Source organism: Patulibacter minatonensis DSM 18081 (genome assembly GCF_000519325.1).
GTDB classification, from domain to species: Bacteria; Actinomycetota; Thermoleophilia; order Solirubrobacterales; family Solirubrobacteraceae; genus Patulibacter; species Patulibacter minatonensis.
Genome location: NZ_KI912613.1, coordinates 2341280 through 2398201 on the forward strand (window position 1 = coordinate 2341280; position 56922 = coordinate 2398201).

Annotated in this window: 50 protein-coding genes and 1 riboswitch (1 of these 51 running past the window's edge); of the genes, 29 read left to right on the forward strand and 21 right to left on the reverse strand. The window is 75.3% G+C overall.

From position 1 onward, the window contains the following. The 4 genes from PATMI_RS37380 to PATMI_RS29150 all read right to left on the reverse strand — a co-directional run. The coding region (locus tag PATMI_RS37380) for an amidase family protein (RefSeq protein ID WP_245604146.1) at positions 1-871 on the reverse strand (871 nt) is incomplete at its 3' end. Then, on the reverse strand, positions 868-2985 hold the full coding sequence (locus tag PATMI_RS0110780) for a 5-oxoprolinase/urea amidolyase family protein (protein WP_157260717.1): 2118 nt from the start codon (positions 2983-2985) through the stop codon (positions 868-870). The genes PATMI_RS37380 and PATMI_RS0110780, both read right to left, overlap by 4 nt. Continuing rightward, positions 2982-3770, reverse strand: a complete 789-nt coding sequence (locus PATMI_RS29145) for a DUF1989 domain-containing protein (RefSeq protein ID WP_051471347.1) — start codon at positions 3768-3770, stop codon at positions 2982-2984. The genes PATMI_RS0110780 and PATMI_RS29145 overlap by 4 nt, the downstream gene beginning before the upstream one ends. 23 nt (positions 3771-3793) lie before the next feature. Beyond that, positions 3794-4618, reverse strand: coding sequence for an urea amidolyase associated protein UAAP1 (locus tag PATMI_RS29150; protein ID WP_051471349.1), 825 nt, complete (start codon positions 4616-4618; stop codon positions 3794-3796). Positions 4619-4666: 48 nt separating this feature from the next. Next, a riboswitch (guanidine-I (ykkC/yxkD leader) is annotated at positions 4667-4775 on the reverse strand. A 192-nt stretch (positions 4776-4967) separates the two neighbouring features. On the opposite strand from PATMI_RS29150, the gene PATMI_RS34385 reads away from it, so the two are divergent. The 3 genes from PATMI_RS34385 (at position 4968) to PATMI_RS29165 (ending at position 8684) form a co-directional block, all read left to right on the forward strand. Continuing rightward, a complete protein-coding gene (locus PATMI_RS34385; RefSeq protein WP_084269859.1) occupies positions 4968-5735 on the forward strand; it encodes a GntR family transcriptional regulator in 768 nt (255 codons plus the stop codon). A gap of 287 nt (positions 5736-6022) precedes the next feature. Continuing rightward, on the forward strand, positions 6023-7519 hold the full coding sequence (locus PATMI_RS29160) for an APC family permease (protein ID WP_051471353.1): 1497 nt from the start codon (positions 6023-6025) through the stop codon (positions 7517-7519). Between the two features lie 256 nt (positions 7520-7775). Further along, complete coding sequence (locus tag PATMI_RS29165; RefSeq protein ID WP_051471354.1) at positions 7776-8684, forward strand: SDR family NAD(P)-dependent oxidoreductase; 909 nt, start codon at positions 7776-7778, stop codon at positions 8682-8684. A gap of 20 nt (positions 8685-8704) precedes the next feature. Here the strand turns inward: PATMI_RS29165 and PATMI_RS37915 are convergent, their stop codons facing one another. After that, positions 8705-9376: a hypothetical protein gene (locus PATMI_RS37915; RefSeq protein WP_026910906.1), complete on the reverse strand. Its 672-nt coding sequence runs from the start codon at positions 9374-9376 to the stop codon at positions 8705-8707. 187 nt (positions 9377-9563) lie between these two features. Here PATMI_RS37915 and PATMI_RS0110815 point away from each other — a divergent pair, with 187 nt between their 5' ends. From PATMI_RS0110815 to PATMI_RS0110830, 4 genes are all read left to right on the forward strand, one after another. Beyond that, positions 9564-10655, forward strand: coding sequence for a M20/M25/M40 family metallo-hydrolase (locus PATMI_RS0110815; protein WP_026910907.1), 1092 nt, complete (start codon positions 9564-9566; stop codon positions 10653-10655). Then, positions 10652-11515, forward strand: a complete 864-nt coding sequence (locus tag PATMI_RS34390; RefSeq protein WP_051471356.1) for an HAD family hydrolase — start codon at positions 10652-10654, stop codon at positions 11513-11515. The genes PATMI_RS0110815 and PATMI_RS34390 overlap by 4 nt, the downstream gene beginning before the upstream one ends. Positions 11516-11577: 62 nt before the next feature. Then, positions 11578-12924 carry a M20/M25/M40 family metallo-hydrolase gene (locus PATMI_RS0110825; RefSeq protein WP_026910908.1) on the forward strand — a complete coding sequence of 449 codons (1347 nt, stop codon included), beginning with the start codon at positions 11578-11580 and terminating at the stop codon, positions 12922-12924. Between the two features lie 92 nt (positions 12925-13016). Next, positions 13017-14303 (forward strand): hypothetical protein, encoded by a 1287-nt coding sequence (locus PATMI_RS0110830; protein WP_169738353.1) that lies wholly within the window; start codon positions 13017-13019, stop codon positions 14301-14303. 36 nt (positions 14304-14339) lie between these two features. On the opposite strand, the gene PATMI_RS37920 is transcribed toward PATMI_RS0110830, so the two are convergent. Next, on the reverse strand, positions 14340-15095 hold the full coding sequence (locus tag PATMI_RS37920; protein WP_036725689.1) for a hypothetical protein: 756 nt from the start codon (positions 15093-15095) through the stop codon (positions 14340-14342). A gap of 199 nt (positions 15096-15294) precedes the next feature. Between PATMI_RS37920 and PATMI_RS0110840 the strand changes: the two genes are divergently transcribed. After that, a complete protein-coding gene (locus tag PATMI_RS0110840) occupies positions 15295-17421 on the forward strand; it encodes a WD40/YVTN/BNR-like repeat-containing protein (RefSeq protein ID WP_026910910.1) in 2127 nt (708 codons plus the stop codon). A gap of 59 nt (positions 17422-17480) precedes the next feature. Here the strand turns inward: PATMI_RS0110840 and PATMI_RS0110845 are convergent, their stop codons facing one another. Both PATMI_RS0110845 and PATMI_RS0110855 read right to left on the reverse strand, forming a co-directional pair. Further along, positions 17481-18107 (reverse strand): hypothetical protein, encoded by a 627-nt coding sequence (locus PATMI_RS0110845; protein ID WP_026910911.1) that lies wholly within the window; start codon positions 18105-18107, stop codon positions 17481-17483. Positions 18108-18545: 438 nt separating this feature from the next. After that, complete coding sequence (locus PATMI_RS0110855; protein WP_026910912.1) at positions 18546-19433, reverse strand: DsbA family oxidoreductase; 888 nt, start codon at positions 19431-19433, stop codon at positions 18546-18548. A gap of 56 nt (positions 19434-19489) precedes the next feature. Between PATMI_RS0110855 and PATMI_RS0110860 the strand changes: the two genes are divergently transcribed. Beyond that, a complete protein-coding gene (locus tag PATMI_RS0110860) occupies positions 19490-20398 on the forward strand; it encodes an alpha/beta hydrolase fold domain-containing protein (RefSeq protein WP_026910913.1) in 909 nt (302 codons plus the stop codon). Positions 20399-20607: 209 nt separating this feature from the next. Here the strand turns inward: PATMI_RS0110860 and PATMI_RS35865 are convergent, their stop codons facing one another. From PATMI_RS35865 to PATMI_RS34395, 5 genes are all read right to left on the reverse strand, one after another. Then, a complete protein-coding gene (locus tag PATMI_RS35865; protein ID WP_084269861.1) occupies positions 20608-20778 on the reverse strand; it encodes a CsbD family protein in 171 nt (56 codons plus the stop codon). A gap of 111 nt (positions 20779-20889) precedes the next feature. Then, positions 20890-21924 (reverse strand): hypothetical protein, encoded by a 1035-nt coding sequence (locus PATMI_RS0110870; protein WP_026910914.1) that lies wholly within the window; start codon positions 21922-21924, stop codon positions 20890-20892. Between the two features lie 147 nt (positions 21925-22071). After that, positions 22072-22743 (reverse strand): DUF1707 SHOCT-like domain-containing protein, encoded by a 672-nt coding sequence (locus tag PATMI_RS29180; protein ID WP_051471358.1) that lies wholly within the window; start codon positions 22741-22743, stop codon positions 22072-22074. Positions 22744-22914: 171 nt separating this feature from the next. Further along, positions 22915-24567, reverse strand: coding sequence for an energy-dependent translational throttle protein EttA (ettA, locus tag PATMI_RS0110880; RefSeq protein ID WP_026910915.1), 1653 nt, complete (start codon positions 24565-24567; stop codon positions 22915-22917). A gap of 80 nt (positions 24568-24647) precedes the next feature. After that, complete coding sequence (locus PATMI_RS34395) at positions 24648-25238, reverse strand: cupin domain-containing protein (protein WP_169738354.1); 591 nt, start codon at positions 25236-25238, stop codon at positions 24648-24650. A gap of 125 nt (positions 25239-25363) precedes the next feature. On the opposite strand from PATMI_RS34395, the gene PATMI_RS29190 reads away from it, so the two are divergent. Beyond that, positions 25364-26545, forward strand: coding sequence for an NAD(P)/FAD-dependent oxidoreductase (locus PATMI_RS29190; RefSeq protein WP_051471361.1), 1182 nt, complete (start codon positions 25364-25366; stop codon positions 26543-26545). 224 nt (positions 26546-26769) lie between these two features. On the opposite strand, the gene PATMI_RS0110895 is transcribed toward PATMI_RS29190, so the two are convergent. Beyond that, the gene (locus tag PATMI_RS0110895; protein WP_051471363.1) at positions 26770-27387 is read right to left on the reverse strand and encodes an ATP-dependent Clp protease proteolytic subunit; all 618 of its coding nucleotides are present in this window, start codon (positions 27385-27387) and stop codon (positions 26770-26772) included. Positions 27388-27507: 120 nt separating this feature from the next. Between PATMI_RS0110895 and PATMI_RS37385 the strand changes: the two genes are divergently transcribed. Together PATMI_RS37385 and PATMI_RS29195 are read left to right on the forward strand one after the other, a co-directional pair. After that, positions 27508-28005 carry an SRPBCC family protein gene (locus PATMI_RS37385; protein ID WP_026910917.1) on the forward strand — a complete coding sequence of 166 codons (498 nt, stop codon included), beginning with the start codon at positions 27508-27510 and terminating at the stop codon, positions 28003-28005. Next, the gene (locus PATMI_RS29195) at positions 28002-28412 is read left to right on the forward strand and encodes an ArsR/SmtB family transcription factor (protein ID WP_084269863.1); all 411 of its coding nucleotides are present in this window, start codon (positions 28002-28004) and stop codon (positions 28410-28412) included. The genes PATMI_RS37385 and PATMI_RS29195 overlap by 4 nt, the downstream gene beginning before the upstream one ends. A 16-nt stretch (positions 28413-28428) precedes the next feature. Here PATMI_RS29195 and PATMI_RS0110910 read toward each other — a convergent pair whose 3' ends face one another. Beyond that, a complete protein-coding gene (locus PATMI_RS0110910; protein WP_026910918.1) occupies positions 28429-29541 on the reverse strand; it encodes a medium chain dehydrogenase/reductase family protein in 1113 nt (370 codons plus the stop codon). Between the two features lie 62 nt (positions 29542-29603). Between PATMI_RS0110910 and PATMI_RS29200 the strand changes: the two genes are divergently transcribed. Continuing rightward, the gene (locus PATMI_RS29200; RefSeq protein WP_051471364.1) at positions 29604-30428 is read left to right on the forward strand and encodes a TetR/AcrR family transcriptional regulator; all 825 of its coding nucleotides are present in this window, start codon (positions 29604-29606) and stop codon (positions 30426-30428) included. A gap of 206 nt (positions 30429-30634) precedes the next feature. On the opposite strand, the gene PATMI_RS0110920 is transcribed toward PATMI_RS29200, so the two are convergent. Further along, positions 30635-31882 (reverse strand): acyl-CoA dehydrogenase family protein, encoded by a 1248-nt coding sequence (locus PATMI_RS0110920; protein ID WP_036725694.1) that lies wholly within the window; start codon positions 31880-31882, stop codon positions 30635-30637. Between the two features lie 215 nt (positions 31883-32097). Between PATMI_RS0110920 and PATMI_RS0110925 the strand changes: the two genes are divergently transcribed. Continuing rightward, complete coding sequence (locus tag PATMI_RS0110925; RefSeq protein WP_026910920.1) at positions 32098-33426, forward strand: J domain-containing protein; 1329 nt, start codon at positions 32098-32100, stop codon at positions 33424-33426. A 66-nt stretch (positions 33427-33492) separates the two neighbouring features. Here PATMI_RS0110925 and PATMI_RS0110930 read toward each other — a convergent pair whose 3' ends face one another. The 4 genes from PATMI_RS0110930 to PATMI_RS29210 form a co-directional block, all read right to left on the reverse strand. Beyond that, positions 33493-34437, reverse strand: coding sequence for a DUF7064 domain-containing protein (locus PATMI_RS0110930; RefSeq protein ID WP_026910921.1), 945 nt, complete (start codon positions 34435-34437; stop codon positions 33493-33495). Next, a complete protein-coding gene (locus PATMI_RS29205) occupies positions 34434-35759 on the reverse strand; it encodes a hypothetical protein (RefSeq protein ID WP_051471365.1) in 1326 nt (441 codons plus the stop codon). The genes PATMI_RS0110930 and PATMI_RS29205 overlap by 4 nt, the downstream gene beginning before the upstream one ends. Before the next feature lie 5 nt (positions 35760-35764). Next, the gene (locus PATMI_RS0110940) at positions 35765-36169 is read right to left on the reverse strand and encodes a PEP-utilizing enzyme (RefSeq protein ID WP_036725697.1); all 405 of its coding nucleotides are present in this window, start codon (positions 36167-36169) and stop codon (positions 35765-35767) included. Positions 36170-36354: 185 nt separating this feature from the next. Continuing rightward, positions 36355-37614, reverse strand: coding sequence for a PucR family transcriptional regulator (locus PATMI_RS29210; protein ID WP_051471366.1), 1260 nt, complete (start codon positions 37612-37614; stop codon positions 36355-36357). 163 nt (positions 37615-37777) lie between these two features. Here PATMI_RS29210 and PATMI_RS34400 point away from each other — a divergent pair, with 163 nt between their 5' ends. The 12 genes from PATMI_RS34400 (at position 37778) to PATMI_RS0111010 (ending at position 54008) form a co-directional block, all read left to right on the forward strand. Then, positions 37778-38350: a hypothetical protein gene (locus tag PATMI_RS34400; RefSeq protein ID WP_051471369.1), complete on the forward strand. Its 573-nt coding sequence runs from the start codon at positions 37778-37780 to the stop codon at positions 38348-38350. After that, positions 38350-39903 carry a pyruvate, phosphate dikinase gene (locus tag PATMI_RS29220; RefSeq protein WP_051471371.1) on the forward strand — a complete coding sequence of 518 codons (1554 nt, stop codon included), beginning with the start codon at positions 38350-38352 and terminating at the stop codon, positions 39901-39903. The genes PATMI_RS34400 and PATMI_RS29220 overlap by 1 nt, the downstream gene beginning before the upstream one ends. A gap of 240 nt (positions 39904-40143) precedes the next feature. Continuing rightward, positions 40144-41427: a glycerophosphodiester phosphodiesterase gene (locus PATMI_RS0110960; protein ID WP_245604147.1), complete on the forward strand. Its 1284-nt coding sequence runs from the start codon at positions 40144-40146 to the stop codon at positions 41425-41427. A 99-nt stretch (positions 41428-41526) separates the two neighbouring features. Further along, complete coding sequence (locus PATMI_RS0110965; protein WP_026910924.1) at positions 41527-42609, forward strand: hypothetical protein; 1083 nt, start codon at positions 41527-41529, stop codon at positions 42607-42609. Between the two features lie 915 nt (positions 42610-43524). Beyond that, positions 43525-44958 carry a TolB-like translocation protein gene (locus PATMI_RS0110975; RefSeq protein WP_026910925.1) on the forward strand — a complete coding sequence of 478 codons (1434 nt, stop codon included), beginning with the start codon at positions 43525-43527 and terminating at the stop codon, positions 44956-44958. Beyond that, positions 44958-45455, forward strand: coding sequence for a cupin domain-containing protein (locus PATMI_RS29225; RefSeq protein ID WP_051471373.1), 498 nt, complete (start codon positions 44958-44960; stop codon positions 45453-45455). The genes PATMI_RS0110975 and PATMI_RS29225 overlap by 1 nt, the downstream gene beginning before the upstream one ends. Positions 45456-45683: 228 nt before the next feature. Further along, positions 45684-49121, forward strand: a complete 3438-nt coding sequence (locus PATMI_RS29230; protein WP_051471374.1) for an ATP-binding protein — start codon at positions 45684-45686, stop codon at positions 49119-49121. 105 nt (positions 49122-49226) lie between these two features. Then, a complete protein-coding gene (locus PATMI_RS0110990; protein WP_026910926.1) occupies positions 49227-50612 on the forward strand; it encodes an FAD-binding oxidoreductase in 1386 nt (461 codons plus the stop codon). Between the two features lie 167 nt (positions 50613-50779). Then, positions 50780-51244 (forward strand): hypothetical protein, encoded by a 465-nt coding sequence (locus tag PATMI_RS0110995; protein ID WP_026910927.1) that lies wholly within the window; start codon positions 50780-50782, stop codon positions 51242-51244. Between the two features lie 312 nt (positions 51245-51556). Further along, positions 51557-52417, forward strand: coding sequence for an endonuclease NucS (gene nucS / locus PATMI_RS0111000; protein WP_026910928.1), 861 nt, complete (start codon positions 51557-51559; stop codon positions 52415-52417). Positions 52418-52432: 15 nt separating this feature from the next. After that, on the forward strand, positions 52433-53104 hold the full coding sequence (locus PATMI_RS0111005) for a hypothetical protein (protein ID WP_026910929.1): 672 nt from the start codon (positions 52433-52435) through the stop codon (positions 53102-53104). Positions 53105-53402: 298 nt separating this feature from the next. Then, entirely contained in the window at positions 53403-54008 is a 606-nt protein-coding gene (locus tag PATMI_RS0111010; protein ID WP_026910930.1) for a hypothetical protein, read from the forward strand. Positions 54009-54103: 95 nt separating this feature from the next. On the opposite strand, the gene PATMI_RS29235 is transcribed toward PATMI_RS0111010, so the two are convergent. Continuing rightward, positions 54104-54775 carry an MBL fold metallo-hydrolase gene (locus PATMI_RS29235; protein ID WP_051471375.1) on the reverse strand — a complete coding sequence of 224 codons (672 nt, stop codon included), beginning with the start codon at positions 54773-54775 and terminating at the stop codon, positions 54104-54106. An 86-nt stretch (positions 54776-54861) separates the two neighbouring features. Between PATMI_RS29235 and PATMI_RS0111020 the strand changes: the two genes are divergently transcribed. The 3 genes in view from PATMI_RS0111020 to PATMI_RS29240 are tightly spaced (at most 10 nt apart) and all read left to right on the forward strand, a layout consistent with a single transcriptional unit that may run on beyond the window. Further along, positions 54862-55629, forward strand: coding sequence for a crotonase/enoyl-CoA hydratase family protein (locus PATMI_RS0111020; RefSeq protein ID WP_026910931.1), 768 nt, complete (start codon positions 54862-54864; stop codon positions 55627-55629). 10 nt (positions 55630-55639) lie between these two features. Next, a complete protein-coding gene (locus tag PATMI_RS0111025; protein ID WP_026910932.1) occupies positions 55640-56860 on the forward strand; it encodes an acyl-CoA dehydrogenase family protein in 1221 nt (406 codons plus the stop codon). Beyond that, on the forward strand, positions 56857-56922 hold the 5' end (the start) of the coding sequence (locus tag PATMI_RS29240) for an SDR family oxidoreductase (protein WP_245604148.1). 873 nt of this gene lie beyond the right edge of the window; 66 of the gene's 939 nt are visible here — the first part of the coding sequence; it begins with the start codon at positions 56857-56859; its stop codon lies beyond the right edge, outside the window. Before PATMI_RS0111025 ends, PATMI_RS29240 begins: the two co-directional genes overlap by 4 nt.

The following is a 56922-nucleotide window of genomic DNA, read 5'->3' on the forward strand; positions in this document are numbered from 1 at the left end:
CGGCGCGGCCGGCCGGCCCGATCCGCGCCGCGGCCGGGTCGGGGCCGGTGGGCCGGCCGCGCGACCACGGGTCCCGCGGGTCGATCGGCCCGTCGGGGAACGCGGCCGCCGGGGTCGCGGCCGTGAGCGCGGCGAGGACGGTCGCGGCGGTGTCGACGTCGCGGGTGAACACGGAGACGCAGTCGAGCGACCGGCACGCCGGGACGACGCCCGCCGCGCTGAGCCGGCCGCGGGTCGGCTTGAGCCCGACGATGCCGTTGAAGGCGGCCGGGACGCGCCCCGAACCGGCGGTGTCGGTCCCGAGGGCGACGTCGACGTCGCCGCGCGCGACGGCGACCGCCGACCCGGAGCTCGAGCCGCCGCTGACCCGGTCGGGATCGGCGACCGAGCGGGGCGCGCCGTAGGGCGACCGCGTCCCGACGAGCCCCGTCGCGAACTGGTCGAGGTTCGTCTTGCCGACCGGGACCGCGCCGGCCTCGACGAGCTGGTCGACGACCGTCGCGGACCGCCCGGGCTCGTACGCGAACGACGGGCACGCCCCCGTGGTCGGTGCGCCCTCGACGTCGATGTTGTCCTTCACCGCGAACGTCAGGCCGGTCAGCGGCGCGAGCGGCCCGGCCGCCGCGGCGCGGGCCACGAAACCGTCGAGTGCGCCGTCGCCGAGGACGTGCAGGAACACCGGGTCGTCGTGGGCGGCGGCGCGTTCGCGGGCGGCGCGGGCCAGGGTCGCGACATCGGTCGTTCCCGCGCGGACGGCGGCCTGGGTCGATCCGGGCGCCGCGTGGACGTCACCGGCCGCGTGCGTCGCGCCGTGGTGCTGCCCTGTCGTGCCGTGCACGTCGGCGGGGACGGGGACCCCGGCCGCGCTCATGCGGCCCACGACGCGCGCTCGGCCTCGAAGGCGGCGGACCGCCGTGCCCGGTGCGCGTCGATCGCGTCGACGTCGGTGGACTCGAGGGCCCGGCGGTCGGCGAGGGTGAAGGTCCGCTCGCGGATCGAGACGACGTGGTGGCCGTCCTTCGCGCGGGCCCGCAGGCGCAGCAGCTCGTCGGCGGAGACGAGCTCGAACCGCAGCACGTCGAAGTGCCGCAGCAGCCACGGCTTCTCCGGCGACCGACCCTCCTCGTCGCGGCGCATCCAGACGGGGACGGTGCGGCCGAACAGCTGGTAGCCGCCCGGGCCCTCCATCCCGTAGACGCAGAGGAAGGCGCCGCCGATGCCGACCGCGTTCTCCGGCGTCCAGGTGCGTGCCGGCGTGTACTTCGTGGTGACGAGCTGGTGGCGCGGGTCGAGCGGCAGGGCCACGGGGGCGCCGAGGTAGACGTCTCCGAGGCCGACGACGACGTACCGGGTGTCGAGGATCAGGTCCTGCACCGCCTGCTTGTCGGGCAGGCCGTTGATCCGCCGGATGTACTCGATGTTGTCCGGCGCCCACGGGGCGTCCGGGAAGACGTGCTCCTGGTAGTGGCGCATCGCCTTGACGGCCTCGGGGTCCTCCCACGAGAGCGGCATCGTGACCTCGCGGGCGGGCACCTCGAGCGCGTCGGTGGCGGGCAGCTCGTGCTCCAGACGCTGCAGCTCGTCCATCAGGCGCGGCAGCGCGATGCGGTCGGGGTCGAAGCGGACCTGCAGGCAGCGGACGCCCGGCGTCAGGTCGCGGACGCCAGGGAGCGCGGCCTCGCGGATCGCCTGTTGCAGGCCGTGGACCCGCAGGCGCAGCGCGAAGTCGATCGACGGGTCGCCGTACTCGACGACGACGTTCTCGTCGCCGGCGCGCCGGAAGCGCATCGTGGGCTGGCCGTCGCGGCCGGGCAGCTCGGCGAGGACGGCCGGGGCGGCCTCGGCGGGCGGGGCGGGGCGCGCCGACTGCGCGGCGACGTCGCCGGCGGTCGGGGGGCCGCCGAGCGGTCCGGCGTCCGTGTCCTCGTGGGCCGCCCGTCGCGACGCCACGTCGAGCTCCAGGGTCACGTCGTCCCCGGGCCGCAGCTGCCCGAGCTTCCAGCGGTCGTCCCGCACGACGCAGAGCGGGGCGCAGAAGCCGCCGAGGCTCGGGCCGTCGGGGCCCACGATGATCGGAGTATCGCCCGAGAGCATGATCGCGCCGAGCGCGTAGGGGGTCTCGATCACGTTCGACGGGTGCAGCCCCGCGTCGCCGCCGTCGCGCCGCGCGAACTCCGCGACCGGGCCCGACAGGCGGATGCCGGTGCGGTCCGCGTGGCCGTGGACCTCCCACGGGCCCGCGAGCAGCCGCTCGAGGCCGGCGGCCGTGAGCAGGTCGGGGGCGCCGTGCGGGCCGTGCTGGACGCGCAGGGTCCAGTCGTGGGTGATCGCGGGCGGGTCGGCGAGGTCGGCGCGGGGGCGCGCCGTCAGCGGGGCATCGTCGGCCGATGCCGCGGTGGACACGTCCGCCGGTGCGCTTCCCGCGCGCGTCGCCGGACTCCCGCCGCCGGCCGCCCCGACCGGCAGCCGGTCGCCCGCGGCCAGGACCCGCCCCTCGTGCCCGCCGATCGCGCCGGCGAGGAAGGTCGCGCGGCTGCCGAGCTCCGGGGCGACGTCGATCCCGCCCCGCACGGCGAGGTAGGCGCGGACGCCGGCGCCGGTCACCCCGCCGACCGTGAGCGCGGCGCCGGCGGGCACGCGCACGACCGCGTCGAACGGCACGGCCGAGTCGTCGACGTGCAGCGCCACCGCAGCACCGCAGACCGCGACGACCGCGCCGCCCGGGAAGCGCAGCGTGGGGCCGTCGAGCGTGATCTCGAGCCCCGCGGCGTCCGCGTCGTTGCCGACCAGGGCGTTGGCGCGGGCGAGCGACCGCGCGTCCATCGCGCCCGAGGGCGGCACGCCGACCTCCCAGAGCCCGAGACGCCCCCGCTCGTCCTGGACGGAGGTCTGCAGGCCCGGGCGCTCGACGTCGACGACGCGGAGCATCCCGGCGAGCGTCGTGCCGCAGGCGACGCCGGCCCACGCGTCGGCCGTGGTGCTCATCGCCCCGCCCCGTCGGTCGCGGGCTCCGTCCCGGGCCGCGCGGCCGGGGCGTCGGGATCGCCCGCGGCGGCGGTCGCCGCGTCCCACGTCAGCAGGCGCACCGGGGTCGGGTCGTAGCCGTTGCACGGATTGTTCAGCTGCGGGCAGTTGCTCAGGAGGACCAGCACCGGGCGCTCGGCCCGGACCTCGACGTAGCGGTCGGGCGCGGAGATCCCGTCGTCGAACCGCAGGCCGCCGTCGGGGGTCAGCGGGACGTTCATGAAGAAGTTCACGTTCGCCGCGAGGTCGCGCTTCTGGAGGACCTCGCCGTGCTCCAGACCGACCCGAACGAACGTGTTGCGACACGCGTGCATGTGCCGCGTGTGCTTCCCGTAGCGGACGACGTTGGACTCCTGGGAGCACGCGCCGCCGAGCGTGTCGTGGCGGCCGCAGGTGTCGCCCGTGATCGTCACGAGGGCGACGCCGTCCTGGTCGACCAGCGTCGAGCCGGCGCGCAGGTAGACGTTGCCCTCCGACCGGATCGTCGCCGCCGCCGAGTAGCGGGAGCCGACGTCGTCGGCGGCGTAGAAGAGGGTGTCGGCGGCCTGGTTGCCGCAGAGGTCGACGATCCGCAGGCGCTCCCCGGCCTCCAGGCGGACGAGGCGGCCGTCGCCGGCGGGCACGACGTCGTCGGCGCGCGCGTCGACGGCAATCAGGGCGCTCTCGCGGATGCGGCCGCCGGGGACGTCCGGCAGGTCGACCAGGCCGTCGGTGGGGGTGGTGCGGGGCTGTTCGGTGGTGCTCATGGGTGCTCCGGGACGGACGAGGGTCAGGCCGCGACGGGGCCGAGGAGGGTGGCGAGCTCGCTGGCGGCGAGGCCGCGCGCGTTCTCGGGACGGAGCAGGCGGACGACGTCGTCCGGGCCCGCCGGGGCGATCGGCTCGATCGCCAGGCCGACGGGGTGCGGCGCCCAGGCCGCGACGTCCTCGTGCGGGTGCGGCCCCGCGTACAGCGCGACGAGCACGTCGAGCTCGGCGCGCAGGACGACCGACGCGCCGGGGTGCGAGTGGCCGGCCCGCAGCGCGGTGGTCCCGTCCTCCGCGACGTCGACGACGCTGAAGAGGTTCACGACGTCGCCGAGGTCGCGACGCCCGAGGCCGTGCTTCGCGAGCTCCGTCTCCAGCGCCTCGCGGCCCGAGCGCCACCGGGCGTTGCGGAGGTCCTGGTACGGCGCGGCGCCGTGTCGCGCCGTCAGCAGCCGGTCGTCGCCGAGGCCGCCGAACGGGTCGTGCCCGCCCACGTCGTCCGCGACGATCGAGAGCAGGATCCGGCCCATGTCGGAGTACAGCGCGTGACCGGTGCTAAGGCGCGAGGTGAACTGCTGCTTGAGCGTGTCGCCCATGCAGTACCGCTCGGAGGTGTCGGCGGCACGCAGGGCGGTCAGCGCGACGGTGCCGCTCCCCGTCGGATCGGTCAGCCGCAGGGCCAGGCCGCGGCGCACGACGCCGGACCACGTCCAGCCACCGGGGACCTCCGTCGAGTGCAGGGCAGGGGTGCGGGCCCCACCCCGAGCGTCGCGGATCGAAGCCGCGTCGGACTGCGACGGGGCTCGGGGCACCCGCTCGGGCTCGTGGTCCTCGGACGTCTCGGGCATGTGGAACCTCCTCGTTGAACGACGAAAGCCCAGGGGACGACGAGTCGTCTCTCCCGGGCTTTTCTCCCTCCGTGCAACCCGGCTATGTGCGGTGCCGGGTCTGCCCTCTCGGACCAGTCCCGCACCGTGGCGCGGCGGAACCCTAGGGCACGGACCACGTTAGGTCCGACCATTGCGTGGCGCCTTGGACGGGTGGCGAAGATCCCGGCCGGGGCGGTTGTCCGCGGTGGAGGGAGCAGCCAGGCCGCCAGCGGGCGCGGGGTGCCGATGTGACGTTGGCGTCGGTATGCGACGCGAACGCAGAAGTGGGCGGTGCGACGGTGTGCCCGACTAGAATCGGTCCATCGCCGTGCCGCCGTCAGAGAGCTCGCCCGTGGCGCTGCGGCCCGTGGACGTCACCGCCGCGGAGGGCCGGTCGCTCGCCGACCTCGCGCACGAGGCGCTGCTCGCCGGGATCCACGCCGACGCGTTCCCGGACGACCGCCTGCCGCCCGAGGCCGAGCTCGCCGGCCGGCTCGGCGTCAGCCGCCCGACCCTGCGCGCGGCGCTGCACGCGCTCGAGGCCGACGGCCTGATCACCCGGCGCCGGCGCTTCGGCACGTCGATCAACCGCCACGTGCTGCGCTCGGCGATGCGCCTGAACCGCCTGGTGTCGTTCACGTCGCTGATCGCCCAGCAGGGCCACGAGGCGACGGAGACCCACGCGCTGCGCTCCGCGCCGGCCGGGGTGTTCGGCGTGGCGCTCGGCGTCGACGAGGCCGCGCCGTGCGTCGTCGTCGACCGGCTGCTGCACGCCGACGGCGACCCCGTGATCGCGGTCCAGGACGTCGTCCCCGCCGAGCGCCTCACGGTCGCGGTCGAGGGCGTGGACCCGGGCGACTCGACCTTCGCGTTCATCGCGGCGTGCTGCGCCGCACCGGTCGACTACGCCACGACCGACATCACGCCGAGGGTCGCGGCCGACGGCGAGCCCGCCGGGCTGCTCGTCCGGCCGGGCGAGGCGTACGTCGAGCTGCTCGAGACGCACTTCGCCCGCGACCACGAGGTCGTCGGGCTCTCCCGGGTCTGGGTCGACCCCTCCCGCGTGCGGCTCTCGTTCGTGCGTCGGCAGGCCTGAAGGCCGGATCCACCGATCCTCGGGTCGTCTCGACGCCGATGACCTTCGCGTGACCCGACCGGACACGATCGAATGGTCGCCGACCGTCCTCACGTGTCCGATCGACCCACACTCGATCCTCGACGCCGAGACACCGCCGATCATCGGCGGATCCGGCCTGATCGCGGCGCTCCTCCACGGCCGCGCGGGCCCGCACGCGAGGGCACGCCACCGGGCCAACCGGCGGGCGCCCGGCCTTGGACGACGGTCGATAAGCGGGGGCGGAGGGCGGTCCTATGGTCCGACCTATGACCAGCACTCCCGTTCCGGGTGGCTCCTCCGCCCCTCCATCGCCGGCCGGTGCGCACGCCCCGGACGGCGTCCTCAAGCGCGACTTCACGCTGCGCGCGACGTTCTCGCTCGCCTTCGCGTTCATCTCCCCGATCATCGCGCTCTACGCGATCTTCGCCCTCGGCCTGGGCACCGCCGGCGCGTCCTTCTGGTGGGCGTTCCCGATCGTCCTGGTCGGCCAGTTCCTCGTCGCGCTGACCCTCGGCGAGCTGTCGAGCCGCTGGCCGGAGGAGGGCGGGCTCTACCAGTGGTCGCGCCGGATGCTCGGCCGGACCTACGGGTGGGTGACGGGCTGGGCCTACGTCTGGACCCTGATCGCGCTGATGGTCGCCACCGCCTACGCGGCCAGCCCGTTCCTCGCGGGCGTCTTCGGCAACGACGACCCGAGCACCGTGCTGCGGCTCGTGATCGCCCTGGGCTTCGTCGCCGTCGCGACCCTCGCCAACGTCGTCGGCCGCAGGCCGCTGCAGATCTTCGTCCTCGTCTCGATCGGCTGCGAGCTGATCGGCTCGGTCGTGATCGGCACGATCCTGCTCGTCTTCCACCGCGAGAACAGCCTCTCCGACCTCTTCACCGGCGTCGCCGGCGGCAGCGGCTCGTTCGCCTTCGGGCCGTTCCTTGCCGCGGTCGCGATCGTCGGCTGGGCGTTCATCGGCTTCGAGAGCGCCGCCGACGTCGCCGAGGAGGTCGAGGAGCCCGAGAAGAACGTCCCCAAGGCGCTGATCGTCTCGCTCGTCTTCGTCGCCTGCATCGTGATGTACGCCGGCCTGGCGCTGATCCTCGCGATCCCGAACCTCCCCGCGGTGCTCTCCGGCGAGGTCTCCGACCCGATCGCCGCGACCCTGTCGGCCGAGCTCGGGTCCTGGATCGTCAAGCCGATGTTCCTCGTCGTCTCGACCGGGTTCTGCGCCGGCATGGTCGCCGTCGGCGCCGCGGTCTCCCGCGTGGTCTTCGCGATGTCCCGCGAGCGCCAGCTGCCCGCCGCGACGTTCATGAGCCGGCTCTCGCCGCGCGAGGGCCTGCCGGTCAACGCGATCCTCGTGACCTCCGCGGTCTCGGCCGTCGTCCTCATCGGCGCGGTCGCGGTCGACCTCTACGACACCCTGATCGCGCTGGCCTCGGGCGGCTTCTACATCGCGTTCGCCCTGCCGGTGTTCGCACTCCTGGTCACCCGGGCCCGCGGGCGCTGGGAGCCGGGCGTCTTCCGCCTGAAGGGCGTGCTCTCGGTCGGCGTCAACGTCGCCGCCGCGGCCTGGCTCCTGTTCGAGGTCGTGAACATCGCCTGGCCACGGGCGATCGGCGCCTCCTGGTACGTCGAGTGGGGCTGCATCCTGATGTTCGCCCTGATCGCTCTCGGCGGCCTGATCACGCACCGGATGGTCTTCGGCGGCCGGCGCGGGGCGGCCCACGCCCGCGAGGCCGAGGGCCTCGGGGTCGGGGTGGCGGCGGACTGACGGGGCCGGTCCGCCGAGCAGGGGCGAGCGTGGGCGAGCAGGGACGGGCGCGGGCCGCGCGTGGGCGAGCGCGGGCCGCGCCGACGGACCTGTCTCGAGGTCGCTCCCGGTCGGAGATCGACCACCATCGCCCCCGCCACCGGACCGCGAACGTCCCGAGGTCGCTCCCGGTCGGAGACCGACCACCATCGCCCCCCGCGCGTCCCGGCCCGCGCGTCCCGCGGACCGACGCCCCCGTCCGGGTAGCCTCGGCGGCATGTCCCTGATCGACCGCCTGCCCGGTCGCGGCCCCGCCGCTCCGCCCTCCCGCCTCGACGGGCGGACCACGGTCGTCTGCGGCGGTGCCGGCGAGGTGGGGGAGGGGATCGTCAGCGCGCTGCTGCACGCCGGGGCGCGCGTCGCCGTCCCGTCGCGGCGGTCCGAGCGGCTCGGTCAGCTCGAGCAGCGGCTCGCGAAGGCCGGCGCCCCGGTCGAGCGGCTCGTCCCGGTGATCGGTGACCTCTCGGACGGCGACGGCGCCGCGCGACGCCTCGCCGCGGACGTCCAGCGCCTGGCCGGACCGCCGGACCTCGTCGTCGCCGCGCTCGGCGGCTGGGACGTCGGCCCGCCGCTCGCGGAGCTGCCGATCGAGGAATGGGAGCGCGTCGTCCACGACGGCCTGCGCAGCCACCAGCTGGCGATGCACGCGTTCGTCCCGATGCTGCGCGACCGGCCCGGCGCGGGCTACGTGATGATCAACGGCGCCGCCGCCCGCTATCCCGTCCCGGGGTCCGGCGCGGTCTCGACGATCGCGGCGGGCGAGCTGATGGCCGCGCAGGTGCTGGCGGCCGAGGAGTCCGGGTTCGGCGTCCAGGTCGAGGCGTACGTGCTCGGGCCCGTCGGGACCCGCTCGCGCGAGGAGGCCGCGCCGTGGATGGCCCGCGCCGAGCAGGTCGGCGAGGTCATCGCGCAGCGCGCCGGCCGGCGCCTGGCCTCGGAAGGCGGCCCCGCGGGTCCCGCGACCGTCATCGAGATCCTCACGTCCGGCGACCTCGCCCGGGCACGCGACCTCGCACCCGGCGGCGTCCGCGGCGCCACCGCCGGTCGCGCCGGCTGGGTGCTGTGGGGGCTGCAGACCGGCGGGATCAACCGCCAGGTGCGCCGGGGGACGCCTCCGCGCGGGTAGCGCGGGGCGCCTCCGCGCGCTCACCCGACAGGCGTGGCGATGATGCTCGTGTCCGTCACGGCGACGGCGTCGGCCGCCGTGTCGCACCGGACCTGGATCGTCGTCACGGCGCCCGGTGTGACGGCCTGCAGGGCCACGGGCGTCGTGCTGTTCGGGGCGGCGGGCTTCAGCGTGATCTCGTCGCGTGCCGTGCCGTCCGCGACGATGTTGCAGTCGAAGCTCGCGCTCCCGGTGCTCGTCAGGCTCATCTTCGCGTGCACGACGTAGCGCGCCGACGGGACCGCCTTCTCGAGCACGACGCCGGAGGAGTTCATGCCCAGGTTCTTGCTGGCCAGCGTGGCGGACTGCGGCACGACGATGCCCGCGGGGCCCGCCGGACCAGCGGCGCCGACCGCTCCGGCCGGACCGACGGGCCCGGTCGGCCCGGCCGCACCCGCCGGGCCGACGGCGCCCGTGGCCCCGGTCGCGCCCGCCCTGCCCTGCAGCGCCTTGACGGTCGAGGCGCTCAGGTCCGAGCTCGTCAGCGAGCGGTTCTTCACCTGCTTGCCGGTCACGGTGCCGCTCCTGATCCGCTTGCCGTCGATCAGCGCCGCGGCGGTCGCGGTGCCGCCGAGCGCGACGAACAGCGCGAGCAGGGCGACGAGGAGGGACGGTGACGGACGACGCGGGCGGCGGGTCTCGGTGGTGCTCATGGGGATCGGCTCCTTCGGGGGTTCGGTGGGCGGTCCCCGGCCGGCCGGTGCGGCGAGGACGCGGGGGCAGCCTCCGTCCCGGCCCGCCCGGTGTCATGCGGGAGGACCCCCGAAGCTTTTGGCGCGTCGGCGGTCGTCGGCCCCCGACGGCACCGGGACCCGTGCCCGCGCGCGATACGGTCCGGTCATGAGCCTTCCCCCTGTCCTGCGCGACCTCCTGACCGCCCCGGGCCCGTCCGGCCGGGAAGGGATCGCCGCGGGCGTCTGGCGCGGCCACGCCGAGAAGTTCGCGACGCTCGAGCGCGACACGTTCGGCTCGACGGTCGCCCGGGTCGCCGGGACGTCCACGGAGGACGGGACGTCGGCGGGGACGTCCGAGGGTGGCGTACCGTCGCTGGCCGTCGTCGGGCACATCGACGAGATCGGCCTGATCGTCACGCACATCGACGACAAGGGCTACCTGCGGATCGCCGCGGTCGGCGGGCAGGACCCGCAGCAGCTCGTCGGGCAGCGCGTGAAGCTGATCACGAAGAACGGCCTCGTCCCCGGCGTCATCGGCAAGAAGCCGATCCACCTGATCGAGGCCGACGAGCGCTCGCGGGCGGCCAAGCTCAAGGAGCTGACGATCGACATCGGCGCGACCGACAAGGACGACGCCCTGCAGGCCGTGCGGATCGGCGACGTCGCGGTCGTCGACGCGGAGCCGCTGGAGCTCCGCGGCGGCCGGGTCGCGTCGCGCTCGATGGACAACCGCATCGGCTCGTTCGTCGCCTACGAGGTCGCCCGCCTCGTCGCCGAGCAGGGCGGCGCGCCGGGCGAGGTCCAGGCGTGGGCGGTCGCCCGCGAGGAGACCGGCCTGCACGGTGCCGCGACGACGGCGCACCGCGTGCGGCCCGACATCGCGGTCGTGGTGGACGTGACGTTCGCCAGCGACCAGCCGGGCGTCGACACGAACGAGATCGGCGAGCACCCGCTCGGCTCCGGCCCCGTCGTCGAGCTCGGGACGCCGCTGCACCCGTGGGTCGGCGACCGCCTGATCGAGACGGCCGAGGCCGAGGGCATCCCGTACACGATCAGCGCGACGGGCCGGGGGACCGGCACCGACGCCGACGCGATCAACATCGCCGCGGACGGCATCCCCACCGGTGTCATCGGCGTCCCGCTGCGCTACATGCACTCGGTCGTCGAGACCGCGCAGGTCGAGGACATCCTGAACGCCGCGAAGCTCATCGCCGCGTTCGCCCAGGGCCTGACGTCCGACGTCGACCTGCTCCGGTGAGCGCCGCGGAGGGGGCCGGAGCGTCCGGCAGGACCGCGGACGAGCGGGCGCTGGACGAGGCCGGAGCGGAGGTCGTGCCGCGGCCCGCGCCGCCCGTTGCCGGCCACGTCGCACCGGGCGGGCCGATCCCGGTGCTCCTGCTCTGGGACATCGACGGGACGCTGCTCCTGCGCGCGTCGGCGTCGCACGCCCTCGCCGTGTGGGAGGCCCTCTGCGCCATCCACGGGCTCGAGGACCGCCAGCTGCTCCGCGACCAGCGGATGGCCGGGATGACCGACGGGCAGATCGCCCGCGAGATCCTCACGAACGCCGGGATCGAGGGCGCCGTCGTCGACCAGCACGCCGAGGCCGTCCACGACCGGATCTGCGCGACCTACGTCCCCGGCGACCTCGAGACGCACGTCAGCCCGGGCCTGGAGCCGGTGCTGCGGGAGCTCTTCGACCGCGGCGACGTCGTCCATTCGCTCGTGACCGGCAACTTCGAGCGCGTCGCGCGGCGGAAGCTCCAGGCGGCCGGGATCGGCGACTGGTTCGACCCGCGCCTCGGCGGCGGCTTCGGGTCCGACCACGAGGACCGGCTGCTCCTGCCCGCGACCGCACGCCGCCGCGCCGGGGAGGCGCTCCTGCCGGGCGACCGCCCGTGGCCGACCGACCGCACCGTCGTCATCGGCGACACGCCCCGCGACATCGCCTGCGCCCGCCACGACGGCGTCCCCGTGATCGCGATCGCCACCGGCGGTCACCGCCCCGAGGACCTGCAGGACGCCGACGTCGTGGTCGACGACGCGGCGGGGCTCCCCGGAGCGCTGACGGAGCTCTTCGGCCCGGCACCCCGCACGTCCGCGACGGTCCCGGCGTGACCCCGCACCGCGCCTGACCGCGGACCCGTCGACCACCCCGTCCCCCGACCCCGAGGACCCGCATGAGCACCGTTCCCCCCGTCGACACCACCCGCCTGCGCGACGCGCTCGAGCGTCTCGTCCGCATCCCGTCGGTGGCCTTCCCGGGCTTCCCGGAGGCCCCGGTCCGCGAGGCCGCAGACACGACGGTCGCCGTGCTGGAGGAGGCCGGCGTCACCGGCATCGAGCGCGTCGACGTCCCGGGTGCCCCGCCCGCGATCTTCGCCCACCTCCGCGCCGCCGACCCGGACGCGCCGACGGTCCTGCTCTACGCCCACTACGACGTCCAGCCCGCCGGGCCCGACGAGTCGTGGACCTCGCCGGCCTGGGAGCCGACCGAGCGCGACGGCCGCCTCTACGGCCGCGGCACCGCCGACGACAAGTGCGGCGTCGCCCTGCACGCCGCGGCGCTCGCCGCGCTCCTCGGCGACGGCGGTCCGGGGCTTCCGGTCCACGTGAAGGTCCTGATCGAGGGCGAGGAGGAGACCGGCAACGGCACGCTCTCCAAGCTCGTCGCCGCCGACCCCGAGCGGTTCGCCGCCGACGCGTTCGTCATCGCCGACGGCTCGAACGTCGCGACGGGGCGGCCGACGCTGACGACCTCGCTGCGCGGCATGACCGTCGTCGACGTCACGGTCGACACGCTCGAGGCGCCGGTCCACTCCGGGGTGGCCGGCGGTCCGGGCCCGGACGCGCTGCTCGCGCTCTCCCGCCTGATCGCCTCGCTGCACCACGACGACGGCTCGGTCGCCGTCGAGGGCCTCGACGTCCTCCCGTGGGACGGCGCCGCGATCGAGCCCGACGCCTGGCGCGACGAGACCGGCGTGCTCGAGGGCGTCGACCTGCTCGGCGCCGGACCGATCGCCGACCAGCTCTTCGTGCGCCCGTCGGTCACCGCGATCGGCATCGACGCACCGACGGTCGACACCGCCGCCAACGCGCTGATCCCGCGGGCCAAGGCGCGTCTCAGCGTCCGTCTCGCCCCGACCCAGGACCCGGCCGCGGCGGCCCAGGCCGTGATCGCCCACGTCTTCGCGCACACGCCGTGGGGCGCGCAGGTGACCGTCGCCGAGGGGCCGGGCGCGCCCGGCGCGATCCTCGCGGGCGACGGCCCGATCGCCGAGGCCGCCGGCCGCGCGCTGGAGTCCGGCTACGGCGTCCCGGTCACCCGGATCGGCTCGGGTGGCGCGATCCCGTTGTGCGCCGACCTGTCGTCGATCTACCCCGACGCGGCGTTCGTCCTCTGGGGCCCGGGCGACGAGCGCTCGCGCATCCATGCGGGCGACGAGTCGGTGGACCTCGCAGACCTGGAGCGCGCGGCGGTGGCGGAGGTCGCGTTCCTGGTGGATCTGGGGGCGGCCACGGGCTGACCGCTGGTTGGACGTCCGTCCGATCGACGCTCGCGGGCACGCACCCGCTGACGTACGATGGGCGCGTCCAAGGGAGCGGTATGCGTGGCGTGGTGTGGGGGTCCCCGGCGGTGGTCGGGGTGCGGAGGGACGACCGACCAGCAGGCGGGGCACGCCGGCCGACCGTCGCGTCGCGGGCGGCGCTGCTCGCGCTCGCCCTGGTGCTGCTCGTGGTGCTGGCCGGCTGCGGCGGGAAGGACGATCCGCGCAAGGACGTCGCCGCGGCGCTCGAGCAGCTCCAGACCGCGGTCGGGACCGTCCCGGCGAAGATGGATCGCCGGGTGGTGTGCGCGGGACTGGACGAGCGGACGAGGACGGCGCTGGACCGCCTCGGACAGGCCGTCACGGGAGTCCCGGACGAGGCGGACTGCACCGACGTCCTCGGCGCGGCGCGCTGGCGGGTCCGTCCGCTGGCCGCCGCCGGGACCCCTGGCACGGTCGACCTCGAACGGATCACCGTCGACGGCGACACCGCCACCGTGCGCCCCACCGGGTCGGGGGCACCGGTCCGGTTCCGACGCGCCGACGGCGAGTGGTTCGCCGATCTGTACGCCGATCGCCGTTGGCGCTACCGGCTCGAGCGCTTCCGGGCGTGCACGGCGGCCGGGCGGCGGTTCGGGCGGCTCCGTCTGCCGTCCGCGAAGCCGGCGGCGGTCGAGCGGTACCTGCGTGCGGAGGTCGCGATCCTCCGGCGCTACGAGCGGGACGTCGCCGCGCGGAAGGCACCCTCCGGCCTGCGGGCCGCCGACGCGAAGCTCCGCCGCGCGCTCGCGAAGGCCCGGCGCAGGACGCAGGCGGCGGCGGCCGGCGTCGACGGCGACCCGGTGGCCGCCGGATCGGCGCTGGAGTCGACCCTGCGTACCGGGTGGGACCCGGCCGCGCAGCTCCCGGGGGCGGTGAGCCGCGCCGCCTACCCGATCACGGAGGGCTGCGCCAACGCGTCGGCGCTGCCCAGCGGGCTCAAGCGGATGAAGCGGTCGTGCGACGCGGTCGTCCGGAGGGTCGTCGAGTTCGAGGACATCGACACCCCGGCCGAGTACCGGCGCGTGAGCGTCCGTGTCGCCGGGTCGATGCGCCGGCTCGGGCGGGCGATCGAGCGCGAATCCCCGTCGCTGATCGTCGACGACGTCCACACCCGGACGGTCCGCAACGTCCGGCGGTGGGCGTCCGACCTGCTGGACCTCGCCGACCCGGTCAGGGACGGCGACCTCCCGCGGTTCCTGTCGCTGGCGCGGCAGCTGAGTCTGAGCGGCGCGGTGATCGACCGCGGGCTGGCGCAGCTCGGCGTCGTCTGCACGATCCCCGAGCGCCTGCCCTCGGCGTCGACGATCACGTCCTGAGCGCCGCCCGGTCCGGCGACGGCGGGGGAGGGGAGGTCAGTCGCCCCCGCCGCCCCCGCCGTCGCCTCCGCCACCACCGTCGCCGCCCCCGCCTCCGCCGTCGGAGAAGCCGGAGTCGAACGACGAGTCGAAGGCGGAGTCGAACGAGCTGTCGAAGGCCCCGTCGAAGGACGAGTCGAAGGCACCGCCCACCGCACCGTCGAACGAGCCGTCGAGCGCGCCGCCGGACCCGTCGTCGTCCGGACGGAGGTCGTGGTGCCCGCCGTCGCCGCCGACGAAGAAGAAGAACGGCGCGTCGGACGCGTCGGCGGCGCCGGCACGCTCGCGCTCCCTGGCGTCCTCCTCGAGCAGCGCGTCGCCGCCCGGGGTGCGCACGACCACGCGCCGGCGGAACAGGCCGAGGACCTTGCGCTCCTCCTCCCGCACGAGCCCCATGCCCGTGAGGTCGACGAGCGCGGCGTCCCGCACGCTGCGCGCCGCGCCGCCCCGGGCGAGGTGCTTCGCGACGGCGCCGAGCTCCCGGGCCGACCGTCCGTCGTGCACCTCGGACGGCACCGCCAGGACCTCCCGGAGCGCGACCTGCAGCGCCCGCGACGGCGGCGTCGGCGTCGGGCCCTCGACGAGCAGGAGCTTCGGGCCCTTCCTCCGGCCCCGCCCGGTGCGCTCCTGCTGCTCCACGCGCAGCGCGCCACGGGCGATGAGCTCCTTCACGGCCAGCTTCAGGAGCGAGCGGCCGTCCGTCCGCTTCAGCTTCCGGAGGACGAGGATCAGGGTGGGGGAGGTACCGGACACCCCGCGATGGTGGCACGCGCGGTGTGCGGTGTCATCAGCCGAAGCGCCCTGAGCACCCGAGCGCCCGGAGGCCCTCCGGGGACCGGCGGCGCACGCGCCGGGAGCCGCCCGCGCGGCGGCGGACCGCACCTTCCGGTGCCCACCCGGGTTCTCCTGGGCGACGGCCGCGTCCCGGACGGCCGGAGCCCAGGAGCGCCCCATGCAGCACCCATCGGTCCTCGCCGTCCTCACGGCGACCGCTACGTTCGGAGCCGCCGCGTCGGCCGCCGCGGCCCCCGTCACCACGAACTGGTCGGGGTGGGAGAACGCCGCACCGGTCGGCGTCCCGTCCGTCGGGCAGCTCGCGGTGTCACCGACGAGGACGGTCGTCGTCGGGCGCTCCGACAACGGGCGCTCGGCCTTCGTGGTGCGCGACGCATCGCAGGTCCTGCGCCTCGGGATCGTGCAGACGGACGACGGGCAGAACCAGCTGCGCCTGCGGATCCTCGGCGACGACCACTACCTGCTCGCCCCCGAGTGCGGCCTCGACCAGGGCGCGACCCGGGCCATCGAGACGACGGACGGGGGCGCGAGCTGGGGCACCGCGCCGACCGGGTCGTGCGTCGCCCAGCCGACGCCGGCGAACCTGCGCGCCACGCCGCTGACGAACGAGCAGGTCGACGGCGTCGCGACGCAGACCGGCGGCATCGAGCGCTCCGACGACGGCGGCGCGACGTGGACGTCGGTGCCGTTCCCCGGCCCCGACGTCGACGCGGACGGCGCCCCGGTCCCGGTGACCCGGGTCCCCGGCGGGGTGCCGCAGATCGTGGACGCCGGCGACGGCCGCGCGGTCGCGCCGGTGGCCGGCGCGCTCCTCGTCACCACCGACGGCGGCCGGACGTTCGCCCGCCGGACCCTGCCCGCGATCCCCGGGTACGAGCTCGCGAAGCTCCGCCCGCGGATCGTCCTGTGCCGCACCGACGGCACGTGCCTGGTCGAGGTCGCCCGGCCCGACGGCTCGGCGCCCGTCGACCTGCGCTTCGACGGCACGACCTTCGGGCCGCAGCAGCCCGCGGCACCGGCGTCCGTCGTCCCGAGCGGCGGCGAGGGGCTCGTCGGACTCGACGGCGGTCGCGGCCTCGTGCGGTCGGCGGACTTCGGCGCGACGTTCGAGACGGTCGCCGCGCCCCTCCGGCCCGGTCGGCGCAACGTCGGCACGCACGGGCTGCTCGCCCTGGCGGGACCGCTCGGGCTCAGCGTGGCCGCGACGGCGGAGGACCCGACCTGGAAGGAGCTCCCGCTCCCCGAGCAGCAGGTGCTGCAGGTGGCGGGGACGCCCGACCAGCCCTACGCGCTCGTCGACGGCGGTCGGATCCTGCGCTTCTCCGGCGGCGCGTGGGCGCCCGTGGCCGACGTGTCCGCGGTCGCGCCCTCGACCCTCGCGGTGTCGTCGTCCGGGCCGGTCGTCGCCGGGCGTCGCGGCGTCGCGCGGGTGACCGGTGGCCGTGTCGTCGTGGCGGACAGCCCCGCGCTTGCCGGCCGCGCCCTGACGGGGCTGTCGGCCCGCGGCAGGCTCGTGTTCGCGTGGGGGAGGACGGCGGTGGCGCGCTCCCGCGACGGCGGGGCGACGTGGTCGTCCGTGCGGGTGCCGGCCACGCCGGTCGTGGACGTGCAGGTGCTCGGGACGACGTCGGCGATCGCCCTCGGTCCGGACGGCCTCTACCGGACCACGGACGCCGGCGGGCGGTTCACGCGCGGTGCGGCGCTGCCGTCGATCGAGACGCTGTTCTACTACGGCCAGAACGACCCCCGGATCGAGTTCACCACGCCGAGGCGCGGGATCGTGGTGACCCGCGACGCGGTCTTCCGGACCGGGGACGGCGGGGCGACGGCGACCCTCGTCCCGACCCCGGAGCGGGCCCGACCGACCCTGGCGGTGCCCTACCGCGACGGGCTGCTCTACGAGGATCCGGTGCTCGGCCTGCCGCTGCGGAACGGCACCCTCCTCACGGGCCCGAAGCCGTCGATGACGCTCCTGCGCGCCGGGAAGGTGCTGCGGACCACGAGCGGCCGCGAGAAGGCACGGACGACGCGCCGGTCGGTGACCGTCGTCGGCCGGTTGCGCGGCGCCCCGGTCGCCTCCCGCGTCGTGCTCTTCGAGACGCTGCGCGGCGGGACGTACGGCAACCAGCGCGCCTCGGTGTCGACGAACGCCGACGGCACGTTCCGCAGGAAGATCGCCCTGACCGACGACCGGGCGCTGGGCGTGAAGGCGTTCTACGCCGGGTCGGTCGACGCCACGCGGAGCACGCGGAGCACCACGAGCCCGACGCTGCGGATCCGGTAGCGGCGCCCGGTGCGCCCGGGGTCCGTGCCGTCCCCGGGGCCTCGGGCGCCGGCGACCGCCTACCGCGCGATCCGCAGCGTCGCGGTCGTCGCGGGGCCGGTCGCACCGCGGAGCGCCAGGACGACCGTGGCGTCCGGCGTCCGGCGGAGCGCGGCGCGCGCAGCACGCGGGACGGGGACGCGGACCGTGCGCGTCCCGGAGCGCTTCGGCACGCGCACGCGGACGGCGGCGAGCTTCCGGCCGGCCTTCGTGCCGCGGGCGGGCACCCGGAACGTCGCGGTGCCGCTGCAGGCTCCGGGGCACGTCACCCGGACCGCGACGCTGCGCCCGCCGGCCTGCAGGCGCGCCCGGCCCTTCGGGACGGACGGTCGCCCCGGCGCGGTGCCGGTCCCCGCGCGCGGGGGCGTCGTCGTCCCGGGGCGGGCGGGGCCGGCGGGCTGGTTCGCCGGGGTCGGGGTCGTCCCGGTGGTCCCGCCCCCGCCGAACGGGTCGACCTTCGTGAGGGTGATCGTGCCGCGGAACGTCACGCGGCAGGCGGTGCGGTGCGGCTGCTCGTCGAGCGCGGTGGGGCAGTACGCGGGCTGCCCGGCGGCCGGACCCTCGAAGAGCTGGATCACCTTTCCGGCCGCGGTGGCCTCGGGCGGCAGCGCGAAGTCCACGCCCAGCGGCCCGAGCTTCCCCTCCACGTCGCCGTCCTCGGTCGCGGCGCTCTCGATCGCGAACGACCGCGGGCCGGCGCCGCCGTGACGGCCGGTGTCCTGCGAGGATGCGGCCGTCGGCGGCGCGCTCGATGCTCGCGAGGAACCCGGAGGTGACGTGGGTGCTCGTCGACAGGGACGCGTCGTGCTCGAGCGCCGGCGTGTGCGCCGACCCGGTGTAGGTCGTGTCGACGGTCGCGTCGACCTGGACGTCGTAGTACTCGGGCGTGGCCGCCGACGCGGGGCCGGCGAGGCCACCCGCCGCGAGTGCGGCGGTGGAGAGGGCGGCGGCGACGGTCGCGGCCGGTGAACGGACGATGTGGCTCATGCCTCCACCGTGCCGGGGCGCCCCGTCCCGGGCGACGGGGACCACCCCAGGGGTGACCCCCATCCTTGCCCGGGGCCTCCGCGGCCCCGGGCCCCGCCCTATGCGGCGGTCCAGTACGCGTCGTTGCCGACGGGGTGCTCGGCGGCACCGGCGGCGACGAGCTGCTCGCGGGCCGCGGCGCGGTCGTCGAGGTCGAGGACCCCGGCGATCTCCTGCGTCGACAGCGGCTCTCCGGCGGCCCAGGCGACGACCTCGCCGGCGTCCTCGGCCCACGGGCGCTGCTCCAGGCCGGGGGCGACGTTCGAGACGAGCGTCTCGATCGTCAGCGGGGTGTGGAAGCCGGGCGCCTCGAGCGAGACCTCGCCCGCGGAGAGCCGGTAGCTCGGGCACGTGTATCGGCGGCCGGGGCCGGCGTCCTCGCCGTCGCGCGGCGTCCAGTCCTCGCCGGAGTTCGCGAGCTTCTGGTCGAGCGCCAGCGCCGCGGGCGTCGGGTGGCGGGTGTCGTGCAGGTCGGTGAGGAACGCCTGCTCGACCGCGTCCTCGGCCACCCAGCCGCGGACCTCGGCGACGTCGAACCCGGCGCGCGTGATCGCGGTGTCGATCGTGTCGTCGGCGGACAGCTCGCGGCCCTCCGACAGCGCGAGGACGTGGAGGCGGCGCAGCAGCGACACCGCCGCGTCGACGCCCCGGTGCTCGCGCACGGCGACGATCGCCCGGCATGCCGGCCACGTCGCCCCGACCGGACGCGAGGAGCCGGTGAAGAGCGGCTGGCCGTAGGTGTCGAACAGCCGCAGGACCTCCGCGGCGCGCTCCGGGGTGAAGCCCATCTTCTCGTACGACGCGCCGCTCTCGGACAGCCCGGCCATCCGCAGCGACCAGTCGAGCTGGTCGCCGTAGCGCCACTTCAGCCGCCAGCGGATGGGCTCGGCGCTGAAGGCCCAGGGGCAGGCCGGATCGGTGAACGTGGTGACCGCGACGGTGGACATGGGGACGACGCTAGCGGACCGGGGTCCGGGTCCCGTTGCCATTACGGTCTGCCCGGATGCCCAGTCCGTCGGCCCGTCTCGTCACCGCCGTCATCCGCGCCACGGGGCGCAACCGGACGTACCTGACGGCGGAGGGCGCACGGGCCCGCGTGCTCGAGCGCGCGGTGCGACCGACGAGCTTCGCCCCGCCCTCCCGGCTGCGGCGCGACGTCGCGATCACCGCCGAGCGTCACCAGGGCCGACCGGTCTACGTCGTGACGCCGCGCGACCGCGTGCCCGTGGGCGGCGTGGTCTACGTCCACGGTGGCGGCTGGGTCAGCGAGATCGCCGTCCAGCACTGGCGCCTCGTCGCCGCGCTCGCCGCGGAGGCCGGGGTCGCGGTGACCGTCCCGATCTACCCGCTCGTGCCGTTCGGGACGGCCGCGGAGGTCGTCCCGTGGATCGCCGACCTCGTCCTCCGCGAGCAGGCCGCCCGCGGTCGGGCGGTGGTCGGCGGCGACTCGGCCGGCGGGCAGATCGCGTTGTCGGCGGCGATGGTCCTGCGTGACCGGGGCGACGCCGCCCCGGCCCGGACGGTGCTGATCTCCCCGGCGGTCGACCTGACGTTCTCGAACCCCGAGATCGACGCCGTCCAGCCGCACGACCCCTGGCTCGCCGTCCCGGGCGGCCGCGTGCTCGCGGACCTCTGGCGGGGGGACCTGCCGCTCGAGGACCCGCGCGTCAGCCCGCTGCTGAACGACCTCTCGGGGCTCGGTCCGCTCAGCGTCTGGAGCGGGACGCACGACATCATGAACCCGGACGCGCGGCTGCTCGTCGCCGCGGCGGGGAGCGCCGGCGTCGCGGTGCGCTCGCACGAACGGCCGGGCCTGCTGCACGTCTATCCGCTGCTGCCGACCGCCGAGGGCCGGGCGGCGCGACGGGACCTGGCCGCCGAGGTGCGGGAAGCCGTGGCGCCGCACCGCTGATCAGCGGCGGGGGAGCGGCCGGCGCGACCGCCGGGTGACCGACGGGCGTCCGCCCCGCCGGCCCCGTGGACGACGACGGCCCGCCGTCCTCGGGGGACGACGGGCCGGTGCGGGTCGTCCGGCCCCGCCCGTCGGGACGGGGCGGACCGGGACCCGGTCGGATCGGCACCCGGACCCCGCGGTGCAGGGTCGAGGCGCGCGGAACGGGACTACTTGCCGGTGACCTTGTCCTTCACGGCGTCGATCGCGCCCTCGACCTTGTCCTTGAGCTTGCCGGCGTTCTGGTCGGCCTTGCCCTCGGCGCGGAGCTGGTCGTCGTCGGTGGCGGCGCCAGCCGTCTCCTTGACCTTGCCCTTGAGCTTGTCGGTGTTCCCGCTCATGTGATCGTCCCTCGGGTCGTGTGGGTCGGGCGCCGCGCGACGGGATCGTCGCCCGATTCGCCCTCGTCAAATCTGTACCCGGTCGGCGGCGGCCTACGCCTAAGGATCGGCTCAGCGTCGCTTGACGGCCTTCGACGTGAGCTTCTTACTCTGGTACACGACCGCGATCCGCGTCGTCCCCCTGGCGAGGTGGAGCTTCTTCGCGCTGGCCTTCGCCCTGCCGCGCACGATCGTGCGGGTCACGGTCGTGACCTTCTTGCCGCGGGTGGCAACGATCGCGATCTGTCCGGTCACGAGGGCGTTGCAGGAGACCGTGACGCTGCCCTTCGCGCTGAGCCTCGACGGGGAGATCGTGCACTTCGGCACCGGGATCGGGCCGACGGTGAACGGTCCGGAGTCGACGACCTGCAGCGGCGTGGCGTCGTCGGTCGACCGCGCCAGGTACCCGCAGAGGTGGTACGAGCCGTTCGTCCCCGGGGTGTCGACGTTGACCGTCGTGGTCGTCGGCCCACCGAGGACGTCCTGGTTGTAGACCGGGGCCGAGTACTGCTGGTTCGCCGACTGGTTCGGTCCGCACGGGACGCCGCCGACGTTCAGCTCGACGTTCACCCGGCGGCTGACCTCGGCGAAGGTCGTGAGCGTCAGGGGGACCTTCACGTCCGCCTTCACCTGCGGCGGGAAGGACATCGCGAGGGACACCTGGGGCTCGCGGACCGTGAGCGGCCCCGAGGCCGCGGACTGGAGCGGGGTGCTCGAGCTGTAGCCGTCGGCCGCGTAGACGCACAGGGTGTACGTCCCGGCGGTGGCGATGCTGTCGCCCGTGAAGCTCGCCCCCGCCGCGAGCTCGGCGGCCGACACCGAGGTGTCCTTGGCGTACACCCCGTCGTTCGTCCCCACCGTCGGCGCGCAGGCGATGCCCGGCGCGTTGATCTCGACCCGCACGACCCCTGAGCTCGTCGACGTGATCTGCCCCGTCGCGCGGAACACCAGGGGCTTGTCGACCACGGCGTCGCCGTTGGTGACGGCGACCGAGGACACGGTCGTCGTGGCTCCCGCGGTGGCCGGGACGACGAGGGCGGCGAGCAGCGCAGCGGCCGCGACGGCGGACCGGACGGGACGTGATGGGCGGGTTCGGGACGGTGTCATGGGAGCAACCGTACCGGCGACGATCGGGCGTGGCGGGCACTCCAGGGGTGGACGGGACACCCCCTCCACGAACGTCGGGCGGGTCGCCGCCCGCCCCTCGACGAAAGGCCTCCGCCGGATGACGGAGACGGCCATCGGCTCGGTCGGCTAGGCGCCCAGCCGTCCGCGGAAGAGGTCGGCGAGGTGCTCGCGCAGGCGCTTGGCCCGGATGCGGACGTCGCCGAACCACGTGAACCCGGTGAGCTCGACGACCGGGGCGCCCGGCGGTGCGCTCTGCCCGGCCTCCTGCCGGACCTTCCCGAAGCCGGTCCGCGCACGGACGTCGACGAGGACGCCCTGGGGGACGAGCAGCGTGACGTCCCCGAAGACGCTGGAGGCCTCGAGGTGGATCCGGGAGTGGGCGACGACGGCCTCGCGCAGGTCGAGGTCGATGTCGCCGAACACCGTCGACCAGCGCCCGACGTACGGGACGCGCCACGGGCCGGCCTGCCGCAGGTCGCCGAGGATCGCGGTGCAGCGTTCGGGCGCGCGGGCCGCCGCGCCGCGGGTGGTCGCGACGATCGGGTCCGACCAGCCGTCCGGTGGCGGGGCGGGGTCCTGCGGCGTCGGGCCGGGGAGGTCGGCGGTGAGCGCTGCGAGCTCGTCCCGCGTCCGGGCGGTGCCGGCCGCGGCGATCCGGTCGGCGAGCTCCTCGAACGTCAGGCGTCCCTCGGACGCCGCGTCGCGCAGCAGGTCCATGACGTGCTCGCGCTCGGCGTCGGAAGCCCTGATCGGGACGGGATCGCGGGGATCGCGACCGGGGGCGGCCTCGCCGGGCATCACCCGATCGTACCCCGGCGGGCCGGGGCCCTCGCCGGGCTGTGCGCTGTCGCCCCTGCTACGGCCGTCTCGGCCGGGCCGGCGTCGGTCCACGGGCGGACCCGGCCGCCGCGGCCGCCGGGCGTGCCGGGTGGGTCTCGGCCGGACCGCTGGCCCGGCCGAGACCCACCATCAGCGCGCGAGCTTCTTGTACGTCAGGCGGTGCGGGCGGTCGGCCTCGTCGCCGAGCTGGTCCCGGCGGTACGACTCGTACGCCTGGAGGTTGCCCTCGAACCACGTCGCGGTCGAGTTGCCCTCGAACGCGAGGATGTGCGTGGCGATGCGGTCCAGGAACCAGCGATCGTGGGAGATCACGACGGCGCAGCCCGGGAACGCGAGGAGGCCCTCCTCGAGCGCCTGGAGCGTCTCGGTGTCGAGGTCGTTGGTCGGCTCGTCCAGCAGCAGCAGGTTGCCGCCGCGGCGCAGGAGCTTGGCGAGGTGGACGCGGTTGCGCTCACCGCCGGAGAGCGAGCCGACCTTCTTCTGCTGGTCGCCCTTCTTGAAGTTGAACGACGCCACGTACTGACGGGAGTTCATCTCGCGGTCGCCGACCTGGACGTAGTCGAGCTTCTCCGAGATCTCCTCCCAGACGTTGTTGTCCGGGTCGAGGTTGTCGCGCGACTGGTCGACGTAGGAGAGGTCGACGGTCTCGCCGAGCTTGATCGTCCCGGCGTCGGGTTGCTCGAGGCCGGTCAGGAGCTTGAACAGCGTCGACTTGCCCGCGCCGTTGGGGCCGATCACGCCGACCATGCCGCCCGGGGGCAGCGTGAACGAGAGGTCCTCGAACAGGAGCTTGTCGCCGAAGCCCTTCGAGAGCCCCTTCGCCTCGATGACGGTGTCACCGAGCCGCGGGCCCGGCGGGATCGTGATGCGCGTCTCGTCCAGGCGCATCGCCGACTGCTCCTTCATCAGCTCGTCGAGGTTGTTCAGACGGGCCTTCTGCTTCGTCTGACGGCCCTTCGGGTTCTTGCGCGACCACTCGAGCTCCTCGTTGATCCGCTTCTGGCGGGCCACGTCGGTGCGCTTCTCCTGGGCCATGCGCTTGGCCTTGTTGTCGAGCCAGCCCGAGTAGTTGCCCTCGAACGGGATGCCCCGGCCGCGGTCGAGCTCCAGGATCCACCCGGCGACGTTGTCGAGGAAGTAGCGATCGTGGGTGACGGCGACGACGGTGCCCTTGTAGGCCTCGAGGTGGCGCTCCAGCCACGCGACCGACTCGGCGTCGAGGTGGTTGGTCGGCTCGTCCAGCAGCAGCAGGTCGGGGGCCGAGAGCAGCAGGCGGGCGAGCGCCACGCGGCGCTTCTCGCCACCGGAGAGGTCGACGACGTTCCAGTCGCCGGGCGGGCAGCGCAGCGCGTCCATCGCGTACTCGACCTTGGCGTCGAGGTCCCACGCGTCGGCGGCGTCGATCTCGGCCTGCAGCCGAGCGAACTCCGCGGCCGTCTCGTCCGAGTAGTTCATCGCCAGCTCGTTGAACTTGTCGACGAGGCCCTTCAGCTCCTTCAGGCCCTCCATGACGTTCTCGTGGACCGTCTTCTGCTCGTCGAGATTCGGCTCCTGCTCGAGGATCCCGACCGAGGCGCCGGCCAGCAGCGTGGCCTCGCCGTCGAAGTCCGTGTCCTGCCCGGACATGATCTTGAGCAGGGACGACTTGCCCGAGCCGTTGATGCCGAGCACGCCGATCTTGGCGCCGGGGAGGAAGGACAGGGACAGGTCCTTGAACACCGTCTTGTCCGGGGGATGCACCTTGGTCAGCTGGTACATCGAGAAGACGAACTGCGTGCTCATGGGCTGAACGGTACCGGGGTGCCCACGGAATCCGTGTGCGGGACCCGGTGCGGGCAGGGGATCCGGCGTTCCCGGGCCCGCTACCAGCGCACGTACCGCTCGCGCAGGCGGCGGTCGACGCCCTGACGTCGCCCGATCGCCGCCGCGACCCACAACACCGGCGTCAGCAGGCGCAACCGCCCCGCGAGCCGGATGTCGCTCGAGCGCAGCAGCAGCCCGAGGTGGCGGAGGTCCTTCGGCAGGTGCCCGCGGACGGCGCCCTCGGCCGCCAGCCCGGCGCCGATCTGCTGCATCTCCTCGAACCCCCGCGAGGCGGGCTCCAGCGTCACCCGGAAGCGGACCGGCCGACCGGAGGCGTTGACGAAGCGGTGGACGACGCCGATCGGGACCTCCGCGACCGCGCCGGTCCGGAGCTCCTGCGACCGGCCGTCGACCTCGACGGTGAGCGTTCCCTCGAGGATGTCGAAGCGCTCGAGGTAGGTCGTGTGGGTGTGCGGCGGAGTACCGGACCCGGGCGCGAGCTCGACGGCGACCCGCGTGCGGGCGCCACCGGTCTCCTCCGCGGTCTCCAGGAACGTGAGGACCTCGCCGCCGCCGTCGACGGCGACCCGGCGGGGGTGGCCGTCGTCGGGCGGGAGGGTGGTCGCGGTCGGTGCAGCGGTCGTCGTCATGCGGCGAATCTGGACGACGACGACCCGCCGCACATCGGGGAACCCCCCAACGTCGTCCCGGGGATCCCTGGGACGGGGGCGGCCCGGGTGCATCCGTCCGGCGTCCCCGCGGGTAGTTTGGGGACATGAGCCCCAAGCGCGCCACGCTCCGCGGTGCCGAGCGGACGTCGATCGACGGCGACCGCTGCGACGTCCTCGTCTGCGGGGCGTCGTTCGCCGGCCTGGCCGTCGCCCGCGAGCTCGCCGGGCTCGGCCACGACGTCCTCGTCCTCGATCGCTACGAGATCGGCGAGCGCCAGACCTCCGCCTGCGCGGTGCCGACGCCGTGGCTCGACGCGCTCGGCGTCCACGAGGCCCGGCGCGCGGAGCTGCCGTACATGTCGTTCACGACCCCGCACGGCAGCGCCCGGTACCGGCTCCCGTGGACGTGGACGAGCTTCGACTACCGCACGCTCTGCCACGAGCTGTGGGCGCAGGCGGGAGAGGCCCGGTTCCTCACCGCGAAGATCCAGGGCCGCACGCGCACCGCCGACGGTCACGTGGTCCACACCGACCGCGGCGACGTCTCCGCCCCGCTCGTCGTCGACGCGCTGGGCTGGCGCCGGACGCTCGCGACCCCGCACTACCAGCCGCCGGACGCGCCCCTGTCGCGCGGGTTGGAGGTCCACCCGCACGTCGATCCGGCCACGCAGGACGACGCGCTGGACTGCTGGGTCGACCGCTCGGTCGTGCCGCGCGGCTACGCCTGGCGGGTCCCGGCCGGCGAGGAGTCGCGGGTCGGCGTCGGCTCGTACGACCCGCACCACCACGTCAAGGAGCCGACGCGGGAGGTCGCGCGTCGCCTCGACGTCGAGGCCGTCCGGTACCAGGGCAACTGGTTCCCGCACAAGCTGCGCCCGGCGGCCGAGGACGACGTCTTCTTCTGCGGCGACTCCGCCGGACACTGCATCCCGGTCTCCGGCGAGGGCATCCGCACCGCGTTCCTCTTCGGCGTCCAGGCCGCGCGCGAGATCGCGAAGGTCCTCGACGGCGCGCAGACCCGGGACGAGGCGCTCGTCGCCTACGCCGCGTTCTCGAAGACGCGCGCGCCGTTCTTCCGCAAGCTGCTCCTGCTGCAGCGCGTGCTGCCCCGGATCCCGCCGCGCCTGTTGACGCTCGGCTTCCGGCTCGTGTCGCCGCAGTGGTTCATCGACCGCGCGTTCGGCTGGTACCTCGACGCGGCGCACCCGGAGCACGCCCTGCGCGACCGCCCGGTGCGCCGGTCGACGGACGCCGTGACGCCCGCCGCGCCGGTCGCGGCGGACTGAGATGGGGTGCCGGGGCGCTCCTGGCGGGGGCGCCGGGGACGGGGACGAGGGTCATCTCTGGTCGGTATCCGACCATCGGTGACCGTCGCGCGGCGCGCGGGCCGTCGCGGGTGGGGCGGAGGTCACTTCCGGTCGGTATCCGACCATCGGCGACCGTCGCGCCGCGCGCGGACCGCCCCGACTCCGGCCACCCCCCCGTCCGCGTCCCGCCTCCGACATCGCCATCACGCCAGCGCCGGCGTGCGCTTCCGCGAGCCCCCGCCCCGCTGCTCGATGACGTGGTCGATGAGGCCGTAGCCGCGGGCCTCGTCGGGGGTCATGAAGCGGTCGCGCTCGAGGTCGCGGTTGATCTGCTCGCGGTCCTGGCCGGTGTGGTCGACGTAGATCTGCTCGAGCCGCTCGCGGAGGAACAGGGCCTCGCGGGCGTGGATCTCGATGTCGGTGGCCTGGCCGCGGAAGCCGCCGGAGGGCTGGTGGATCATCAGCCGCGCGTTGGGCAGCGCCGCGCGCTTCCCTGCGGTCCCGCCGGCCAGGATGATCGAGCCCATCGACATCGCGATCCCGCAGCAGACGGTCGTGACGTCGCAGCGGACGTACCGCATGGCGTCGTAGATCGCGAGGCCCGCGTAGACCTCGCCGCCGGGGCAGTTGACGTAGACGTGGATGTCCTTCTCGTCGTCGACGGCCTCGAGGTGCAGCAGCTGCGCCACGACGAGGTTCGCGACCTCGCTGTTGATCTCGGTGCCGAGGAAGATCGTCCGGTCGTTGAGGAGTCGGGAGTAGACGTCGAACGAGCGCTCTCCGCGGGCGCTCTGCTCGATGACCATGGGGACGAGGGGCATGGTGGCTCTTTCGGTCGGTGCTGGTTCACGCAACTGATTGGTTGCGCGTCGAGGGTCGACCATACACGCAACTTCAGCGTTGCGTGTAGGCTTCCCCCGAAGCGATCGACCGGAGGACCCGTGGCGCCCCACCCCGAACCCGACAGCGAGCACGACGAGCTCCTCGCCGAGCCGTTCCCCGAGCTCGAGGCCGTCCGGCGCGAGGTCGTCCTCGACGCCACGCCCGACGAGGTGTGGGCGCAGTTCGAGGGCGACGGCGCCCTGGGCGGCTGGCTCGCCGACGAGGTCGACGTCGAGCTCCGCCCCGGCGCGGAGGGCACGGTCCGCGACGACGGCGGCCCGGAGCGGCCCGTGACGATCGAGGAGGTCGTCCCCGGTCGCCGGCTCGGCCTGCGCTGGCAGGACGTCGGCGACCGGCCGAGCCTCGTCGAGATCGGGCTCGAGCCCGTCGGCGGGGATCGCACGCGCGTGGTCGTCCTGGAGGTCCCCGTCGCCGTGCTGTCGCTCGTCGCGCCGGCCGCGGAGCGCGTCCTCGCGGTGGCCGGTCCGGGTGGCGATGCGCACGCCGGTGGTCCGGTGGTGCACGCGGGCGCCCTCGCGCTCGCCGGCGTCCGGTGAGCGCCGCGCCCGCGGACGGTGGCACGCGCTCGGCATCGTCGGGCGGGGTCCGGCCGGCCCCGACGGCGCGCCGCTCGTCCCGCACCGCCCCGGACGTCGGCGCGGTCTTCGGGGCGCTCGCCGACCCGACGCGGCGCGAGGTCCTGCGCCGCCTGTCGGGCGACGACGCCACGGTCACCGCGACCGCGCTCACCACCGATCTCGGCATGAGCCGGCAGGCGATCGCCAAGCACCTGCGTGCCCTCGCCGACGCGGGGCTCGTCGTCGCGACCCGCGAGGGGCGCGAGACCCGCTTCCGTGCGGCGCCGGGGAGCCTCGACGACGCGGTCGCGTGGATGGCCGAGACGAGTGGTCGGTGGGACGCCCGGCTCGAGCGCCTGCGCCGCCGGGTCGAGAGCCAGGCGTAGGGCCCGCCGGTCAGGCTCAGCCCTCCGGCAGCAGCAGCACCTTGCCGGTCAGGCCACCGGCCTCGGCCAGGCGCATCGCCGCCGCGGCCTCCGTCAGGGGGAACCGCGCGGCGATCTGCGCCTCCAGCGCGCCGTCCCGCAGCAGGGCGAACACACGCCCGAGGTCCTCGCGCACGGCGGCGCGGTAGACCTCGGGCTTCCGACGCCTCCCCGCCCACAGGTCGAAGAAGTGCGCGTCCCGGCCGTTGGGCAGGACCTTCCAGAGGAGGATCCGGCCGAGCAGCCGCAGGATCGGCAGCCGCGGGTTCCCGGGCACGTCCTTCGTCGACGCGCTGCCGTACGAGACGAGCGTCCCGCCGCGGCCGAGCATCCGCCACGAGTCGACGATCCCGTCGCCGCCCACGTGGTCGAAGACCGCCGCCACGCCGTCGGGGGCGAGCTCGCGGACCCGCGCCGGGACGTCCTCGGCCCGGTGGTCGACGGCGATCGCCCCGAGCTCCCGGACGCGATCCAGCTGCTTCGCGCCGACGACGCCGACGACGGTCGCGCCGGCGGCGACCGCGAGCTGCACGAGGAGCGACCCGACGCCCCCGGCCGCGCCGAGGACGACGATCGTGTCGCCGGACCGCACGCGTGCGGTCCGGTGGAGCATCCGCCACGCGGTCAGGCCGTTGACGACCGCGGTCTCCGCGGCCTCGGGACCCACACCGTCGGGGACGGGGACGAGGTCCCGCACGTCGAGCAGGACCCGCTCGGCCCAGCCGCCGGTCTTCGTCAGCGCGGCGACGCGGTCGCCGACGGCGACGGGTGTCCCGGCACCGCCGGTCGCGGCGGCCGTCGCGTCGAGCACGGTGTCGGCGGGGGTGCCACCGGGGCCCGAGGCGGGGCCGACGGCCTCGACGATCCCGACGAGGTCGTAGCCGGGCACGAACGGGAACGCGGGCTGGTCGTAGTACTTGCCCAGGCGCATCTGCTGCTCGGCGAACGACACCCCGGTCGCCTCGACGCGGACGACGGCCTGGCCGGCGGCGGGGGCAAGGAGGTCGCGCTCCCGGGGGCGGAGGGTCTCCGGCTCGCCGGCGGCCGGCAGCTCGATCTCGAGGGTGGGGGAGGACGCGGCGTCAATCATGTTAGAAGTTCTAACATAAGTGATGAACTAGAACAAAAATGAGGTGCTGTTACGATCGCGCCGTGCCGGAGCCCACGGAGACCCGCCGCGACCGCGTGCGCCGGCAGACGCTCGACGAGATCAAGCGCCACGCGCTCGACCAGCTGGCCGACGGCGGGCCGCAGGCGCTGTCGCTGAACGCCATCGGCAAGGCGATGGGGATGTCCGGCCCGGCCGTGTACCGCTACTTCGCCTCCCGCGACGCGGTGCTGGCGGCGCTGATCATCGACGGCTACGGCGACCTGACCCGCACGCTCGAGGAGGCCGCCTCGGCCGCAGCGCGCCGCCGGCCCGCGCGCCGGCTCCTCGCGATCGGCGACGCGTACCGGGACTGGGCGCTCCGGCACCGGCACCTCTACGGCCTGCTCTTCGGCCTCCGGCCCGAGGGCTACGGCGACCCCGACGAGGCGCTCGCCGCGATCCAGGGCTCGATGGTGGTCCTGCTCGAGGCGATCGGGGCGGTGGCGGCGGAGGGCGGGGTCGTGGGTGGTGAGGCGTCGGTCCCGGGGGGCGGCGCGGCAGAGGCGCCCGGCGCCCCCACCGCGCGTCGCGGCGGCCGCGTCGCCGCCGCGGCGGGCCCCGGGGGTCAGCTCGACGTCGAGCTCCGCCGCTGGGCGGCGGCCCGCGCCGCGACCGGCGGGACCGCGACCGACGCCCCGGGCGCGACCGACGCCCAGGCGCCGCCCGACGTCGCCGTCCTCCGCCTCGGCGTCCTCGCGTGGACGCGCATCCACGGGGTCGTCGGGCTCGAGTTCTCCGGCGCGCTCGGCGACATGGGGCTCGACGCCGGGCTCCTGATCGGCGCGGAGGTCGAGGGCATCGCCGCCCTCGCGCGCGGGGCGCGCTGACGGCCCTCCGGGAATGCCGCGCGCCCGGCGGGGCCGGGCGCGCGAACTGGCGTGGGGCGTGCAAGGCCCCTGCCGGCCCGGTCCCCCGGTGTCGCGGTGCCCCGCGCCGAGGGTCCGGGCCCCGGTGCCCGACCCGAGGAGAGAGACGGAGCGGACGGGCACCAAGACGGGGCGGCCGGCGCACGGGGCGCGGCCGCTGAAGCGGATCAGCGGTAGAGCGAGAACTCCGGCGCGCGGCGGTTCAGCGACCAGTCGCCGACCTCGCGGGCCTTGTAGGCGACCGGGTCGTGGACCGTGTGCGTGCGGACATTGCGCCAGTGGCGGTCGAAGCCGTAGGCGGTCGTCGTCGCGCGGGCGCCCTGGATCTCGAATAGGCGACTCGTGGCCGAGAGCGCGACCTTCGTGCTCAGGACCTTCGCCTCGTAGACCGCGACCGCGGCCTCGGCGCGCGCCTCGTCCGTGAGCTCCGGGCCGACGTCGAGCGCCGCCTGCAGGGCCTCCCCGGCGCGGTCGGCGAGCAGCGCGGCCGCGCGGACCTCGGTGACGATCTCGCCCAGGTGCTCCAGGACGTAGGCGTCGTCGGTGGCGACCTCGACGCCCGAGGTCTCCCACGCCGAGCCGTTCGCGCGCGCCCACTGCTGGGCCTCGTCGATCGCGCCCTCGGCCGTGCCGACGTAGAAGTTCACGAACGCCAGCTGCCAGTGCGGCGTCACGAGGGTCTGGTACGCCGACGGTGCGGCGCCGGCCGGGTAGCCCTCCTCGCCCGGCACGACCGCGCCGAGGATCTCGGAGCGCTCGACGCGGACGTCGTGGAACTCGACGCCGCCGGAGTCGGTCAGGCGCTGGCCGACGTTGTCCCAGTCGTCGCGGGCGACGAACCCGGGGCGCGAGAACGCGGCGCCGGGCGTGTCCGACGGCAGCGACACGAAGGCGAGCTCGCCCTCCAGCTCGACCGTGATCGACAGGTGGTCGCCGAGGCTCGCGCCCGACGCGAACGTCCGCGAGCCGTTCAGGCGGTACCCGTCGCCGTCCTGCGTGAGCACGAGCGCCGAGCCGCCGCGCGGGTTCTGCACGCCGCCCCAGAACGTCCGCTCGGCCGCGTTCGTCCGCGAGATCGCGTCGGCCTGCTCGGGCGTGCCGAAGAGCTGCGCCACGCGGGTCTGCGCGTAGTGGTACCCGAGGAGGTGGGCGATCGAGGTGTCGCCGCGGGCGATCCGGCGGACGAGCTGTGCGGCCTGGGCGAACGTCAGGCCGGCGCCGCCGTACTCGACCGGCTCCTGGGCCTGGAGCAGGTCGTGGCGTCGGAGGAGCTCGATCTCCGCACGCGGCGCGGCGTTGCCGCGGTCGCGCTCCGCGGCCGTCGACCGGAGCTCGAGCGCGACGCGGTCGGCCGCCTCCAGGAGCGCGTCGAACGCGTGGTCGAGGGTGGTCGGGGCGGGGGCGGTCGTGCTCATTGCTAGAAAGTAGATCAACTATTAGATGTTTTGCAAGTGGATCCGCGGATCGTGCGTCCCGGACGGCGGATCCGGTGCGGCGTAGGTGCGTTCGAGATGGCCCGCAGGACGACGGAGGGCCCGGCCGCCCATCGTCGCCGTAGCACCTCGTCGCCCCGTGCGCCAGCGTGACGAACCCGTGAAGCCGCGGTGCTCCGCGCGGTACTCTGGGTGCAGTGGCCGGTTCCGTCTTCGACATCGAGCACGCGCTCGGACTGCTCGAACTGCGCCCGCCGTTCGGCAAGCGCGACGTGCAGCAGGCGCGGCGCTCGCTCGCCAAGCGCTGGCACCCCGACCTGGCCCCGCCCGGCAAGCAGTTCGAGCACGAGCGCCACCTCAAGGGCATCAACGAGGCCGCCGACCGGTTGGAGCGCCTCGCCGAGGACTCGCACGGCGGCGAGGTCACCGCGACCGCCGTCAAGGTCAACGCCGCCGCCGCCCGTGCGGCCCGCGAGGAGGCCGGCCGCCGTGCCTACGAGGCGGAACAGCAGACCCGCGACCGCGCGAAGCACGACCCGTTCGGCAGCCGGACCCCGGACCACTCGGTCGTCCACCGGTACGCCCGCTGCGTGTCGTACCCGGAGTGGGGCGTCGGCAACGTCACCGGCGTGTACTTCACGGGCGAGGGCGACGAGATCCTCCAGTTCGCCCGCGTGTCGTTCCACCTGGGCGTCCGGACGGTCCCGGCCGGCACGCTGCAGTTCGTCGACTTCAGCAAGCCCGACCCCGGCGCCGAGCGCGTCCAGCGGTTCATGACGGCCGCGCAGCACGCGATGGCGGAGGGCGAGTTCGGGGTCGCGGCCAAGCGGCTGCTCTACGCCCGCGACGCCGACCCGGGCAACGCCGCGGTCCTGCGGATGCTGACCGTCGCGCTGCTCCAGGCCGACGACCTCCCCGCCGCCGCACGCGCCGTCCGCGACTGGCTGCGCGCCGAGGGCGAGCGGCCGGCGCCGCACCGCTTCGCGGCCCGGATCTACGAGGCCCAGGGCGCCAACCTCCAGGCCGAGGAGTCCGCCGCGCGCGTCGTCCGCCTGACGCCGTCGGACGGTGCCGCGTGGGCCCGCCTGGGTCGGCTGCGGCTGCGCCTGCACGACCGCCACGGCGCGCTCGAGGCCCTCGAGCGCGGCATGGCGCTCGACCCGACCGTCGAGGGGCTGCTCGACCTCGCGCTCGCCGCGCACCTCGCGGGCGACATCGGCCGGCAGGTCGACGCCTGCCTGCACGCCACGCAGCTGGCCGACGCCGCCGGCCGCACGCGCGCCGACGGCGACGAGGCCGGCACGGACGTCGAGGACGGCGAGGATCCGCCGGCGGGCATCACCCCGGCGCTGCGGGCACGGGCGTGGTCCCGCTACGCCCACGCGCTGGCGCGCACCGACCGCACGACGGACGCGCTGGCCGCCGCCGACCGCGCGCTCGAGCTCGCGCCGGACGACCGCGAGGTCCGCGACCTGCGGGACCGCCTCCGCGAGCGCGTCCCGCGCGAGCTGCAGACCGCGGGCTGAGCGACCGCGGCCCGGGTACGGGCCGCGGCCGGCGGCAGGACGCCGCCGATCACGTCCGTCCGGCGACTACCGCGCGTAGTGCGCCGTGATCCCGGCGTCGGCCTGGGCATCCTCGAGGTACTGCCTCGGCCAGCCCATCTCGACGTGCCCGATGCCGTCGACGCCGTCGATCGTGGCGACCATGGCGACCTCGTGCATCGTGCAGTTCGCGCTCACCGGGAAGACGAAGTTCGAGTGTCCTCGGTAGGTCATCGCGGTCCGGCGGCCCGCGTCGTCGATCAGGACGCCCCGGTACTCGGAGTGCATGATCCGCGGGTCCAGGTCGTAGGCGTCGTCCTCGAGACCCACGACCTCGGCGATCACGCCGTCCTTGTGGACGTACCCGAGGACCTCGCGCTTGCCGAGCCCGAAGGTCTCGATCGCGTGCACGGCGGTGCCGTCCGGCGTCTGCGCCCAGATCCACTTCCAGTGCTGGATCGCGCCCCAGTTGCGGGTGCCCCAGGAGTGGTCGCGGTGCCCGGTCTGCTCGAACGGGATCTCGCGGTCGCCGATCCGGAGCACGCCCTTCACCCACCCGGACTGCTCGAACCGGTCGTCGGCGAGGTACCACGGGCAGCCGCCCGGCGCCTGGCCGTAGTTGTACGCCTCGTGCATGCCCTCGAACGTGTAGGAGACGGACGCGGCCTCGCCGGCGAAGTCGATCGACGCCTCGACCAGCGGCTTGCCGTGGCGGACCGTGATCGCCCCGACCTGCCACGCGTCGAAGCCCATGTCCCGCGGCACGTCGATGCCGTCGACGACCTCGAAGATCGGGTCGCCGCCGACGCCGGGGCCGAAGACCGCCAGCGCGCTCCCGGCCTGCGAGGCGTCGTTCACCCACGTGTAGGCGATGAAGGCGACCTCGGCCTCGGGGATCCCGACGACGAACGCGAGCGACTCGCGCGCGTCGGGCTTGTGCTCGAGCGGGTGCCGGGCGTCGTCCGCCGGGTCCATCGCGACGACGGGGCTCACGACGACACCTTCGAGAGCAGCGGGAAGCCCTCACCGAGGAGGAACACGGGCGGCAGGACCTCTGCCGCGCCGCCGCCACAGAGGGTCGGCCACGCCTGCAGGGTCAGCTCGGACAGCTCGTCGACCTGGGGCTTGACGTCGTCCCAGACTCCGGCGCGCTGGGCGATCGGCATGATCATCTCGTAGGCGTAGACCTGCACGCCGTCCTTGATCTTCTGGTCGCGGTCCTTGTCCGCGATCGTCTGGTAGAGCGACAGCATCGTCGTCGAGCACTGCTTCGCGATCGCGAGCTGCTCGTCGGGACCGAGGCGACGCAGGCCCTCCATCGGCGTCTCCTGCTCGTCACGGGCGTAGACGGCGACCGCGTCCAGGTGCTTGAGGTAGTCGGCCGGCTTCGTGAACGTCGTGGAGATGTCGTTGATCGTGACCTCGAGCGGGTCGGTGCCCGGCTTGAAGGACAGGATCTCCGTGACCGCGTAGGGCAGGCCCTCGGCGCATGCACCCCACTCGTACGCGCGCTCGTGGAGGATGTGGTCGCGGACGATGATGAACCCGCCGTCCTCCTGGGGGTAGGGGCCCGTGTCGCACATCGCGGCGCGGTTGTCGTAGTGCAGGAGGAAGCCGAACAGCTCGGTCGCCCCGTTGAAGCGGCGGAACGCCTTGCGGACGTCGGGGTCCGCGAGCGGGTCGAGGTCGACCGCCAAGCGTGCGAGCACGTCGGCGTCGAGCGCCGGGCTGACGAACCCGCGGCCGGACACGAAGCCGCACCCCTCGCCCCACGTCCCGAACTGCAGGCGGCGGGCGAACTTGATGACCTCCTCGAGGTCCTCGCGGCGCGCGCCCGGCTCCTCCAGGCCCAGCTTCGCCACGATGCCGCGGCCGAGCATCGCGACCATCGGCGTCGCCCAGTTCCGGGTGACGTTGAGCTTCGTGCCGACCTCGCGGTGCGCGGTGCGGCCGAGCTCGATCACGCCGTCGACGCCGATCGCCTCGGTGATCGTGCGCATGATCCGCGGGTAGACCGACCAGTGCTGCACGAACGCGCAGGTCTCGTACTCCTGGCGCGGGATCAGGCCCGACTCGCCCTCGGTCGAGCGGTTGGCGATCAGCTCCCAGAGGTTCCAGGCGGCGTACTGCTGCCACCCGTCGATCTGCTCGTCGGTCAGGGAGTCCAGGCGGACGTCCTCCGCCGTGATGTCCATGAACGGCGTCGTGATCCGCTCCCGGATCTTCCGGTCGCCCGCGGCCCCGCCGGGGACCTCGGCCAGGTACTGCTCGAGGAACGGCTGGAACGCCGCGGCTGCGTCTTCGGCCTCGCCCATGGCGATCAGCCCTCCTTGACGTAGACGTCGGCGTTCGGGGTCGTGGTCGACTCCAGGCGGACGATCGACCCGTCGGCCGGGACGGTCTCGCCGGTCGGGAGCTCGACGCCCTCGGTGAACGCGACCGACATGACGCAGGGGATGCCGAACTCGCGCGAGACGATCCCGAGGTGGCTCTGCGGGCCGCCCTGCAGCGTGATCAGGCCCAGCGCGCCGCTCGAGAGCGCCGGCGCCATGAACGTCGTGGTCCCGCCGCGCGAGAGCACGATCGTCTCCTCGACGTCGTCGCCGTTGACGAAGTCGATGACGTCCTGCGGCGTCTCGAGCCACTTCAGCGGTCCCTCGACCGGCTCGGCCTCGAACACGTTCTGGCCCGTGCCGACCTTCCGGTACCCGTCCAACTGCCCCATGCTGACTCCTCGGTCTCCGGACCCGGTGCGGGTCCGCTGTGCCGATCCTCCGAGCCGGAGGGTGCGCGCAGCTACAAGCCGGGGGACAACGATCGTCGGACCCGGCTGCCGCTCCCGCCAACCGCGCCTTCCTCCCGCCGCCCGGAACGCGACCGATCGGACGTCGCGGATAAGGGGTGTGCTCCTCAGGTGCAGTCGAGGGTGCGGTCGATCAGGAGCGCGGCCTCGAGCTCGCCGCAGTCGTCCGGCAGCGGGCCACCCAGGAGCGTCTCGACCCGGACCAGCCGGTACGCGACGGTCTTCTGGTGCACGTGGAGCACCTCGCCGGTCCGGGCCTTGTTGCGCCCGCAGGCGAGGTAGGTCCGGAGCGTCTCGCGCAGACGGTCGGTCGCCTCCTCCCGGACGGCCAGCGCGCCGAGGCGGGCCTCGGCCAGCCGCCGCGCCCGGGTCGGGTCGGCGCACAGCAGGCCGGCGAGCTCGACGCGGCGGTGCGGGTGCACGTGGCCGGCCGACCCCGCCCCGGCGCGCGCGTACCGCTCGGCGTCCCGGGCCTGCTCGTGGGTCAGGCGGAACCCGGCGGGGCCGCGCCCGTCGTCGCCGACCCCGACCCGGAGCCCGTCGACGGTCAGCGCCGCGAGCGCATCGACCTGCTCCAGCGTGAACGGGGCCGGGGCGCCGAGCCACGCCCAGGTCGATCCCGGGACGATCGTCTGCGTGAGGACCGCCGTCGCACCGGCCGCGGTCGCGAGCCGCTCGATCGCGGCGCGCGGGTCCGCCCCGTGGTCCAGCAGGGTGACGACGACGCCGAGGTGGTGCAAGCGCACGTCGTAGCCCAGCGAGAGGCTGGCGGCGTCGACGTCGGGGTCGTCCCCGGTGAGGAGGTCGTCGAGGGCCTGCCGTCGCGACGTGCCGCCCCGCACCCCGCCGTCGGGGTACTCCTGCCGGTACCGCTCGGCCATCTGCTCCGAGACCCCGTCGAAGTACGTGAACAGGCGCTCCGACGAGTACCGCACGACCTCGTGGCGCTCCCGGTCGCCGAGCTCCGCGTCGCCGAGATGCTCGAGCCACAGCGCCGACACCGCGCGGTGGCCCATGCGGAACCCGCGGAGCATCGTCACGAGGTCGCCGCCGCCCGCGACCGCCTGGCGGATCACCTTGATCGTGCCCACCGGGGGCTCCGCGGCCCCGGGCACCACGCCGAACGCCAGCATCGACAGGATCGCCCCGACGTTCTGCTCGGTGCTCTCGCGGATCGCGACGAGCTCCTCGTCGGACCCGGACGGCGCGAGCTCGGGCACCGCGGTGACGACGTCGTCGACGACGCGGTCGGCCAGCTCCCCGATCCGCGGCAGGAGGTCGCGCGCGAGGCGCTGCACGAGCTCGGGGACGTCGAGCTCGGCGGTCCCGGACGCCCCCGGGCCTTGTCCCTCGGAGCGCACGGTCATGGCATCCGACGATAAACCGGGGTGACGGGCTGCAGGGAGAACGTTCGGGCTGGGCGGTTCCGGACAGGACGGTCGCGGCCGGGTTGTCGGCCGCGCCGTAGCCGCGGGGTGCGCGAGCGAAGACGGTGGGTCCCGGACCACCGGCACCACAGAGAGCGAGACCATGAACGCCCCCGATCCCGCCGCCCAGCGCGGCCTCGACGACCCGACGACGAGCGTGCTCCACATGCTCGCGCTGCGCGGGTCCGCCCCCGACGTCGGGGAGGACGCCGACGCGCTCGTCGACCGCGGGCTCGTGGTCCGGACGAAGGCCGGGTGGATGCTGACGCCCGACGGGCACGCCCGCCACGACGAGCAGCTCGCCGCCGAGCGCGGGACGCTCGACCGGGAGGCGTTGAAGCCGATCTACGAGCGCTTCCTCGCCGCCAACACCCCGCTGAAGGCGCTGTCGTCGCGGTGGCAGACCGCGGGGGAGGACGAGCGCTTCGCGCTCCTCGCAGACCTCGCGGACATCGTCGAGCGCGTCGACCCGGTGCTGCGCCGGACCGCCGCGATCCTCCCGCGCTTCGCCGCCTACCGGCCGCGCCTGTCCGAGGCCCTCGGGCGTGCGGAGGACGGCGACCTCGACTACGTCGTCAGCCCGCGAGTCGACTCGGTGCACACGATCTGGATGGAGTGCCACGAGGACTACCTGCAGACGCAGGGGATCTCCCGCGAGGAGGAGGGGAGCTACTGATGCCCGCCACCGGGACGGTCTGGACCCACGACATCGCCGACCCCGGGACGACGGACCGCGCGATCCTCGGCGGCAAGGGCGCCGGTCTGGCGGAGATGGTGGCGCTCGGGCTGCCGGTGCCGCCGGCGTTCGTCATCGGGACGCCGTGCGGCCGGGAACACCGGGCGACCGGGGCGCTGCCGGCGTCCCTGCGGGCCGAGGTCGACGCGCGCATCGCGGCGCTCGAAGCCGCGGCCGGCCGCCGCTTCGGAGACGACGCCGACCCGCTGCTCGTCTCGGTGCGCTCCGGCGCCCCGGTGTCGATGCCGGGGATGATGGACACGATCCTGAACGTCGGCCTGACCCGGGCCGCGGCCGCGCAGATGTCGGACGCGCGGTTCGCGACCTCGTCGCTGGAGCGGCTCCTGGACGGCTTCGCCCGCACCGTCCGCGGGATCGGCTCCGGGATCGTCGAGGACGCGCTGCTCGACCTGCCGCCGGGCGCCGGCGCGCAGGAGCGCTGCGACACCCTGCTCGGGCTGATCGAGCAGGAGTCCGGTGCGCCGTTCCCCGACGCCCGGGGACAGCTGACCGAGGCGATCGCCGCCGTCTTCTCGTCGTGGGACAGTCGGCGTGCCAAGGCGTACCGCCGGCACAAGGGGATCGACGACGAGCTGGGCACCGCCGTCGTCGTGCAGCTCATGGTCTTCGGCAACCGCGACGACCGGTCGGGCTCGGGCGTCGGCTTCACCCGCGACCCGTCCACCGGTGCGGCCGGCGCGTTCGGCGACTTCCTCTTTCGCGCCCAGGGCGAGGACGTCGTCTCCGGCGAGCACGACACCGAGCCGCTGACGGTGATCGGCGAGCGCCTGCCCGACGTGCACGCGCAGCTGCTCGACGTCTTCGCGTTGCTCGAGCAGGACGCCCGCGACCTCTGCGACGTCGAGTTCACGATCGAGTCCGGGCGTCTCCACGTGCTGCAGACCCGCGTGGGGCAGCGCTCCGGGCGTGCCGCGGTGCGCCTGGCCGTCGAGCTGTGCGACGCCGGGCTGATCGACCGCGCCGAGGCCATCGGCCGGGTCGACGACGAGCAGCTCGCCGCCGCCCGCGCCCCGGTCTTCGCGGACGAGCACCCCGAGGACGTCGTCCTCGCCCGCGGCCTGGCGGCGTCGCCGGGGGCCGTCGTCGGCCTGGCGGCCTTCGACGCCGGCCGAGCCCAGGCGCTCGGCGACGAGGGTCACGACGTGATCCTCGTCCGTCCGACGACGTCGCCCGTCGACCTGCCCGGCGTGATCGCGTCGGTCGGCGTCGTCACCGGCCGGGGCGGGCGGACCTCGCACGCCGCGGTCGTCGCGCGCGGGATGGGCCGCGCGGCGGTGTGCGGGGTCGGCGAGGTCCGCGTCGCCGCCGACGGCCGGTCCGCGGAGGTCGAGGGCGTCCCGGTGACCGAGGGCGACGTCCTGTCGGTCGACGGCGATCGCGGCGTCGTCGCCCGCGGCGCGGCGCCCCGGACGCCCGCGGAGGAGGACGAGACGCTGCGGCGCTTCATGGAGTGGCGGGCCGAGGCGGGGTAGCGCGCGTTCCGGGCGCGTGCGGTCGCGAGGCGGCGGATGGCCGCGCGGTCGCGTGCGGGCGCAGGTCGGTTCTGCGTTGTCGTCGCGTTGCGACGTGAACGTCGAACCGGTCGGCGTGGCCGCGTTCGGGGCGCGGCGGGTTCTGCGTTGGCGTCGCGTGGCGACGTGAACGTCGCACCGGTCGGAGCGCCTTCACGGCGCGGACACACCAGGGCGTCGGGGCGCCGATTGGATGGTCGGGTGATCCCCATCGCAACCATCCCCCTGCACGTCCGCAGCCGCGCCCGCACCGCGCTGGCCGCCGGCGCCCTCCTCGCCGGCCTCGCCGTCCCGACCGCGGCGCAGGCCCACGGCGGGCCCGGCCACGGGAAGCCCGGCGGCGGCCACCACGGCGCGCCCGGCCACCCGGGCGGACCGGGCGGCCACCCGGGCGGTCCCGGCGGCGGCCACCCGTCACCCGCCCGCCCGTGGGAGCGCAGCGCCCCGAACTTCGGCAGCGCGAAGGACCGCGTCGTCTACGCCCACCGCGGTGCCAGCGGCTACCGCCCCGAGCACACGGCCGAGGCGTACCGCCTGGCGATCCAGCAGGGCGCCGACTTCATCGAGCCCGACCTCGTGGCCACGAAGGACGGCCAGCTCGTCGACCGGCACGAGAACGAGATCGGTGGCACGACCGACGTCGCGACGCGCCCCGAGTTCGCCGACCGCAAGACCACGAAGACGGTCGACGGCACGAAGATCACCGGCTGGTTCACCGAGGACTTCACGCTGAAGGAGCTCCGCACGCTGCGCGCCAAGGAGCGCCTCCCCGCGATCCGCCCGGCGAACACCGCCTACGACGGCAAGTACCAGGTGCCGACGTTCCAGGAGGTCATCGACATCGCCCGGGACGCGAGCCGGAAGACCGGCCGGACGATCGGCATCGTGCCCGAGATCAAGCACTCGACGTACTTCCGCTCGGTCGGGATCAACGAGGAGTCCGCGGTCCTGAAGACGCTGCGGAAGAACCGTCTCGACGACCGTCGCGCGCCGGTCATCGTGCAGTCGTTCGAGGTCTCGAACCTCAAGCAGCTGCGCCGCGAGTCGAAGGTCCACACCGTCCAGCTCCTCGACGCGAAGGCCGCGAAGCCGGCCGACGTCGTCGCCGCGGGCGGCACCACGACGTACGGCGACATCGCCACGCCGGCCGGCCTGAAGGACGTCGCGAAGTACGCCGACGCCGTGTCGCCGAACACCGACTACGTGATCCCGCGCGACCCGGCGACCGGCGCCTCGCTCGCGCCGACGTCGTTCGTCAAGGACGCCCACGCCGCCGGCCTGCCGGTCGTCGTCTACACGTTCCGCCGCGAGAACTCGTTCCTCCCGCTGGAGCGCCGCTCGAGCACGGACCCGGCGGGCATCGGCGACCTCGCCGGCTACATCACGGCGTTCCTCGACCAGGGCGTCGACGCGGTCTTCACGGACAACCCGGACATCGGCGTCGCGGCGACGAAGGCGTTCGAGCAGGCGCACCCGGGGCGCTGAGGCCCCGGCGGACCGCGGCCCTGGCCGCCGCGGTCCGCCTCGTCCCCGGCCCGTCGTCGCACCGCCACGCGGATGGCGCGCTCCCGCTTGAATAGCGGTGTGCGCGCCCCCGCTCGTCCCGCCGTCCTGCTCCCGCTGCTCGTCACCGCGACCCTCGCCGCCGGCGGCTGCGGGGGCGACGACGAACGACCCGCGTCGACGACCGGTGCCGGCTCGACCACCACGGGCGGCGTCGCGACGACGGGCGGCGCCGGCCCGACCACGACGGGCGGCGCCGGCCCGACCACGACGACGGGTGCCGCCGACCGGACGGCGCGGCTCGCCCTGACGTGCACGGCGCTCCTCAACGACCGCGACCGGAAGGTCTTCCAGGCCGCGAACGACGCGTCGTTGGCCCTGGTCTCCGCGGCGGTCCGGAAGAGCGCCGGTGATCCGGGAGAGCAGCGGCGATCGGCGTGGCGGAACGCGCTGTCGGCCTCCCGCGACGCCCTCGCCGCCGACCGCGACCGGCTCGCCGCCGCGTCGGACGTCCCGGACTGGAAGGCCGTCCTCACCGGCATCCAGGGACGCATCGACGTCTACGCGGCGCGGATCGAGGCGGCGAAGTCGTCGACCTGGCCGCCGACGGCCGACATCCGGGCGGGGGGCTTCCCCTCGCCGGACCGGGAGGCCCTCGAACGTCTCGGCCTCGCCGACCGCGACTGCGCCCGCGTCGGCGACGAGCCGGGCCCCGATCCGCGACACCGGACGTTCGTCACGGCGGCGGCCACGACCTGCACGCGCATCGTCGACCGCCGCCGCGTCGGGGGCTTCGAGGCCGCGCTCCGGACCGGTCTGGAGGTCGTCCTCCGCGTCCGGGAGAAGGAGCGCGTCGCGGTGACCGACGCGCAGAAGGACGCGGTCCGCGCGGTCCGCGACGAGTGGCGTCGGACCGCTGCCGACCTGCGCGCGGTCCCGACCGCGGACGTCCCGGACGCGGCGGCGTGGCGCACGGCCCTCCGGCTGGCCGACGACCGGGCGTCCGGCTACGACGACCGGCTGCAGGCGCTGGAGTCCGGTGACGACGACCGCATCGCCGAGGCGTTCGGCCCCCGGAGCTTCCGCCGGGTGCTCGGCGCCCCGGGCTGGGAGTTCGAGCCGCTCGGCCTCGAGCGACGCGACTGCGCGCGCGTGCAGGCGTGACGTCCTTCGGGGGCAGCACCGGGCGCGGCCGGGCCGGACGACTCCTGGACTAGCCTCCGCCGGGATGGAGCCCGGGCACGGCGGCACGATCGACGGCTCCCCGGCGACGGTCGGGCTCGTGGACGACCGGCTGCACCTCGAGTGGCGCGGGGCGTCCTTCGACCTCACGACCGCGACGGTCCGGCACCGCGACGACGGGGGACGGATCCGCTTCTCCGTGACCGACCGGCACGGTGCGTCCGCCACCGCGACGTACCCGCGCCGCGGCCCGACGCGGGAGGAGCTGGCGTTCGACCTCGTCGACTTCACCGCGGACGAGCCGTGGTCGTGGGAGGACGGCGACTTCGGGCTGTTCGTCTTCCACGTCGCGACCGGGACGGGGCCCATCAAGTACCGCCACCTGCTCGCCCCGTCGGACCGCTCGCGGGCGCCGCGTTCGACGTGGCCGCCGGTCCTCGACGCGGACGTGCTCACGCGCACGCGCCTCGATGCCCGCACCGAGTCGGTGCACCTCGGCGGGCTGCTCGAAGTTCGAGCTCGCGGGGATCTGGTCGGACCTGACGATCCTCACGCTCGACGACGGCGACGGCCTCGCGGTCGTCCCGGTGACGGTCGCCAAGGACGCGACCTGGGTCCGGGACGCCCTGCGCCCCCGCGCTGCGCGCCCTGCCCGGCTGGGCGACCGCGCACGACGACCGACTGGAGCGCGCGCTGGAGTACGCGTCCCGCCAGGAGATCGGCCCCGCCCGCGGCGAGCGTGCGGAGGACTGGGCGGAATGGGAGGTCTGGGCGGCGGCGCCGTAGCGCGGGGCTCCTCCGCGGACGTTCCAAGCGCCCGCCCCAGTGGGCTCCAAGCGGGTCGGGAGACGGTGCCGGACGTCAGCAGCACCCACCCCCTCCCGAACGGAGCCCACCATGCCTGCCACCTCCCGCACCTCCATCCGCCGCCGCACCCTGTCGGTCGGCGTCCTCGCGACCACCGCCGTCCTCGCCGGCGCCGGGGTCGCCTCCGCCGACTCGATCGTCTACGTCGACGGCGGCAACGTCTGGTCGAGCTCAGCCGACGGAGCCCACAAGGTGCGTCTCACCGACGGCGGCGACTGGCACTCGCCGACCCAGGCCGACGACGGCACGATCGCCGCGGTCAAGGGGCTCGGGCCGATCCAGGTCCTCGCCGCCGACGGCCGGCCGCTGCGGACGATCACGACGCAACCGGCCCGCTCGGGCGACGGCGGCACGTTCGCGGCCCGGCCGGTGCAGCTCTCGTTCTCGCCCGACGGATCGAGGATCGCGTACTCCTACGTCGCGAACTCGTGCCCCGACGGCTCCACCTGCGGCACCGTCCAGCGGTCGACGTTCTACACCTACGCGAACGTCACCGAGGCGTCACCGCAGTCGCTGTTCGGCGAGCAGTTCTCGGTCTCGGACCCCGAGTGGATCACGAACGACCGCACGGTCGTCTTCGGCGGCTTCGGCACCGGCGTCTCGATCGACGACCTGGCCGGCGGCGGGGACTCGTCCTTCACCCGGTGGATCCCGCGGCCGGCGAAGGACGTCGCCGACGGCGAGGTCTCCCGCGACGGGCAGCGGCTCGTGTTCGTTTCCGACTACGGCGCCAAGGCGAACCTCCTGTTCTCGTCCGTGAGCGGCGACGTGAAGACCCAGAACCCGCCGCCGGACCCCGTCCCGGCCTGCAACACCGGGGCCGACAGCGCCTTCAGCGACCCGTCGTGGTCCCCCGACAGCACGGCGGTGGCGTTCCACGACTCCGACGGGATCGAGACGCTGCGGTTCGCCGGCTTCGGCCCGAACCACTGCGAGATCACCGGTCCGTCGGTCGTGCTCGCGGCCGGGGGCAGCGAGCCGGACTGGGGTCCCGCGAACCCGCCCGCGGCCCGCTACGACGCGACGACGCCCGGGTCCGGGACGACGCCCGGATCGGGCGGCGGCAGCGGTGGCAGCGGCGCATCCGGGTCCGGCGGCGGCTCCGGGTCCGGCGGCGGCTCCGGGTCCGGCGGCGGCAAGGGCGGCACGACCGGCACGAGGTCCTCGGTGACCGTGCGGGTCGCGACGCTCTCGACGGCGAAGCTGCGCCGCGGCCGCGCGACCGTGCGGATCGCCACCGGCGGCGCCGGGCGCGTCGCGGTCCGGGTGAGCTCGGGCCGGACGACGATCGCCACGGGAAGCACGACCACCAAGCACGCCGGCACCGTGACCGTCCGGCTGTCGAAGGCGTCGAAGCGGGCGCTGCGGGCGCTGAAGGGCCGCGGCAACGCGCTGGTCAGCGTCACGGTGTCGGGCAAGGGTCACGAGCGCCTCGAGGGCTCCCGCACGCTGAAGGTCCGCTGATGTCCGCGCAGCGCGAGGGACGGCCGACGGCGGGGATCGTCGGGCCCGGCGAGGGGGAGCTCGGCCCCCGCACCGGCGGCCGGGCGCCGGAGGTCGAGATCAAGCTCGGCGCCGCCGACGGTCTGGGGTTCTCGATGGTCGAGTACCGCGTTCCGCCGCGGTTCAGCCCGCCGCCGGTCCTGCACCGCCAGACCCGGGAGGACACCGCCGTCTACGTCCTCGAGGGCGAGCTGCGGTACTGGCTCGGCGCCGAGGGCCGCGAGGTCGTCGCGGGGCCGGGGACGCTCGTCCGCCTGCCCGAGGGCGGCTGGAACCGGTGGGCGAACGAGCAGGACCGCGAGTGCCGGATGCTCGCCGTCTTCGCGCCCGCCGGCTTCGAGCGGTTCTTCCTCGAGGTGGGCGCGGTCGCGGCAGCGGCGCAGGGCGACCCGGACGTCCTGCAGCGGGCGATCCCGGAGCTGCGCGAGCGCTACGGCGACGAGCAGCTCGGCGACTGACCGCCCGCGCGAAGCCGGTCCCGTCCCCCGGGGCCGGCCTCCGCGGTTCCGTGGACGCGCCCGACACGGTGCCGTCGGCGCGCCGCGGTCTCGAGGGACGCACCGGGCACTGGCCCTCGGGCCTCCGGACGGGCAGAATCCCGTCCGGTCCGGGGGCCAGCCGCCCGGGCCGCCCCGACCATGGCACCGTCCCGTCCCGAGTCCCGACCACCGTCCGTCGCAGGGCCCGTGCACTACCGCCTGCTCGGGCCGCTGACGGCCTTCCGCCCGGACGATGCGGGCGACCCGGCGCCGGTGGAGCTCGGCCCGCCGAAGCAGCGGGCCGTCCTCGCGCTCCTGCTCCTGCACCGCACGCGCGTCGTCCCGACCGACCGCCTGATCGACGCGCTCTGGGGCGACGCCGCCCCGCCGAGCGCCCTGGCGAGCCTGCAGGCCTACGTCTCCAACCTGCGCGGCATCCTCCGGGAGCACGCGGACGCGGAGCCCGCGATCGTCCGTCGCGCCGGGGGCTACGTCGTCGACGTGCCGGCCGACCGGGTCGACCTCGCGGGCTTCATCGGTGCGGCGGAGGCCGTCCGCGACGCGCTCGAGCAGGAGCGGTGGGCGGACGCCCTGCGGCTCGCCGACGACGCGCTGGCCGGCTGGGGCGGCGAGCTCCTCGAGGACTTCCGCGACGAGCCCTGGCGGCGCGGGGAGGCCGCCGGCCTCGACGAGCTCCACACGGAGTGCCGCGAGGCCCGCATCACGGCGCTGCTCGCCGTCCGGCGGATCGCCCCGGCCCTCGTCGCCGCGTCCGAGCTCCGCGCCGCCCACCCGCTCGGCGACGGCCCGTGCCGGCTGCAGATGCTCGCGCTGCACCTCGCCGGACGCTCCACCGAGGCCCTCGACGCCTACCGCGAGCACGCCGCCCGGCTCGACGAGGAGCTCGGCCTGGAGCCCGGGACCGAGGTCCGCGAGCTCGAGGTCGCGATCCTCCGCCACGACCCGGCGCTCGCCACGTGGCCGCGTTCCGCGGGACCGGCCGGCGACGGCGCGGGGACGGGCACGTCGGGCGGGCCCGGGCCGGCCGGCCCAGCACCGGGCGACCCGGCGGCGCCCGGTACGGGTTCGGCCGGTGGCACGCCGTCCGAGGCGGCGCAGGGCGAGGCCGCGCCCCGCACGCCGGCCCCGGCGACCACGCTCGTCGGCCGCGAGCACGAGCAGCGGGTCCTGCGCGACACGGTGGCGGCGGCCGCCGGCGGGGCCGCCCGGTGGCTCGTCCTCACCGGCACCGCGGGCATCGGCAAGACGCGGCTTGCCGAGGAGCTCGGCGTGCTCTCGCGCGCCGCCGGGGCCCGCGAGGTCTGGGCGCGCTGCTCCGACGAGGACGGCGCACCGGCCTGGTGGCCGATCCGCCAGATCGTCCGCGCGCTGGGCGAGGACCCCGACGCGCTGCTCGTCCCGCCGCCGGGCGCGGACACCGACGAGGCGCGCTTCGCGCTGTACGAGCGGGTCGCCCTGCTGCTCCAGAGCGCCGCCGCGGACGGCCCGCTCGCGGTGGTCGTCGACGACGTCCAGTGGGCGGACCGCACGTCCGCCCGGTGCCTCGCGCACCTCGTCGCCGCCGTCCGCGAGCTGCCGGTCGCGTTCGCCCTGACGCTCCGCAGCGACGAGGACACCGCGGGCGTCGCGTCGCTCCTGACCGCGCTGGCCCGCAGCGACCGCTACCAGCAGCTCGCCGTCGGACCGCTCGGGCCTGGGGAGGTCGCGGACCTCGCCGCGCGGATCGCCGGGGAGGCCCTGTCGGAGCAGCGGGCCGGCGAGCTCGCCGCGCACACCGGCGGCAACCCGCTGTTCGTGTCGGAGTTCGCCCGCCTGCCCGCCGCCGAGCGCGAGGGCGGCAGCGTCCCGCTCGCGGTCCGCACGGTGCTGGGGCGCCGGCTCGACGGCCTCGACCCGGAGGTCCTGACCGTCCTGCGCGCGGCCGCCGTCTCGGGCGACGTCGTCGACGTCCCGGTGCTCGTCGGCATCACCGGCCTGGACCCCGACGCCGCCGCCGACCTGCTCGACGACGCCGCCGACGAGCACGTGCTCGTGCCGACCCCCGACACCGGCGGGTACGCGTTCGCGCACGGGCTGCTGCGGCAGGAGGTCCTCGCCGGCACGCCCGAGATGCGGCGCCGGCGCCTGCACCTCCGCGCCGCCCGCACGCTCGCGGCGGGATCGGGCAGCGACCGCGTCAGCCGTCGCGCCCGGCACCTGCTCGACGCGATGCCGCTCGCCGAGCCGGCGGAGGTCGTCGAGGCCTGCCGCGCCGCCGCACGCCTCGCCGAGGAGCGCTGGAGCTCCGAGACCGCGGCGGACTGGTGGGCCGCGGCGCTGCGGGTCCTCGACCGGCAGCCGGAGGAGGACCGCGCCGCCGGCGAGCGCGACGGCCTCGTGCTCTCACGGGTCTTCGCCCTCGCCCGCGCCGGCCGCGGGCAGTCGGTGCTCGACCTCCTCGACGAGGCCCTCTCCGACGCGGTGCGGGCCGGCAGCACCGACACCGTCGGCCGGCTGGCGGCCGCGCTCGTGCGCACCGCCGGCGCCTGGCCGTGGACCGCCTACGGCGCCGACCCGCGCAGCGTCATCGAGCGCCTGGAGGGCGTGCGGTCCGTGGTCCGGGACGACCCCGACGCCCACGTGCGGGTCCTCGCCGCCCTCGCCGTCGGCCACTGCTACCACGACGATCCCGCCGTCCCGGAGGACCTCTCGTCGGAGGCGCTGCGGATCGCCGAGGACCTAGGTCGTCCGGAGACGCTCGCCGATGCGCTGATCGGTCGCCTCATCGCGTACTCCGGCGTGGCGGCCCACGCCGACGAGGCCGTCGCGCTGACCGCGCGGCTCGTCGCGCTCCCGCGGGAGGACGAGCGCCTGGCCCGGGTCGACGCGACCGCGATCCGGTCGGTCGTCGCGATGGCGCACTTCGCGCTCGGCGACGTCGCACTGGCCGAGCGGGTCGTGGCGGAGGGCGTCGCCGAGAGCGAGGTCCTCGGCATGCCGGTCGTCCGGGTGCAGCTGCGCTGGATGCAGGGCACCCTGGCGGCGTGGCGCGGCGACTTCGACGTCGCCGCGCGGCAGTACGCGACGTCCGGCCGCGTCCACGCCCAGACGGACCTCTCCTACGCCGGCTCGGAGACCATCGCCGCCCAGGGCCTCGCGTTCGTCCGCGACCGGCTCGCGGAGATCGACCTGCGCAGCGCGGACGCGCAGGTGCGCCTCGTGAACTTCGACCAGGTCGGCCCGCCGGAGCCCGACGCCTGGGAGGCCGCGGTGCGCGCCGCGCGCGGGGAGCGGGACCGCGCGTCGGCGGCCGCCGGGCGGTGGCTGGACCTGCAGACCTCCTGGAAGTGGATCACGATGGGCCACGTGGTCCTCGTCGCGCACGCGTGCGCCGACGTGGGCGCGACCGAGCACGCCGACCGCCTGCTCGGGCTCCTGCGGCCCTACGCGGGACTCCTCGCGTCGGCCGGCCAGGCCTGCCCGTTCGGGCCGGTGGACCTGGCGACCGGCCGCCTGCACGCCCTCCGCGGCGACGCGGCCACCGCGCGGACCCTGCTGACCGGGGCGCTCGAGCAGGCCGAGCGGACCGGCGGACGCCCGTTCGCGGAGCGCGCCCGCGCGGCCCTCGACGTGCTGCCGGGCTGACGTGGAGCGCGGCGACTGGCCGCCGCCAAGAGCCGTCCAAGCGCTCTGGCGCAAGGTCCGGTCCACGGCCACACCGGCCTCGACCCGAACCGAACGGAGCACCCCATGTCGACCACCCTCCCCACCGCCCACGACGACGCTCTCCTGGCGCTGCGTCATCGCCTCGACGGCACGTTGGCGCTGGCCGGCGAGCCCGGCTACGAGCTCGCGACCCCCTGGAACGTCGCCGTCCCCATGACGCCCCGCGCCGTGGTCGCGGCGGCCGGGCCGGACGACGTCGTGGAGACCGTCCGCGCCGCGAACGAGCTCGGCCTGCGCGTCGCGGTCCAGCGCACCGGCCACGGCGCCGTCGCGACCGACGGCGACGACGTCGTCCTCGTCCACACCGGCCGCCTCGACGGCGTGCACGTCGATCCCGCCACCCGCATCGCCCGGATCGGCGCCGGTGCCGTCTGGCAGCAGGTGCTCGACGCGGCGGCCCCGCACGGCCTGGCGCCGCTCGTCGGCTCGGCCCCGCACGTCGGCGTCGCCGGCTTCCTCACCGGCGGCGGCATCGGACCGCTCGTCCGCACGTTCGGCCTGTCCTCCGACACCGTGCGGGCGTTCGACGTCGTCACCGGCGACGGCCGGCTCCTGCACGTGACGCCGGACGAGCACGCCGAGCTGTTCTGGGGCCTGCGCGGCGGCAAGGGCACGCTCGGCATCGTCTGCGCCGTCGAGCTCGACCTGCTCCCGGTCGCCGAGATCGTCGGCGGCGCGCTCTACTTCGACGGCGCCGACGCGGCCGCGGTCCTGCACGCCTGGCGCACCTGGGCGCCGGCGCTGCCCGAGCACGCCAACACGTCCGTCGCGCTCCTCCAGCTCCCGCCGCTGCCGGGCGTCCCGCCGGTCCTCGCCGGGCGGCTGACGGTCGCCGTCCGGTTCGCGAGCGTCGAGGACGCCGGCACCTGCGAGGCGCTGCTCGCCCCGATGCGCGCGGTCGCCACCCCGATCCTCGACGCGGTCGGCCCGATCCCGCACGCGGCGATCGGCGCGGTCCACGCGGACCCGGTCGACCCGCTGCCCGGCCACGAGGACAGCAGCCTCCTGCGCGAGCTGCCGGCCGAGGCGGTCGACGCGCTCCTGGCGCTCGCGGGCCCGGCCGTCCGGTCGCCGCAGGCCGTGGTCGAGCTCCGACTGCTCGGCGGCGCCCTCGCCCGCCCGGCGGCGCACACGAGCGCGTTCTGCCACCGCGGCGCGGCGTTCACGCTGTCGGTCATCGGCGTCCTGGCGCCCGAGATCGCCGCGATCGTCCCCGGCCACGCGGCCGAGGTCGTCGCCGCCCTGGACCCGTGGTCGACCGGCGGTCGCCTGCCGAACTTCACCGCCACCGCCGACCCCGCCCTGCTGGCCCGCTGCTACGACGAGAGCACGCTGGCCTGGCTCGGCACCCTGGCCGAGCGCCACGACCCGGCCGGCGTCCTGAAGGTGGGGCAGGTCGTGCGGGGGTGAGGTCGGGCGGCGGTGCCGGGTGCGACCGGTCGCACCCGGCGATCCATCGGACGTCACCTTCCCGGAACGCCTCCCGACGCCCTCCCCGGCACCGCACCACCGCGTCGCCGCCCGCCCTCACGAACCTCTCACGCGCGGCCGGGCACCACTTGGCAGGATGAGCGGCGATGCGCCACGTCCTCCGACGCTCGGTCCCCCTCCTCCTGACGTCGCTCGCGGTCCCGGCCGCCGGCGCGTTCACCGCGACGGCGTCGGCCCGGACGCCGGAGCCGCCCGACGCGTGCGCGCAGGCGCTGGACCGGGGCGAGCGTGAGACGTACCGGTTCAAGGACGGCCGGCGGACGTGGAGCACGGGCCGGGTCGTCGTGACGCCGACCCGCGCCGACGCGCACCGGTACTGCATCGAGGTCCGGCTCGGCGGACGGGCCGTCTTCCACCAGAGCAGCACCAAGGGCTGGGCGCGGCAGGGCGGCCGCTGGGTCGTGATCGGCGGCGACGGGGGCGGCGGCGACCTCGTCCGCAGCTACACCCGCACGGCCCAGATCCAGGCCCGCCGGCGCGTCGAGTTCCGCTACGACGTCCGCATCCAGGGGCGCTGGTACCGGGCGTCGTTCCGCGTCCAGAACCTCTAGGCCGGGACCCTCCCGGCCACCGCCCGGGCTCGCGGTGTGGGGTGCGATTCGTCGCGCCCGGCCTTCCGAAGGACGATCGCCTCGCCCGGGCTCGCGGTGTCGGGCGCGATTCGTCGCGCCTGGCCTTCCGAAGGACGATCGCCTCGCCCGGGCTCGCGGTGTGGGGTGCGATTCGTCGCGCCTGGCCTTCCGAAGGACCATCGCCTCGCCCGGGCTCGCGGTGTGGGGTGCGATTCGTCGCGCCTGGCCTTCCGAAGGACCGTCACCCTTCCGCTCCCGGGCCTCCGCTCCCCGCCGGGTACCGTGTCGGGCGTGCGCCTCATCGTCGCCCGCTGCGAGGTCCGGTACTCCGGGCGCCTCGACGCCCTCCTGCCCGAGGCCCTGCGCCTCCTGATGATCAAGTCCGACGGGTCGGTGATGGTCCACGCCGACACCGGCGGGTTCAAGCCGCAGAACTGGATGACCCCGCCGACCGTCATCGAGCTCGAGCGCGGCGGCGTGCCGGTCCCCGACGAGGTGGCCTCCGGCTATCCGGATCTCGGCGGCGTCCGCACCGTCACGGACGCCCGGGCCGCCGCGGCCGCCGTCGGGCTCGCCCCGGAGGAGCCGACGCCGGCCGAGCGGGCCGCGGCCGACCAGGCCGCCGCTGCCGCCGCCGCGGTGGTCGACGAGCCGCTGTCGAAGATCGTCGTCCGCAAGCGCGCCGGGTCGACCGAGGACCGCCTCGACATCGTGATCTCCGAGGTCGTCTCCGACGTCTTCCACGACATGGGCGAGGCCGCGGCGCTCGAGAAGTCGGGCGTCGAGCGCGAGCTCCAGGAGCTCCTGGCCGACGCGCCGCACCACTGCGGCGAGGGCTTCCGGCTCGTCCGCCGCGAGTGGCCGACGGACATCGGGCCGGTCGACCTGATGTGCCGCGACGAGGACGACGGCTGGGTCGCCGTCGAGATCAAGCGCGTGGGCACCATCGACGCGGTCGAGCAGCTCAGCCGCTACCTCGAGCGGATGAAGGACGACCCCGGGATGGCCGACATCAAGGGCGTCCTCGCGGCGCAGTCGGTCAAGCCGCAGGCGCGGGTCCTCGCCGAGTCGCGCGGGCTGGGGTGGGTCGAGGTCGACCTCGACGTCCTCCGGGGCGACCGCGAGCCCGCCCTCAAGCTCTTCGACCTCTAGACGGTCGACGTCACCGTGTCCGAGCCGCCGACCCCACCCGCGCCCGACGGCCCGGCGGAGCTCGGCTGGATCGAGGCCGCGATCGAGGACGAGTTCCCCGGTCTGGCGCTCGTCACGGTCGAGGTCGCCTGCCGGCCGACGCGCACCGCGCCGTGGGTCGTCCACCGGCTGAAGGACCTCTCCAACCGGATCACCGGCGCCTACGCGCTGCAGGTCCGGCAGCTGACCGTCCCCGCCCTGCACCGCGCGTTCTTCCGGCAGCTGGGGCTCGACCCCGACGTCCGCCGGCCGCCGATGGAGCAGGCGATCTTCGACCGTCTCTGGACCGGGGGCTTCCCACCGGAGGGGATGCCCGGCGACGCGCTGCTCGTCGGGCTGCTGGAGACCGGGGTCGCGGTCTGGGCGATCGACGCCGCCACGGTGTCCGGGCCGCTCGGTGTGCGGGGGGCGACCGCGGGAGAGTCCGTCGGCGCGGGCGACCCGGCCCCGGCGCTGCGTCCCGGCGAGCTCGTCGTCGCCGACGCCGAGCGCCCGATCGCCCGGCTGTTCGCTCCCGTGCCGCCGCCGCACGCGCCGTCGGCCTCGACGCTGCGGGTCGTCCTCTTCGTGCTCCAGGTCCCGGGTGTGCCCGCGATGGCCGTCCAGGAGTCGCTCAGCACCTGCCGCAAGCTGCTGCGGATCGCCTGAGGGCGCGGGAGTCCGGGATCGGGCGGCGGTCCGGCGCGGTGGTCGGGTGGGGCGTCGTCCGTGGGGCGGGGTCGATGGTGGTCGGTATGCGACCAGGCGTGACCGCGGTGGTCCGGGACGGGCTGCGCTGGGTCGGGGCGGGGTCGATGGTGGTCGGTATGCGACCAGGCGTGACCGCGGCTCCACGCGCCCCAGATCCGGGACGCGCCGTCCCGGTTGGACGTTTGTCACGTACGCCGTCTGGCGCGTTGCCGCTTCCCGGTCGACGTGCGCACCGGGCGGTGCTACGGTCGGTCGCATGGCGATGGTGGAGGAGGTCGTGACGCGCGGGACCGAAGGACGGGACGTCCTCGGTGCGCCGGCGCCCGCTCTCGGCCTCGCACCTCCCGTCCCAGCGACACCCTGGTCCCCGTCGCGCGACGACCGTGACGCGACCTCGCCCGGTCTCGACCGCGACGAGCACGCCGCGCGCCGCACCCTCCGCCGGCAGATCGCGAAGCTCGAGCTCCAACTCTCCCGTGCCGTCGTCGTCGACATGCGCGCCGGCGCCCGCGGGCGTGCGGACACCGCGCTCCCGACGGCCGGGGCGGACGGACCGCGGCTCCAGTCGCTGGGCGACCTCGAGCACCGCCGCGACCACCTCGTCGAGCGCCTGGCCGAGGTCGAGGCGCGCCGCACCGAGGAGCTCCACAACCGCGTGCTGCTGCGCGAGATGTACCGCGACCCCGGGTCCCACCGCTACGAGCGGCTGGAGACGCGGGACCTCGCCGAGCGCGGCTGCCGCGTCTACCAGGTCGTCCCGCGGTTCGGCCTCGTCGGGATCATGACGGGCTGGTGGCGCGTCAAGGTCTCCTCCGGCTGCCCCTTACCCCGGGCGGGACCACACCACTTCAGCGGGCGGTGATGCCCGCTCCATCGACGGGCGGCCACGTGCCGCCCGTCCGGCGTCCGGGGCCGGGGCCGCGCACGTCGTCGGCCCCGAGCCCGGGCCACCCGCCGTCAGTCCTCCGGCAGCCGCCCCGCCATCATCGTCAGCGGGACCTGGGCGTTGACCATCGGCGGCCCGTGGCCGGCGAGCAGCAGCCGGGGCTCGAGCTCCGCGAGCCGCCGGATCGACGCCCGGTTGCGCGCCGGGTCGGGCGTGACGGCGTCTGGCGGCGCGTGCAGCCCGGGGCGCGTCGTCTTCAGGTTCATCGCGTTGACGACGTCGCCGCAGACGAGCACGCCGTCGCGCTCACGCCAGAAGCTGACGTGCCCGGCGCTGTGGCCCGGCGTGTCGAGGACGACGAAGCCGGGGCCGATCTCCTCGCCCGGGGTCAGCGCGGCGGCCTCCGGCAGCGGCGGGTACGTCGAGAGCCGGCGCCCGACGCGTCCGACGATCCCTCGCAGCTCCGTCCAGGTCTCGCCGGCGTGCAGCGCCGGCAGATCCAGCGCGCCGGCCCGCAGCGGGACCCGCAGGGCGTCCAGCACCTTGCGCGACCCGCCCGCGTGGTCCAGGTGCGCGTGGGTGAGCACGTGCTGGGCGACGACGCGACCGCGCACCTGCGAGAGCACCTTGCCGGCCATGAAGCTCATGCCCGCGTCGACGAGGACGTCGCCGAGCAGGTAGGCGTTCACGCTCGACCGCGGCGAGAGGGACAGGTGGTAGACGTCGTCGGCGACCTCGCGCATGCCCGGAGCCTACCGGCGAGTACGACCGCCGACGCGCCCGGATGAAGTAGGAGGTCGCACCTTCTACTCGCGGTAGGGTCGGGGCCATGACCGATCAGCCCGTCCTCGTCGAGCGCCGCGGCGCGGTGCTCGTGATCACGCTCAACCGGCCCGAGCAGCGCAACGCCGTGAACAAGGCGATGTCCGACGGCATCGGCGCGGCGATCCGCGAGCTCGAGGACGACCCGGCGCTCGTGCTCGCCGTCCTCACCGGCGCCGGGAAGGGGTTCTGCGCCGGTATGGACCTCGCGGCGTTCGCGAAGGGCGAGCTCCCGTACGACCCGGAGCGCGGGTTCGCCGGCATGGCGCAGCGGCGGCCGACGAAGCCGCTGATCGCCGCGGTCGAGGGCTTCGCGGTCGCCGGCGGACTCGAGATCGCGCTCTGCGCCGACCTCCTCGTGGCCGCCCGGGACGCGCAGCTCGGGATCCCGGAGACGAAGCGCGCGCTCGTCGCCGCCGGCGGGGCGCTGCGGCGCCTCCCGGAGCGGATCCCGCTCGGGCTGGCGATGGAGATGGCGCTGACCGGCGACCCGATCACCGCGGAGCGCGGCCACCAGGTCGGGCTCGTGAACGTCGTCGCGGAGCCCGGCGGGGCGCTGGACGCCGCGCTCGCGCTCGCCGACCGGATCGCGCAGAACGGCCCGCTCGGCCTCGCGGCGTCCAAGCGGATCCTCCAGGAGCAGGGCGACTGGACCGAGACGGAGTACTGGGAGAAGGGCGGCGCGATCGCCGGTCCGGTGCTGTTCTCCGAGGACGCACGCGAGGGGGCGACGGCCTTCAAGGAGAAGCGCGCACCCGTGTGGTCCGGGAGGTAGCGTCGGGGTCATGGACTTCGCACCCACGGCGCGCGCCTCCGAGTACCAGGAGCGCCTGCAGGCGTTCATGGACGAGCGGGTCTATCCCGCCGAGGCCGTCTACGACGAGCAGATGCGCGCCGCGGGCGACCCGCACCACCAGCCGCAGGTCATCGAGGACCTGAAGACCGCGGCGAAGGACGCGGGCCTCTGGAACCTCTTCCACCCGCACGCCTCCGAGTGGACGCCGGGGCTCACCAACGTCGAGTACGCGCCGTTGGCGGAGATCATGGGCCGCGTCCACTTCGCGCCCGAGGTCTTCAACTGCAACGCGCCGGACACCGGCAACTCGGAGGTCCTTGAGCTCTTCGGGTCCGACGAGCACCGCGAGCGGTGGCTGCGGCCGCTGATGGCCGGCGAGATCCGCTCGGCGTTCGCGATGACCGAGCCCGACGTCGCCTCGTCGGACGCCACGAACATCGAGATGTCGATCGTCCGTGACGGCGACGAGTACGTCCTCGACGGCCGCAAGTGGTGGACGTCGGGGGCCCTGCACAAGCTGTGCCGGGTGCTGATCGTGATGGGTCGCACGTCGCCGGAGGCCGCGCCGCACAAGCAGCAGAGCATGCTCGTCGTGCCGCTCGACACGCCCGGCGTCACGGTCGTGCGGAACCTCCGGGTGTTCGGCTACGAGGACCGCGAGGGCCACGCCGAGGTGCGCTTCGAGGACGCCCGCGTCCCCGTCTCGGCGATCCTGAAGGGCGAGGGGGAGGGCTTCGCGATCGCGCAGGCCCGTCTCGGACCCGGCCGGATCCACCACTGCATGCGGACGATCGGCGCGGCCGAGCGCGCCCTGGACCTGATGTGTCGCCGTGCCCAGCAGCGCGTCACGTTCGGGCAGCCGGTCAGCGAACGCGCGAACGTCCAGGACTGGATCGCCGAGGCCAGGATCGACATCGAGATGATCCGCCTCCTGGCGATGAAGACCGCGTGGCTGATGGACACCGTGGGCAACAAGCACGCGAGGACCGAGATCGCCGCCATCAAGATCGCGGCTCCGCAGATCGCGCAGAAGATCATCGACCGCGCGATCCAGGTCCACGGCGGCGGCGGGGTCTCCGACGACTTCCCGCTCGCGATGATGTGGGCGCACCAGCGGACCCTGCGCCTGGCCGACGGACCCGACGAGGTCCACAAGCGCCAGCTCGCGCGCACCGAGCTCCGCCGGCACCCGGTCGGGGGCGGCGCGTGAGCGGCGGGTCGGCCGACGCCGGGATCCCGGCGTCCGGTGGCGGATCGGCGACCGACGGGGTC

Excerpts from the sequence above, each read along its gene's own strand:
- PATMI_RS0110780 (WP_157260717.1), bottom strand. The coding sequence starts at position 2,985 with ATGAGCACCACGGCCGACGCGTGGGCCGGCGTCGCCTGCGGCACGACG.
- PATMI_RS29145 (WP_051471347.1), bottom strand. The coding sequence starts at position 3,770 with ATGAGCACCACCGAACAGCCCCGCACCACCCCCACCGACGGCCTGGTC.
- PATMI_RS29150 (WP_051471349.1), bottom strand. The coding sequence starts at position 4,618 with ATGCCCGAGACGTCCGAGGACCACGAGCCCGAGCGGGTGCCCCGAGCC.
- PATMI_RS29160 (WP_051471353.1), top strand. The coding sequence starts at position 6,023 with ATGACCAGCACTCCCGTTCCGGGTGGCTCCTCCGCCCCTCCATCGCCG.
- PATMI_RS29165 (WP_051471354.1), top strand. The coding sequence starts at position 7,776 with ATGTCCCTGATCGACCGCCTGCCCGGTCGCGGCCCCGCCGCTCCGCCC.
- PATMI_RS37915 (WP_026910906.1), bottom strand. The coding sequence starts at position 9,376 with ATGAGCACCACCGAGACCCGCCGCCCGCGTCGTCCGTCACCGTCCCTC.
- PATMI_RS0110815 (WP_026910907.1), top strand. The coding sequence starts at position 9,564 with ATGAGCCTTCCCCCTGTCCTGCGCGACCTCCTGACCGCCCCGGGCCCG.
- PATMI_RS0110825 (WP_026910908.1), top strand. The coding sequence starts at position 11,578 with ATGAGCACCGTTCCCCCCGTCGACACCACCCGCCTGCGCGACGCGCTC.
- PATMI_RS0110840 (WP_026910910.1), top strand. The coding sequence starts at position 15,295 with ATGCAGCACCCATCGGTCCTCGCCGTCCTCACGGCGACCGCTACGTTC.
- PATMI_RS0110855 (WP_026910912.1), bottom strand. The coding sequence starts at position 19,433 with ATGTCCACCGTCGCGGTCACCACGTTCACCGATCCGGCCTGCCCCTGG.
- PATMI_RS0110860 (WP_026910913.1), top strand. The coding sequence starts at position 19,490 with ATGCCCAGTCCGTCGGCCCGTCTCGTCACCGCCGTCATCCGCGCCACG.
- PATMI_RS35865 (WP_084269861.1), bottom strand. The coding sequence starts at position 20,778 with ATGAGCGGGAACACCGACAAGCTCAAGGGCAAGGTCAAGGAGACGGCT.
- PATMI_RS0110870 (WP_026910914.1), bottom strand. The coding sequence starts at position 21,924 with ATGACACCGTCCCGAACCCGCCCATCACGTCCCGTCCGGTCCGCCGTC.
- PATMI_RS29180 (WP_051471358.1), bottom strand. The coding sequence starts at position 22,743 with ATGCCCGGCGAGGCCGCCCCCGGTCGCGATCCCCGCGATCCCGTCCCG.
- ettA (WP_026910915.1), bottom strand. The coding sequence starts at position 24,567 with ATGAGCACGCAGTTCGTCTTCTCGATGTACCAGCTGACCAAGGTGCAT.
- PATMI_RS34395 (WP_169738354.1), bottom strand. The coding sequence starts at position 25,238 with ATGACGACGACCGCTGCACCGACCGCGACCACCCTCCCGCCCGACGAC.
- PATMI_RS29190 (WP_051471361.1), top strand. The coding sequence starts at position 25,364 with ATGAGCCCCAAGCGCGCCACGCTCCGCGGTGCCGAGCGGACGTCGATC.
- PATMI_RS0110895 (WP_051471363.1), bottom strand. The coding sequence starts at position 27,387 with ATGCCCCTCGTCCCCATGGTCATCGAGCAGAGCGCCCGCGGAGAGCGC.
- PATMI_RS0110910 (WP_026910918.1), bottom strand. The coding sequence starts at position 29,541 with ATGATTGACGCCGCGTCCTCCCCCACCCTCGAGATCGAGCTGCCGGCC.
- PATMI_RS0110920 (WP_036725694.1), bottom strand. The coding sequence starts at position 31,882 with ATGAGCACGACCGCCCCCGCCCCGACCACCCTCGACCACGCGTTCGAC.
- PATMI_RS29205 (WP_051471365.1), bottom strand. The coding sequence starts at position 35,759 with ATGGGCGAGGCCGAAGACGCAGCCGCGGCGTTCCAGCCGTTCCTCGAG.
- PATMI_RS0110940 (WP_036725697.1), bottom strand. The coding sequence starts at position 36,169 with ATGGGGCAGTTGGACGGGTACCGGAAGGTCGGCACGGGCCAGAACGTG.
- PATMI_RS29210 (WP_051471366.1), bottom strand. The coding sequence starts at position 37,614 with ATGACCGTGCGCTCCGAGGGACAAGGCCCGGGGGCGTCCGGGACCGCC.
- PATMI_RS34400 (WP_051471369.1), top strand. The coding sequence starts at position 37,778 with ATGAACGCCCCCGATCCCGCCGCCCAGCGCGGCCTCGACGACCCGACG.
- PATMI_RS29220 (WP_051471371.1), top strand. The coding sequence starts at position 38,350 with ATGCCCGCCACCGGGACGGTCTGGACCCACGACATCGCCGACCCCGGG.
- PATMI_RS0110975 (WP_026910925.1), top strand. The coding sequence starts at position 43,525 with ATGCCTGCCACCTCCCGCACCTCCATCCGCCGCCGCACCCTGTCGGTC.
- PATMI_RS29225 (WP_051471373.1), top strand. The coding sequence starts at position 44,958 with ATGTCCGCGCAGCGCGAGGGACGGCCGACGGCGGGGATCGTCGGGCCC.
- PATMI_RS0110990 (WP_026910926.1), top strand. The coding sequence starts at position 49,227 with ATGTCGACCACCCTCCCCACCGCCCACGACGACGCTCTCCTGGCGCTG.
- PATMI_RS0110995 (WP_026910927.1), top strand. The coding sequence starts at position 50,780 with ATGCGCCACGTCCTCCGACGCTCGGTCCCCCTCCTCCTGACGTCGCTC.
- PATMI_RS0111010 (WP_026910930.1), top strand. The coding sequence starts at position 53,403 with ATGGCGATGGTGGAGGAGGTCGTGACGCGCGGGACCGAAGGACGGGAC.
- PATMI_RS29235 (WP_051471375.1), bottom strand. The coding sequence starts at position 54,775 with ATGCGCGAGGTCGCCGACGACGTCTACCACCTGTCCCTCTCGCCGCGG.
- PATMI_RS0111020 (WP_026910931.1), top strand. The coding sequence starts at position 54,862 with ATGACCGATCAGCCCGTCCTCGTCGAGCGCCGCGGCGCGGTGCTCGTG.
- PATMI_RS0111025 (WP_026910932.1), top strand. The coding sequence starts at position 55,640 with ATGGACTTCGCACCCACGGCGCGCGCCTCCGAGTACCAGGAGCGCCTG.